This is a genomic window from Pedobacter agri PB92 (assembly GCF_000258495.1).
Taxonomy (GTDB): Bacteria; Bacteroidota; Bacteroidia; order Sphingobacteriales; family Sphingobacteriaceae; genus Pedobacter; species Pedobacter agri.
The window spans coordinates 1-49,607 of the sequence record NZ_AJLG01000010.1 but is presented as its reverse complement, the minus strand read 5'-3'; the positions used below and the strand labels follow the sequence as shown (position 1 = coordinate 49,607).

The window sequence follows — 49,607 nt, the reverse complement described above, 5'->3', positions numbered from 1 at the left end:
ACGTACACACTATCGCGGCCATTCAAAGCTTGCTAAGTGGCGGCAAAGTTGAGCCATCAGTAAAGAGTACAGCCAGCACAGTAAAAGGGATTGTCGTCAACAGCATATCCATCAGCAACACAGCTGATCAGATTGGTTTTGGCAACGTTAATTGTTATGCTCCAGCCGTTTCATCAACTGTCAATGGTAAGACGGTTTTATTGCCCGATCAACAAGCCCTCAGTACTTTAGCTAAAGCAATTATGCCACTTATTGATGGTGTATATAGTGCGAGTTTTAGAGTTTGGGTTGAAGATATGGCGGTGATTCTGCAAGACACCGACGGAAGTTATTTTGCTAACATCAGATTTAGATATCAGTCCATTCAGGACAATTTTAAAAACATTTAAAAACCGCCTACCAAGGCATTAAAAATTATATTATGGCAAGTAGTTATGTAAGTGGTATTGAAATGGTTGAGATTGCTCCAGCCTTCTTTACTGAAGCTGGCCTTTCAGCCGCAACCTGGACAAGACTTGAAAACATTGCTCCAGATACAGCAACCTACACAAGGAACGCTGATACAGAAACAGAATTAGTTCCTGAAGATAAGGATATCGCGGAAATTACATTCTATCAAACTGGAGAAGCGGATCAGTTTGTGATCGGTGTTTTGGAGCAGAAACCTGTTATCATGAACATGCTTGAAAACAACGAGTATACAGCAGGAACAACCAAAACGGTTACCTTGGCTAAACGTAAAGTTGCAAGACTTGCTCTTCGTATCACAACACGAAGCGTTAAAGACAACCGCAAGTTAATTACAGTTGTGCCAAACACCAATGTGGTGATGACTTATACAGGTAATTACAACAAAAATTCAGTTCAGCAACTTTTGTTAACTGCTAAAATTGGTTCATTCAAAACTACAACATCTCAAAAGGATGCTATTAGCATTAAAACATGGGTGACTGATGATGGCACTCCAATTGATTCAACCAACGCTTAATTTTTCTTCATATGAAGTGGGTTAAATTTAAGCAGGGTTTATTGGTAGAAGCTACTAATACCCTACATAAAGAAGGAGATGTTGTTGAGGTGAGCGACGAGTTTGCTAAACGACACGGAGAAAAGGGAACGCAGATAGTTGAAGAAACTGTCGAACCAGCTGAGAAAGTCAAATTGGAAAAGAAGCCAAAGCGCATCAAATCAGAAGAGACTAAACCGGTTGAACCCGAAACGTCAGAATTTGATCAAGCAACAAATTAAATAGAATCCCTCTACTAGCTAGGGGGATTTTTAGTTGAAAACAATTTATGGAAGAAAAAGAGATTTTATCCAGCATCACAGAAACACTTATTGATAAGCCTGCTTACACTGTAACTGTTCAAATTAAAGAGCCAAAAACATTACCAAAGCGCAGCCTATTTGATAAGTTATTACGAAGACCAGTTCCAGTGCAGGAATTGGAAAGATCGTTTGTGATTAATCCGTGTGTAGTTGGGAATATGTACCGTATCGCAGGCCAGGCAGTTAAGTTGCCTGATACCATACTTAACGGATCGATGAGCGAAAGTATGATTCCGGTGATCAATGATCATCTGGATGATGTGGTTTATATTGTTGCTGCCGGTATTCAGAATAGTAAAAGGGAACCTGATGCTGAATTGATTGAGTTTATCAATGATAATTTTGAAGCTGAAGATCTCTACAACACCTTACTTCCAATTCTTGAAAATTTAGGGATGCAGTCTTTTTTGAATTCTATTGCCTTGGCGAAGGGGACAGTAAAAATCCTACAACCAAACGCAAGTCCATTAGACGGGAGAGAGTCGATAGCCTCCCACACTCAGGATTGGGAAGTGCGTTAAGATATTTCAAAGGAGGAATGGCAATGGACACCCTATTATGGGAAACCTCATGGAAAAACTACATGCTTTACCTGGGTGCTATTCAAAGTGATGAAGCAGAACCAGCCACTGAAAAGATGGAAGTGAAAGATGCAAGTGAGTTGTTTTAATTAAACGCTTCACATTTAATTACGCGAGCTAAGAATGTAAATCATTTGTTTGTTGTGTAGAACAAATTTAAATTCAATATAATCTGGACTAGAATTTTTTAAAATTTTTACTACCGAGCCTTGGGATTCGTAGCCATCAACAATTTGGTCACCAAGAGTAATAGAATTTAATTTGTTAACTGAGGTTTCGTGTGTTATTTTAATCATAGGAAATAGACGATAATTACCCATCCTAAACGAAAATCGCTTTTGTTTGTTTTGGAAAACAACGGAAAAGTCCTACAAGTTGTAAGTTAATCGTGCTGATTAATCATACATAGATTTTGAAAAGTGTAGAATCGTTATGGTGAGCGGTGTACGAAATCCAGTGGACTATAGTTGATACATCTAGTTGTGGGTATTATCACATTAACTTAACAAGGGATAAATTATTTTACTGCATCTTTGCCAAATGTCTATCCCGTTTAAAATTTTTGCCACGCTAGTCGTGTTGGCTTGCTGTGCTATTAACTGTTTTGGTCAGACTGGATGTTTTGTCCCGGTCGCGGGAAGCGCCGGAAGGAGTACTGTAGACAGAATATATACAAATCCTCAGTCTGGCGAACCTCCAGGTAAATTCTACACTACTGCCGTTTCTTATACGGCCACTTGCCCTCCCGGAGCTAGCGCTTCAACAACCTACGCCGTAAACATTTCTGATGTTGTGCCGGGGACAGGTTGCTGGGTTGATTATAAAAATGATGGCAGTCCAACACAATACCCTAACAATTATTACCAGAACGGGAAGCTGGTAAACTTTAGAGTAGCGAATTGCCCGATTGATGATTATATATCATTAATGTTGGTAGGACTTGCAGGAATAGGATTTGTGATGGTGAGGAGAGTAACATTGGTGTAAAAACAAAAGCCCACGCTTGTTGGGCGGGGGCTGGAATTGTTGAACTATTACCGTTTTCCGTGGCAACGTTTATATTTTTCGCCACTACCACATGGACACTTATCATTGGGCTTAGCTTGTGGAACACTTGCTGCTGGGGTGACTTTTACAACTCCAAAGTTGGGGCTTGCGACATAATCAATTTCGTGAGCGGAAGGTATACGAAACGACATGCATGTTTTTCCATTGTGATTTGTTATTGAAAAATCACCTAATGAAATAAGATCCATACCTATTAGAACTTCGCTGTCTCCAGCTAAATCATCTAATTCGGTGACGGCGATTCCCTCTGCCTTTGCCCCATTAGTAAAAGAAATATCAACGGTAAAGGTTCTTTGTATTGCAACGCCGTTTGCGGTGTTGACATGGCTCATTCCTGTCGGAATCAAGCCTAAGTCTGCTGAAACTTTTTTGGTAATAACAGAGCCAGTAGCTCCAGTGTCCCAAATAGCACTATACTTTATACTGTTATTTGTTGCGGGATTATGAATGATTATAGGCGTTTCAATTACCCGTAAAATTCCGGCCCCCTTGAGAGTGAGAGATTTAGACAATTATTATGCAAATTTAAGAAAGACTCTGGAGTGAAATGTTTGTGTATGACCATCTAGGCCGCTAGTGCAATGTTGTATTAAGAATGTACCAAGCTCATATTGTTTGGATGAAGCGTTATATGCATCAGATTGACTTGCGTAATCACCAACAACTTGATCTCCCCGTATCACAACAAAACGGTTATTATATTTTTGTACAAGTTCTTTTTGGTGATCTAGATAATATTTGAATTCTTTTTCAAGCATTGGAGTTTTATTATGAGGTTATTTTAGCTTTTTTAAGGGAGCGCAAAATTAGAAATATTTTTTTGATAAAACACTGTTGTACAAAAAAATACCCGCAGGCACTATCTAAATTTTCGCATACTTGCTTATTTAACGTCTAAATTAATACTTTGGTTTACAAAATCACTGTGAACGTGAATTGATTATTGCAAATATATTTATCAAAGTCCGCAAAATATTTGAAAAATGTTTCCATATATGGAAATTTAGCTTTAAACGCAATTTTTTACTAATATCATTAGCAGTTAATAAAAAGTAACAAATCTGTTACAAATAAGTGTATCTTCAATTTCCGAGAAACCCAAAACACTTGATAAGCAAATGTAACCAACAATTATTTTCTTACCGCTTTCTATTTTACCACCCTACCCAAGTAACCCCCAAACCAACACCGCCCCACTGCGTACGGGTATTTTTGTTGTATGGCGGTTAAGATTAAAGCAAATGGTACCAGGGGACTAAATTTCACAGCAACCTTAAACATTAATGAGGCTAGAAAGAATGCGCAGGAATTAAAGAAAACACTTGCTGAATTAGGTATTACTGCGGCCAATGGATTTGATACTAAGCCCTTGACTGGATATCAGCAGGCGCAACTTGCTTTAAAGAAAACCCTGGCTGAATCGCAGGCTGAAACTGAAAAGTTAAGACAGAAAGCGGCTGAATATAGAGCTGAAGTTGAGAAGGGGAGGATTAGTCAGCAAGAAAACAGGAGCGAATTGGAGCGATTGCGTGCTGCTGAGCAGGCGCTTAAAAATGATCTCCAATCCGGCAAAATTTCTTTGCAGAATCACCGAATTGAATTAGAAAGGAATAAAGTCGCCCAACAAGCGCTTAACCAAACATTAGCGCAAGGCCGAATTGATCAGCAGAATCATCGTACTGAATTAGCCAGACTTACACTTGAAAGAAGACGAGAGGTAGAGGCTCAAAGGGCTGCAAGGCGTGAACAACAGGCCGCATCCGGATCATATCGTGAAGCGCAGCAAAGGCTAAAACAGTTAGGTGATCAGATCAGAAATGTAGCGGGTGGTTTCCAAAGTACTTCGCCATTGATGCGGGCACGTATTAAGGAATACAACGAGCTGAACGACGCATTAAAACGATTTGATGCATCCATGGGTAATCATCAGCGTAACGTTGGTAATTATCGCGGAGCAATTCAAAGTACGGCACAGGATCTACTAGGATTTGCAGCAGCATATTTATCTATTGGTAATGCGTTAACCTATGTATTCAATCAAACACTGGCATTTCAACGGCTCAAAACCCCTTTAACATTCATCCTTGGATCTGAAGGTGCTGCAGATGCAAAGCTTGCTGAACTTAAAAAGTTCGCTGATCAAATTGGGGTTGAATATTTCAGCATCGCCAATTCCTACAAATCATTCATCGCAGCAGCAAAAGCATCGAATTTTGATTTGATGCAATCTGAAAAGATATTCCGATCGGTTGCCAAAGCAGGTGCAGTTTTGGGCTTGTCGAATGATACCTTGCAAGGTACATTCCTTGCCCTTCAACAAATGATCAGTAAAGGTACTGTTCAAAGTGAAGAGTTACGTGGTCAGTTATCTGAGCGTTTACAAGGTGCTTTTGCAATGGCCGCCAAAGCAATGGGTGTAACAGAGCAAGAGCTAGGTAAGTTATTGCAGACCGGACAGGTTACCGCAAGTGAAATGCTGCCAAAACTTGCACTGGAATTAGATAAAGCTTACGGTGATAAGGCTGGCGAAAGTATTAGTGGCCTGAATGCTGAATTAAACCGACTATACTCCACGCTCCAATCTTTAGCGGGTGAGGGATCGTTTTTAAGCAAAAATTTATTCGAGCCAATAGTAAGGGGAGCCAAGGAAGCATTAAATGTTTTCTACCAGTTAACCCGTGGAGACAGTTTCCTTGATTTTATGACTGATATTACCACTTTCACCGGTGCAGAAACCAGGTCAAGGAGAAACTTATATGATGCAAGGGATCTGGCCAGAACAAATCAATCTCAATTAAAAGCATCAAAAGAACTGGACTACTCGAAGAAAAACCTAAAAGAGTTACGCAATTCATATCAGGAGAATGAAATGGCTATTGTCAAAACGGCAAAGGCTATTGATGAGTTCACGAAAAAAAGTAAAGAAGGTCCATCGTTTACCAGGAAAGAAACGGAAGCCCATATTCTTACTTTGAAAAAACAGGCCGAAGCTTATCGTACAGAACACTTGAAAATTGGTAAAGCGATTGACCAGTCGAAGAAAACGCAGGTTAGTGCGAACAAAGAAATTGCTGATTCGGAATTGACTTCAATATCTGCCATTCAAAAGCGTATTACTGAACTGAAAAAAAAGGCCGGATCAGCGATTGCCGGTAGTGATGTAAGTAAGCGTATTGCCGAATTACAGGAGCGATTGAAAAAGCCTGGTGCTACTCCTAAGCATGATGTGGAACTTAATCAACAGCGATCGCTTCAGGAAAAGATCGATGAGCTCACTAAAAAAGGTTTGAATACTCAGCTTGATGCCAATCAACAGGAGGTTGAAGCAGTTAAAACCAAGTATGCTAAGCTAAGGGAAGAAGCTAAGCGTTTCAACAATGATCCGGATAACAAAAAGCTTGGACTGAAAGTAAACACAAGCGGTCTTACGCAAGCAGAATCGCGCGAGAATGATACGGTAATTGACAAACAGGCTGCTACTAAGCTAAAGGTAACACTTGACGAGCAAAAGAAGTTATACGAAGAATTTGAGCAGTTCAAGTTAACTTTTGGTGAAGCAAAGGCAAAAGAGCGATATGATAAGTTGATCAATACCGATCGTACCTATTTACAATATTTGTCTGATCAACAGGCTAAAATTTTGGGCTACGATGATAAGGCAAAAGGTGGCGATTTAGGTAATGGCGGAATTACTACTCAGCAGGCTAAAGTTCTGGAAGATGCGAACAAGGAAGCGTTAAGCGCTGCTCAAAAACGCACCGATGCATTATTGAAGGAGTTCATGGGGTATGCGGAGAAAAGGAAAGTACTCATTCAAAACTACGAACGTGATTTTGCTGATCTGGAATCAAATCCATCTGCCCAGGTAGAACGGACTAAACGCTATGAAAAGGATTTAAAGGAATTGGATGATGCGAATGCTAAGAAATTAGATAGTTATCAAGCCTTATTTGAAGGCATTGAATCATTATCGCAAAAGCAAGCGTTAAAAGTTTTACAGGCTGGCCGTGCTCAACTGGGGAAAGATATTAAGTCAGGCGTCATTGTTGATCCTGCTGAAATTGCCAAAGTAAAGAAATACTTTGACGATGTTGAAGTCACCATCCGTGAAGGTAGTGGTCAGGCCTTATTGGATCTGGCCAGACAGGTAGATGAGATAGCAGCAGGAGTTGGCGGGATTGATGCAGCATTTGGAAAGGTACTCGGAACACTTGGCAATGTTTTGGGACAGGTTGGAAATATCAAAAAAGGATTTAAGGATCTTCAGTTAGCCCAAAGCAAAGGAAGTGTTACAGGCCAGCTTACCGCGGGGTTAGGAATTTTTGGCGCCGGGCTTTCTATCTTCCAAAGTGTTGTTTCTCTATTCAGCAAACAGGAGCAACGCGAAGCACAGGCGTCTTATGCCAGGGATTTGCAGAACAAACAAACTGAAGCTTTAAATAAGGCTCTCGAACGTCAGGTTGCATTATTGAATGATGTTTATGGAACCGATCGGATTCGTGATTATTCTGCTGCTATTAAACAGGCGCAGGAGAATCAGGCGAAGTATGCCGTTGATGCAGCAGGAAAGTATATTTTAACCGGGAACAAAATAATTGATGAATTAATTGAAAAATACAATACCGGTACTTTACAGGAAAAAGGCAACGAAAGAGTTTTATTCAACAATCTAGTTGATAAAGGTATAATTTCCAAAGTAGGAGCGGCCGACATCAACACCCTGCAGCGATTACTTGATGAGGGTAAACTTGATGCCAACACAGCAACCATTGTTCAAAACCTGATTAAAGCAAAGGAAACGGCTGAACAACTGGTAAATAATCTACGTGCTGAAACGGTTGGCACCACATTGGAACAAATCGCTGATGATTTTATATCCACTCTTACAGATGGTACACAGGATTTTGGGAAGACGTTTGAGCAAATGATGCAAAACTCTTTGTTAAAGACTTTCAAAGGGGAATTCATCAGGAAACAGCTTCAGGCTTATTACACCCAATTTGCTGAACTTTCAGAAGGTGGACTGACTGCACAGGAAATTGAAACACTTCGCCAATCCTATCTAACGGCCAGCGAGAAAGCAAAGGCTGATCTGGAAGCATTAAGTAAAGCGACAGGTATTGATTTGACTGGTAAAGATGCTAATAACAGCAATTCTTTGAAGGGCGCTCTTACATCTGCTTCGCAGGATAGCATTAATATTCTATCTGGTTACACTGCAGGTGTTCGTTTACAATTGGTTAAAGTTGAAGCCGCAACAGTTGCACTAGGAGGCGGTAAGTCTTTAGGGGATTTATATCTGACAGCTAAGAGTGGTCTGGATCAACTCGTAATGATCGAAGCCAATACCCGCCGTACAGCTGATAATACTCAACCTTTGGCGGAGGTGAGAGATATACTCAAGTCAATGAAAGGACCAGGCAACTACAATCCGTTGTTAAGTGGATCAGGGCAACCGGGGCCGTAGTTCCTTGCTTACGTTCCCCTAATGGTAGAATCGGAAACCATTATATAATAGGCATATGGGATAATTTTGTTTTTAGCGAAGCGGAATTAACTCATGGCATACAAATACACTTTAGGCGGGATTGATCTGAGCACAATTGGGGTGTATGTGGAATCTGGTAGCAATGACTTTTTGAAGCTTCCAGATCTTAAAGAGCCATATAAAGTGGATTGGGCAGAAATGAATGGGATAGAGGTTGATCTAGCAGATCCAAAGTTTAAAGAAAAAGAGATCACGCTCAATCTTGCCATTCATGCAACTAGTGAAACACAGTTTTGGGCCAACTACAACGCATTCCTCAACTTGCTAAGATCCCCCGGCACTAAGCGATTATTTGTGGGTGATTTGGGAAGGTCATTCTTCGTGTATTACTCCAAAATGAATAATTACCAGAGATTGTCACCAGTTGCAGGACAAAGCAAGATTGGCGCTAAATACAGTGTGACATTCATTGAGCCTATACCAAGCCTGCTTAAACCATTTGCCTTCCTGACCAAAAAGGGTGGGGGCTATTTACTAACAACATCAGGATCATTATTAAACACAGCAACATAATTTTAACATGGAAGAGAATAACGAAAACCAACCTATTGACGAGATTCCATTAGCGCAAAGCATCGCTGGGGCAAAGATTTTGGGTATCGCTCAAAACGGTAGTACTAATTTATTTTCAATATCTAACATCAGGGGCGATTACAAAGGAGTCGCAAATGCTGATACTTCCCCTGGATTAGCTGTTGCTGGAACTGAATACGAAGCGACAGTTGGAGTAACATACCCAAATTTTCTAAGCGTATCAAATCAGCCCATTACTATTCCTTCGGAGATTAACGGCAAGAAGGTGTTATCCGCCAAGTTACGTGCTATCGACCCTGCACATTGGGAAGCTGTGTTCACGCCCGTCGATGTTTCGCTGCCCATTTTTTCTGAAGATGGTAATACCTACATCAGTAAAAATATATTTAATAAAACAACTGAAGATGTCGGCCACTTTATTGATACTGATGGCACGTATAAAGTCTATTCTGGAACTGACGTTTCTTGTTCTGCCTTAATTGATGTATCTGAATTGGATGTGATAACTGTTTCAGGGGTGATACCTAAACCGGTAGAGCCGATAGCAAATCCTTATCAATTTTTAGATGCAAACGGCAATGTTGTTTCATTTGGTCCAATGTCTTCATTTCCTAAAACGATAGCTGTCCCAGCAAATGCTGTTAAATTCCGATTTACGCTAAGATGGTTTCAAACAGATATTTCACTTCTAAATGCTGTTCAAGTTGAATCAGGAAACGTAGCTACGGATTTTGAGTCCTTCGGAACCTATACTGCAATCACCGCAATAAATGGTAAAAAAGTTGAAGCTCCAGCAGAATATACAAAAAGCGGAAGCATCAGCAAAAATCTTTACGATAAATCCGCTCGTGTTAGCGGTTGGTATGTAGATATTGATGGGAGCTATAAACAAGCTTTAGTTGATTCGCCTCAAAATTTTAGCGCATCACCAGCAATCACAGTTTTCGGACTGGCTCATGTTACTGTATCAGGACTTTCGGGCAGTTTCAATCCATATCAGTTTTTAGATATGAATGGTTCGATTATTGGATTTGGAAAGCTTTCAAATCCTAACACAACACTTCCAATTCCAAGTAATGCAGTAAAACTAAGATTTACTGATAAGTTTGATACTTCAAGCAATGCCGTTTTCGATACTATACAGGTTGAATCCGGAGAATCTGCGAGCCAGTATGTAGCATTTGCTGCGAACAAAACTATAAGCAAAGTAAATGGTAGGGAGATTGAAGCAAGCTATCTTGCAAAGGGGGTTAAAATAGACGGGGTTGATGTTGCTACTGTAGCAATGATAAATGCCAACATAAATACTAAGGACAAGACTATTTTATATGATGGTGATAGTATTTCTAAAGATGACCGCATCATACAATATGTTAGTTTAAAACTCTCTTCAACCAGAATTAACCAGGCAGTTGCCGGAACAGGGTGGGTGGATTCAAACGGGCAAACAGTCGGTAGTAATCCGAATAATATGTATTACAGATCACAGCTGATAGCCTCTCACAATCCCGACTTAATTGTTTTATGGGGTGGAACAAATGATTTTGCAAGGTCGATCCCATTAGGAAGCCCTGGAACTAAAACCAATGTTTTAACATTTTACGGAGGGGTTTGGCAAACAATTGAAAGAATACGTTTTCAAAATCCGGGTGTGCAAATACTTATAATTACTCCAGTTCAACGAAATAATCCTTTCGAGTTTCCAGGTAGAGATTCCATGAATAACGTAAATGCTACGTTGTATGATTACGTCAAAATCCTAAAAGAGGTGGCCGCACAATTGGCATGTCCTGTTTTAGATATGTATGGTGAATCCGGAATAACCTCAGAAAATATAATCAGAGATTTTGCGAATGATGGCTTGCATATTTACATGACGCCTAAAGGGGTACAGCGAGCGGGTGATATGATATCTAGTAAAATCAATCAATTGGCTTTATAACATGCTAACCATTAAACGAGGCAACACGCCTATCCTCACCAACATCCCGCCGGATCTTGGTGACTATGTTCAAAAACAACGTAATGGGATTGACTTTGCGACATTAAACTGGGTGCAGATTGGTGATACCCCCACTGATCTGCAATTGGATGATAGTGTAGAAATATTGGGAACCACATATTCATTGATTTCCAAACCACCAACAGTTGAGAAGATTGATTCTCGTAAACATCGTTTTCAGTGCGTTTTCGAAGCAGAGCATTACAAGATGAAGCGGGTGAAATACTTTTTCCTTAATCCAACCAATAACCTGAAGGAGAAAGCATTTACCATAATGGGTGATCTTTCTGTTTTCGTTGGATTGATTAAGATGAACCTTGACAGGGATAACCCAGGCAAATGGACAATTGGAACCGTGGAAGTTACGGAGGCAAGGAATATAAGTTTCGATAATTTAAATTGCCTTAGCGCTATCGCTCAATTAGTGAGCGAATTCCAGACCGAATTTTGGATGAATGGCAACCAAATGAACTTTACCAGTAAGGCAAAGAATAATGGATTGATTTTCAAGTATGGCCAGGGTAACGGATTATACAATATAATCAGATCACCCCAGGATGATGAGTCTGCACCAATAACCCGCTTGTCAGTATTCGGTGGCTCCCGTAATCTTCCTGCCGGATATCGTAACTATGCAAACACGCTTCAGTTGGATAATCCAATTGAGTTGCCAACGACCTTACCATTAAATGAGGAAACTATAACTTTCCCTGAAATTTTCCCGCAATACTTGGGGACGGTTACATCTGTCGGAAATGAATTTTCTTTCAGTGCATCAGCGATGCCATTTAATTTGAATGATCAATTGCTGCCAGTGCTCACCGCAAAGGTTATTTTCCAGACGGGCTTGCTTGCCGGTTATGAAATAGAGGTGGCATCATACGATAATACCAATAAAACATTTGTTGTCAATAAAGTCGAAAGCGAAAAGGATTTAGAAATTCCAAGTCAGGATTTGCATGCAGAAGTTGGCGATACATTCATCATTGTTGACATGGATCCGCCGGCTGAATTAGTGCAATTGGCAGAGCAACAATTGTACGATTTTGGTTTAGATTATTACAAAGCCAATAACTTCCACAAGCGTAACTATGCGGTTACCCCTGATAGAATGCACTTCAAAAGGCAAGCTATTAAACTGGAAGTTGCTGATCAGGTCAGACTGATTGATGGACCGTTAGGAGTTGATAGGTTAATCCCTATTGAGTCATTTAAAACTTTCTATGCAAGAAGTGAGTGGGATAATGAACTCACACTATCTGACTATCCAATTATTGATCCATACACCAGGTTAATCAGGCAGCAGATTAAGCAGGCTCAGAGTGGACAACCTAAACCACCAATTCAAAGCCCAGGAATTTACGTGTTTTCAAGAATAGGAACGTTCCAGAAACAGGGATGTGGGATTGGGTTTATAGGTGAAGCTGTAAAATTTGAACGTAAGTATACTTCAATTATTAGTTACGCTGATGCTATGAACCAGGGATATCTCGATCTTTCATTCAATGTTGATGGCCAGGCAAACGCAGATGCATTGGGAAGATGTGTAAATAGTGGTCCAGTTACTTATACTCCGCTTAGATTTTTGACATACGCTAGAACCAATTACCCCCAAACATGCACCTTTATTTCGAGACCGGATTATGTACGAAATCCTGACAACGATATTATTGGTTATCTCAATAATGTAGATAATAAAGTGTATGTGAGAAATTACGAAGCTGGGAATGAATATATTCCTAATGGATTCTATTATACTAGCAGTGGCCCGGGTGCACATATTGATTATTATTCTAGCGGTTCGATTGCTGGAAGTGGAGATTGCGAAACCGGAGTGATTATAGAATAAGGCTTACTGCTTTAGTTAGGTAAATATGAATACCCAATCATGAATGTATGGTTGGGTATTTTTGTTTTATGCTTACATCAAAACAAGCCTTAGCAAAATATGGCAAGCCAAATAAAACTGGCGCAGGTTATTTGACCACGATTAAACTTCCTTATCCCATGTTTTTGAACTGGGAAACCAAAACATACGTTAACTCTATCCAATGTCATAAAGAGGTGGCAAAATCGTTAGTTGCAATATTTACTGATATTCTTGCTCACTATGGATTAGCTGAAGTTAAACGCTTGCAATTGGATGATTATGGCGGTTGCTTCAATTATCGTGAAATGCGTGGCGGTTCTGAATTATCATTACACTCCTGGGGCATCGCCATTGATTTAGATCCTGATAGAAACCTTTTGCGGGAAACTTCCAAAACAGCACGTTTTGCCCGGCCAGAATATAAACCAATGATCGATATTTTTTACAAACATGGATGGGAAAGTTTAGGACGTGAGAAAAACTATGATTGGATGCACTTTCAGGTTAAAGGATAACTAACAAAGTTTAGTAAATCACTCTCATCAACAAATCGATTAATAAACCATTTTATAAATATCATCCCGTAAATAAATGTCAGAGAAAGAAGATGTAATCGATAGAAAGGGAGCATGGATCGAAAGGATGTTTGATAGGTTGTATCTGGCAATTAAAGAAAATCCACTGGCTACTTTGCTTGTGCTTTCAGTAGGCCTAAATATCATGCTGATAAATATGAACAGCGATCTTCAGGAAGCGAGGTTGAGTGATGAGAAATCAGCCAACAAGGAAATGATTGAAGAAGTAAGACGAAGTGTTCAGCGGGAAACAACTAGGCAGATCGCCCCAATTAAGGCTCAACAGGACAGTGTTATTAAAAATGTTGATACGTCCCTTATCAATATCAATGGTACGGTAGAATCAGTTAAACAATATTTTAATAAGAAGAAATGAAAAAGATCTTAATTATACCGGTAATGCTTGTATGCTTAGCTGGATCATCCAGAAGGGTTGAACCAATTAAGCCGATTATCAAACAATCAAATGTTATTCCTATAAATACAAAGGTTGACAGCCTGGCAATTGGCCTGCATGAACTGGATAGTTTAATTCATAAGTTATGAGAAAGTTACTATTCATAATTGCTATTTGCTCATTAAGTAGCTGTGGTATTTTTCGGAAATCATCAAAAGATAAATTGCTGACCAGTTCACAGTCCTCAATTGAAAGTACGGTTAGATCATCTGAATCGGTTACCGATAAAAGCAAGATCACTATTAAGGAAAAAGCTGATACCTCAGTGACGACCAACCAGCAGACAGTTAGCGGGTCGGTTCGGATCGGTTTGAACATGGATAGCTTAGTCAACGGACTGACTGCAATTAGTAATGACCTGGTCGATGTTAAAATGGTTTTAGATAGTAATGGCATATTAACAACCACGGCAATTGTCAAACCTCAACACATACCTTTTCAATTTGATCGAACCACAACAATAGAAAAGGATGTAACCAAGTCAGGTGCTACCGAGCAAGCTGGTAAATCAACACTTAAGCAATCCAGCACAGCGGTAAAGAAAGAAAGTGAGCCAACCTTGATTGGTTTGTGGGCATGGTTAGGAATGGGAGCTATTGCAGGAATCGTATTGTACGTTGTGATTAAGAAGTGATTTTAGCATAGCCCATTTGTGCTATTTGTAAACTTAACTTCACACTTTACCTTTACAAATATTAAATCACGGGACGATTTAAAGACTTTTCAGTAAGTAATTACTGCCCATCTGGATAGAGGGATGACATTAGAGCCTTTCAGAAATGGAAGGCTTTTTTATGCGTAAAACTTTTCTTGCGATTGCTAAAAATATTAGTAAACTTTGCGCTATGAGAATAGTAAATGATCCGCCTCAGGTAAACACGAATGATAAAAAATCTGGTGTATACACTAGTATGTCGATTGTTGCGGAGGCTAAGAGGGCTAACTGCTGGCTGTACAATAAACTAAACAACGAATGGTACACACCTGAAGAGTTTCACGAGAAATATGCCAATCATAGAGATACGGACATTAACATTCGAACTCTATTACAGAATATTTTCATTATAGATCCAAACAAGGGCATTAAAGCATATCACAAAACTCTGGCTGATAAGCTGACAAAGTTTGAAGCCGAAACCAAGGAACTACGTGAACGAGGCGAAGCATTTACACAACGCGTCATCGACTATTATCAACAGAAATCAAAAAATAAATTTAAATGAAAAGTAAAGCAGCAACTGAAACAAAAAACCTTAAAATCGGAGCAGACCTCATCACAATTGAGCAGGTCAAAGGAGATGAAAACTTGTTTAGGATCAACATCAATAATGCTTTCAAAGGTTATGTTATTAGAAAGAATGGTGAATACTCGCTGACAGGACAAACCCCAATACCCCCTGTAATCTATGCACGTATTATCGACTGTGTTAAAAATGGGTTATGTACCTAGTATCGATAACTTTTATTGGTGCGTTTCCGGATGGTGATAAGATAGTTTCCATTTCCTCACCCAATGGTGGGGGAAGTAGAACGTATCATCTAATGGTTAATAATGGCTATTGGGGTGTAATTGGTTATTATACTACAGGATGGCACGTACGATTGCAAAATTCAAACACTGAATATTCAGCAGGTGATCTTGAACCATTATTGGATTATGTTAGAAACCAAACTATTAAGTAAATTTCAATGTCTATAAATAAATATCTAATATGACAACTTACGAATTAGATTGCACCAAACCAGGTATTATCGAAATAATGAAAGTCAATATTGAACAGATTGATGAAGTTTTGAGAGTTACCATTAATGGTGCGGTTTCATAAGAAATATGAAAAGTTAAAGAAGAGAAAATAGTTACAATTTTATATATTTATCCCAGAATTGACATGCAAGTAGGAAAACCCTGTTTGCATGTTTTTTATTAAAAATGGTAGCAAAAAAGTACCCTAAAAATCTTTGCGTTCATGTAATTATTTGATGCACAGATTACTAAATCATATGTGAGTTATCCCTTCGGCTCCACCGAAAAAAGACTCACATATTAAATTATGTGGGTCTTTTTTATTATAATTATTCAAATATTCTACAATCAGGACTTAAATTAATTTTCCACACGCATAGGATCAATTACGGCACACATTAAAAGCATATTGCAATGCTATGGTTTTTACTTTTTTTCCTGAGCATCAGCATAAAAAACGTTTCTTTGCATGAATGTAGATTTCTTTTTAGCTGGCTCGCATTTCCATTTTCTACTTGATAATTTAAAGCAGTTAGCAAGCAAAACTTTGCTTTGAATATTGGCGCTGTCGAATACCGATTTCATCACACTAATTTTATAAATCTTATCATGATCTACCACGCTGTACCAGAAATAGCCATTACTTGTAAACTTATCAATTAATGTACCTTTGATCACTTCAGTGTGAGGTCTGATGGATTGACGGGGATATTTGCCTGATTGGTAAACTTGCTGGCCAAAAGCAAACGCGGAAAAAATCATCAGCGTAATAAATAATTTGATTGTAAGAGCGTACATCTAGTTAGAGTTTTAAAAACTCCTAAAGGTTGTAATATCCGGCTTTACAAAAAATGGCCTTTTTGGACTATAAGGTCTGCCAGCTCTCGGGATCAATTAGAATATTATTGCTATCTAATTTGGCAGATTAAGGAATGGCTTTTTTTTAGAGAATTAAGTGATCGACAATGATAAAAGAAAATGATTAGCACTGTTTTCCTACTTGTTTTTTGATCTGTAGAATGATCTATTTGATCATCTTTCGCATTTAGTTCTTTATAGATGCCTATGGGTTCAGGAATGGACTTTTATACTTTCAGTATCCCATATTTGTATGCAAATGAAATTAGTGAAGCGATATTTTTGTTCGCGTTTTGCTAATCAGGTTTTTTCTTAGGTTTAGAACTTTACTTGTTTTCAAATTAAGTTTTTCACCAATTTCAATATGAGTAAACCCATCTGCAATCAGTTTAATCATTTTGATTTCATAATCATCCATCCCCATAATATATCCTGAAATCGGTCTTTCTTTATTCATACAGTAAAGCTAAATTTTTAGTAGCATTATTAGCTGAATCATGACTGCCTACAGCTACAAATCGTCATTATTTTGATATTTGTCATCATAATTCTGAATTGTGACTGATAACTGTGCAATTTTTTATTGCCAATAAAAATGTAGCTGTACATCATACAAGACGGACTAATTTGATGGTATTGGAGTCATTAAATAATTACATCTCGGAATCCATCTCAGTACTGTATGGTCAAAAAAAAAGCTCGCAACAATTACGTTGTGAGCTTTTCCAGTTTTTTTTACTGAGATTAAATCGTTCTTCCGGGATATTGTTGAAGCGCAATTTCCAAACAATCCATAGCCTTATTTAATTCTTCCGTATTCAATACATAAGCCATTCTTACCTCATTTTTTCCTGATCCTTTAGTTGAATAAAATCCGGTTGCAGGCGCCATCATCACCGTTTGGTTTTCATGGCTAAAATCTTCTAAAATCCATTGGCAGAATTTGTCAGCATCGTCAATAGGGAATTTTGCCACTACATAAAAGGCGCCACCAGGGTTAGGGCAAAACACACCTTCAATATTATTTAATCTGCTCACTAGCGTATCTCTGCGTAAGGTATACTCTGTATTTACTTTTTCGAAGTAGCTATCTGGTGTATCAACAGCGGCTGCCCCGGCGATTTGTTCAACCATTCCCGGGCTTAACCTCGCCTGTGCAAATTTTAAACCTGAAGCAATTACCTCTTTATTTTTAGTAATTAGGCAGCCTAGGCGTGCACCGCAAGCACTATAACGCTTAGAAACGGTATCCATAATTACCACATGCTCATCCAATCCATCCAAATGCATTGGAGAGATAAACTCACGCCCATCATAACAAAATTCGCGGTATGCTTCATCTGAAAACAAAAACAAATCGTACTTTACACAAAGTGTTTTCAAAGCTTCCAGCTCTTCTTTTGAATATAAGTACCCAGTCGGATTGTTCGGATTACAAATTATAATTGCTTTCATTTTATCGGTGATTAACTTTTCAAATTCAGCAATTGGTGGCAGTGCGAAACCATTTTCTATGTACGATAAAATTGGTTTAACAACTACATTACTCATACACGCAAAGCCATTGTAATTGGCATAAAACGGTTCTGGAATAATAATTTCGTCGCCTTCATTTACGCAGGTCTGCATGGCTATAGTTATGGCTTCAGAGCCACCAACAGTTACCAGTATGTTTTCTGGCTTAATATTATACCCAAGTTTATTGTAATATTCGGTTAATTTTAAGCGGTAGGCTAAAGTCCCTTCAGATGGTGTATATGCCCAAACATTGAAATCAATGTTTTTAATTGCATTTAACATTCCTTCTGGTGTTTCAATATCTGGCTGACCTATATTAAGGTGGAAAACTTTTTTACCATCTTGTTTTGCTTGATCAGCAAATGGGGTTAATTTTCTGATTGGTGATGCAGGCATCTGCAAACCTTTTTGTGAAATTTTTTGGCATGGTGCAAAAATAAAAAAGTCCCGATGAAAATCGGGACTTTAAATACTATTATTAAAAATATTATTTGGAGCTCGTTGAGCTCGCAGCAACAGTTTCACCTTTAATGTAAAGAACCTTAATTGGGGTTTTAGCATTCGAAGTAATTGTTACAGCTTTAGAAAATGGAGATGGACCAGCAGCAGCATTAAAAGTCACTGAAATCACACCGCTTTCACCTTTTTTAATCGGTGTAGTGGTATATTTTGGAACTGTACATCCGCAACTAGCTTCAGCTTTTGTAATAATTAAAGGCTCTTCGCCCACGTTAACATACTTAAAATCAAACGTAACCGGTTTGTTTAATGTGATTTTACCGAAATCGTGAGTTTCCGATTCAAATTTAAATTCCGCAGGTTTAGCCTGTGCATTTGCTGCAACGCCAAAACCTAATACAAAAGCGAATAATACTAAGATCTTTTTCATGTTATGTTTGAAATTATTTTTTTAAATTTTACTTAAACAAATTTAATGTTTTCAGTTTAAAACAAAAACTATTCCACTTATATTTTGCTCATCCATATATAATTTTACAATTCAAGATAAAGGCAAACTTTTTATTTTGTATATATTTGCCGCAACCAATATTTGATTATGGCGCAGAATGAAAAATTTATAACCAACTCTATTGACCGTTCCGAATTAAGTTTTAACGATTTTAAAAGCATCGTTATCAACGACTATAAAATCGCCTTTGAAAGCAGACAAGCAAGCATTTTAGGGCGTAGGGAAGTGTTAACAGGGAAGGCTAAATTTGGCATTTTTGGCGATGGTAAAGAAGTTCCTCAGGTGGCTATGGCCAAGGCGTTCAAAAACGGCGACTGGCGTTCTGGCTATTATCGTGATCAAACTTTTGCCTTCGCAACAGGAATTTCAACCATAAAAGAATTTTTTGCCCAGTTGTATGCAAATCCAACAGATGGCGCCGACCCTTTTTCTGGCGGCAGGCAGATGAATTGCCATTTCGCAACAAAATCGGTTAACCAGGATGGAAGCTGGAATGACTTAACGCAAATTAAAAACTGTTCTTCTGATATTTCTCCCACAGGTGGTCAAATGGCCCGACTGGTAGGTTTGGCTTATGCATCTAAGCTGTTCAGGAACAATAAAGAACTGGAATATCTGAAGAATTTTTCAGTAGATGGAAATGAAGTAGCATTCGGTACCATTGGCAATGCATCCACTTCGGAAGGTGTATTTTTTGAAGCCATAAATGCTGCAGGCGTATTGCAAATTCCCATGGCTATTTCTATTTGGGATGATGCTTACGGTATCTCAGTACCAGCCAAATATCAGACTACAAAAGAAGATATTTCAGAAGTTTTAAAGGGTTTTCAAAGAGATAGCGAGCAGCCTGGATACGAAATTTATAAAGTAAAAGGATGGGATTATCCCGCTTTATGCGAAGTTTATGAAAAAGCAATAGCGGTTTGCAGAACTGAACATGTACCTGTGCTCATTCATGTTACTGAATTAACTCAACCTCAGGGGCATTCAACTTCCGGATCTCATGAACGGTATAAATCTAAAGATCGTTTAAGCTGGGAAAATGAGCACGATTGCATTCTCAAGATGAGAGAATGGATGTTAGATTCAGCAGTTGCGACGGAGGAAGAAATTTCAGAGGTTGAAAAAGACGCAAAAATATTTGTTCGGAATGCACAAAAGGAAGCTTGGAATGAGTTTTTGGATAGTATCAAACCAGAGCAAAAGCAGGTAGTGGATTTGATTAGTGGCATGGCTAAACATCAACCAGAGCTAGCCAAAATTTCAGCTCAGCTTGCCTCAACGGCCGATGCGCAAAGAAGAGAAGTTTTTTCAGCTGCCCGTAAGGCGATTCGTCTTTCCGCAAAAAACAGTTCTCCGGAAAGAGATGAAATGTTGAAATGGTATCAAGATCAGGAAGCTTTAAACGAAGATCGATATAATTCTAAATTACATACTGAAGGTAACGAAAGCCCTGATAAGATCGAAGTGATTGACGCAGTTTATGACGATCTTTCGAAAATGGTTGACGGTAGAGAGGTTTTAAACGCCTGTTTCGACGAAAATTTTGAAAGAGATCAAAGGCTTGTTGCTTTCGGAGAAGATTTGGGTAATATTGGCGATGTTAATCAGGGTTTCGCTGGTTTACAGGCGAAGTTTGGTGAACTAAGAATAACAGATACCGGCATCCGCGAAATGACTATCATGGGGCAAGGCATTGGCTTGGCCATGAGGGGTTTAAAGCCCATTGCTGAGATTCAATATTTAGACTATTTAATATTTGCGCTGAATGTGCTCAGCGATGATCTTGCGTCTTTATCCTACCGGACAAAAGGCATTCAGAAAGCACCGGTAATTGTGCGAACCAGAGGACATCGTTTAGAAGGAATCTGGCATTCCGGATCGCCGATAAGCATGTTATTGGGCTCCCTGAGAGGTATGCATTTATGTGTGCCAAGAAATATGACTCAGGCGGCAGGAATGTACAATACACTTTTTAGGGCAGATGAGCCTGCCGTAGTGATTGAATGTTTAAACGGTTACCGTTTGAAAGAAAAGCTTCCGAAGAATGTTGGAACCTTTACCGTGCCACTCGGCAAAGCAGAGGTATTAGAACCGGGAAGTGACATTACGGTAGTATCTTATGGTTCATCATTAAGATTGGTTCAGGAAGCTGCAGAAGAATTGGCAAGCATGGGAATTTCAGTTGAAATTATTGATCCTCAAACCCTGTTGCCATTTGATACCACTCATGTTTGCGCTGCATCTTTAGCAAAAACGAATAAGTTACTAGTTGTGGACGAAGATGTTCCGGGAGGTGCATCCGCATATATCTTACAAAAGATCCTTGAAGAACAGAGAGGGTACTTCAGTTTAGATGGACAACCCAAAACTTTATCGGCAAAAGCACACCGTCCACCATTTGGTTCAGATGGAGATTACTTTAGCAAGCCATCGGTTGATGATATCATTGAAACAGTTTATGCCATGATGCACGATGCCAATCCAGCTAAATACCCATCAATTTTTGAATAAGGGTAATTTAACCATGAATATTCTCGCTGTGTTTTAATTATTGGCAAAAAAAAAGTTGATTATTAATTATTTTTGTAATAAAACAATATATTACATCAAGTTAACGTCTATCAACCTATTTATGCCTTTCTTCTGTTGTACATATTTTACCTGTATATTAAGTTTGTTTCGTAATAATCTTTCTTAATATAGATGTTGAGTAGAGGACTAACATATTATTACGAAAGTTTTTCACGCAAAGAATTTGCTTTTAAGCATTGGTCATACCTGTCATTAGTTTTGTCCTTTCTTTTAGGACCAATAGTTGGTTTCGCCCAGACCGCCGAACAACAGCGGCATTTAGATAGTTTATTGGTTCGAAACCAAAGTTATAACCGTATTGATTCAACTAAAGTTAAAATCTTAACAGACGTTTACCGTCAATACATGAGGATTAAGGATGCAGATCGTATGGAAGATTATGTAAACCGTACGATCCAGCTTGCTCAGCAATTGAAGCTTAATACCTTTTCGGCCATGGCATATTATCGAAGAGGCCTGTTCTATCATGGCAGAAGCGATTACATAAAAGCTGAAGCAAATTATGAACACGCCATCAGTGAATTCGACCTGGTTAAAAATTTAGATATGATTGCAGGCACCTACTTAAATATGGGTGCAATGTACGCTAACATACCCGATTATGCTAAATCTTTAGAGGTTAATCAAAAAGCCATCGCCATTTATGATAAACTGGGTAACGACCTGGATATGGCGAGTTGCTACACAAACATCTCCAGTATCTATCAGGATTTAGGTAAAGCAAGCCAATCGTTAGTTTATCTCCAAATGGCGCTCAAAGTATTTGCAAAAGATGAGCCTAATGGTAGAGGAGTTGCTGTTGTTCAAAACTTAATAGGCGCTGCCTATTTAGATGCCCCAAAAGATGAATTGCTAAAAATGGGTACAACAGTTAAGGATCGTTTACAAATTGCGCTAAGTAATTTCGAGAAATCTTTAACAATTTCAGAATCGCTCGGCGAAAATGGATTAATCGCATCTAATAAACAACAGATTGGAAACGTTTATAATGAATTAGGAAATGATGATTTAGCACTTAAATCTTATCAAAAGGCAATCCAGATTAGTAAGGTTGGCGATGATAAAAATTTGTATGCCGATTGCCTTTATGCATTGGGAAGTTTTTACCTCAAGCGAAAAGATTATGAAAATGCGCTGGTTCTGTATTCTAATAGTTATGAAATTGCCAAGCAGAATAATCTGCTTGAAATTAAGAAACAGGCAGCATTTGGATTAAGTGAGATTTATGAGAATTTAGACCGTTATGATGAATCACTGGCATTTTACAAAGAATACATCATTGTAAAAGACCAAATCTTTAATAAAGACAAGGAGAGAGAAATTACCCGAAGACAAATGCAGATTGATTTCGGATTTAAGGAAAAAGATTATCAATTTAAACAAAAGATAACTGATGTTGAACTGCAAAAGCAGGTTTTGTTGGCAAAGCAGCAACAACAGGTAACTTTTTTTAAAACAACAGGAACTGGCATTAAGTGATAAAGAAAAAACGTTGCAGCGCCTTACTTTTTTAAAAAAACAAGTTGATCTGGAGATAGATCGTGAAGTGCAGAAAAATAAATTTGAAAGAGCAAAGCTTCAGTCTAAATATGAAACCTCATTAAGAGATCGACAAATTATTAAGCAAGACGAGCAAATAAAGTTCGATTGGCGTGTAAAAATTTTTCTTACAGTAGCCATTACGCTTGTTCTGTTAACGGCATTGGTTATCTTTTTAAATCAACGAAAAACAACACGCTTGAATAAAATCATCAGCTCTCAAAAAAGAGAACTTGAGCAGTTAGGCCGTGTAAAAGATAGAATATTTAGTGTAGTGAGTCATGATTTAAGAACCCCTGTAAACTCCATAATTTCTTTTATCCAGCTACTTGAAGGAGGAACCATTGAACAGGAAAAATTGACTAAATATGCGTCATCTTTAAGAAATAATCTTAGTTACACTTCTACGATGATGGAAAATTTGCTGAATTGGGCAGCCAGTCAAATGCAGGGATTTAACCCACATTTAGAATCGCTCGATATTGAGAAAGTGATAGCAGAAGTGACCCGCTCTATGCAGGACTTAGCCAACCAGAAAGGTATTTCTTTGAATAACAATATCGAAAAATTCGTGACTTGCAAGGCAGATCACAACATGCTTTCCCTTGTTATTCGAAACCTTCTTAGTAACGCGATTAAGTTTACGGATAAAGGTGGGAAAATAACTATCGATGCTATTATTGTTGCTGAAAATCTGGAGATTAAAATTATTGATACCGGAATTGGATTAAAGACTGCTCAGATTAACCACTTCAACAAGCCCGGCTATTTGGGGGCAGGAGTAAGTAGTTTAGGTACGAATAACGAGAAAGGTACTGGCTTAGGTTTAATGCTTTGCAGAACTTTTGTTGGATTAATGGAGGGAGAAATTCAGGTACAGCCAAATCCAACTGGCGGAACGATATTTACAATTATTTTGCCCCGGTAAATTTGCTATCTCTACTTTAGAGTGTTAAAAATCTACTAATTGGCATGGCACAATCAACTTTTGCAATAAATTTTAATATATAGTTGATAATTTTAGCACCATAACATTACGTAATCAGTCATCTCTCACGCAAAAATTTTATGCCTCAATTCAAAAAAATGGTTTCTTTCGGTAAATTGATTTACAGTTTTATGATTTATCTTTTAGATCAAGGAATCAATAACAATAAATTACAGCGCAAGATTAAATAATAACTATTTAATAAATCTTGATAGAATTTTCTTTTCGATAGACTTTTCCATCAATTCCTGCCTGTTAGAAGCACTTATTGGAACAATAAAATTAAAGTCTAAATGAACCTCATGGTTTGTTAGTGTTGCAATGTGGTTGATATTAATAATGTACTGTTTGTGTACGCGGGTAAAAATATCTTCAGGTAATTGTTTTTCGAGGTTTTTTAAACTCACTAATATAACATGTTTGTCATTGCTAGTAAACAGTTTTGAAAAATCTCCCATACTCTCAATGTAAATCACATCGCTGTATTTCAATTTTGTTATTCCTTTGGTTTCTCTGAAATAGAAAAAATCTTCATTTTCTTTTCTAATCTCGGCTTGCTCATTTCCCTCAACACTTATCTGTTTTTTAAGTTCCAGATACTCAATTGCTTTGTTAGCTGCTTTTAAAATGCGCTCAAAGGTTGCAGGTTTCACAATAAAGTCTATGGCGTCTAAGTCATAGCTTTCAACCGCATACTCGCTATGAGATGTAATAAAAATGAACAATGGTTTGTTTTTGGTAATCTTCAATAATGCCATGCCAGATAGTTCGGGCATATCTATATCGGAAAAAACAATATCGATTTCGGTAGTAGATAGCACCTCAGCAGCTTCTACACCACTTGTACATACCTTAATGATTTGTAATGATGAAATTTTTTTCAAATGCATTTCTAATGCATCTCTTTCAATTTCATTGTCATCGACAATTATACACTTATACAACATTAGGATAGATTATTAATTTATTATATACAGGTTTTTAAATTGTATTGTTTTAAATATACTCTAAAATTATGCCGATAAAAATAAATTATTATTAATTATATTGATATCAATGAGTTATGTCATTTTCGGTGTTTTTTTTCTCCTGTATACAGTTTCTCGCCGGCTTCGATTTCTAACAGTAAATCATTTTCTTCCGGGGGAACAGGACAGCGATAGCCATCGCTATAGGCGCAATATGGGTTGTAAGCTTTATTAAAATCAATTTCTACCCTATTATTCAGTATATCAGTCGAACTCAAATCAATGTATCTGCCGCCACCGTAAGTTTCTTTGTTATTGGTTTCATCTGTAAATGGTAAGAACAATAAATTTTTAAATGCAGGATTGCCGGCCAAAGCAACATTTTTGTACAAAGTCATTACTGTTTCCTTGCTATTTAAAATGAATTTTATTTTAGCAAAGCGGAAAAATTCCTTACTTGTACCGTCATAAGTGGGCATTTTAAAAATCTTTTCATTTTTTAGAATTTCAACATCAGCGACAACTTTATATGTGCTGTCAGCATCATAAAAATGAAGGTTTTTTAAATCAGCTTCTTTGAGTGGAGAATTAGCCTCCTTAACAAAATCTTGTTTGTAGCTATCGCGATGTTTAGCTAATTGTTCATTATAAGATTGGGCAAAACTATTTATACTGATTAATAGAAATAGGACAGGGAGAAGTTTCATGGTTCGTTTCCTCAATAAATGGTCAGTCTGAGTTTGTTGAAGACCAATAGTAAGTTCTTCGACAAGATCAGGATGACAGGTAGCGTTAAATAATACTTGCTTTATTCCTTAAAAACTGGTCTGCTAAAACCAAAGCTGCCATTGCTTCGACAATGACCACAGCTCTTGGAACCACACATGGGTCGTGGCGGCCTTTGCCTTTAATTTCAGAAGCTTCGCCTGCTGCATTGATGGTCTGTTGATTATGCATGATGGTTGCAACGGGTTTAAATGCTACTTTAAAAGTAATATCCATACCGTTTGAAATACCACCCAGAATACCGCCTGCAAAATTTGTGGTGGTTTTGAAAATTTTTGAATCAGCAGCTTTTGGCTGAGGAATGTCGTTGTGCTGAGAGCCTCGTAATTCGCTTCCGGCAAAACCAGAACCATATTCAAAACCATGAACAGCATTAATACTTAGCATTGCTTTTCCTAAATCAGCATGTAATTTATCGAAAACGGGCTCACCCAATCCAGCGGGACAACCTTTTATTACACATCCGATTTTACCGCCAACGGTATCGCCATCTTTTCTTACTGAATCGATAAACTCAATCATCTCATGTGCAGTTGCAGGGTCGGCGCAGCGAACAATATTTTCTTCTCTTATATCCAGCAAAGCTGATAAATCGTTGCTTTCCAAATTAGGTGCTTCAATGGTTCCGACTGAGGTTACATGAGCGAAAATTTCAATGCCTTGTTGTTTTAAAAATAACTTGGCGATGGCGCCTGCTGCTACACGAGCGGCAGTTTCACGAGCTGATGAACGTCCGCCACCACGATGGTCGCGGATGCCATATTTTGCATCGTAAACATAATCGGCATGGCTCGGGCGGTAAACATCAACATTGTGGCCGTAATCTTTTGAACGCTGGTCTTCATTCGGAATCAATAAAGCAATTGGTGTTCCGGTACTTTTTCCCTCAAAAACGCCTGATAAAATTTGAACGGTGTCGCTTTCTTTTCTTTGTGTAGTAATTTTTGATTGACCTGGTTTGCGTTTATCCAACTCTGATTGAATAAAATCCATGTCGATATCCAATTGTGCCGGACAGCCATCAATAATTACCCCAATGGCTACGCCATGAGATTCGCCAAAGGTGGTGATGCGAAATAATTGTCCAAATGAGTTGCCTGCCATTTTAGGTTAAAAGTTTTAGGTTATAAGTTATATGTTTCTTAGTCTTTAATCTTTGCTCTACTATCCTTATTCTTCTACTGAAAATCCCGCCTTTTTCAAATCTTCCCAAAAATAAGGATAAGATTTTTCTACCACTTGCATTTCTTCAATCTCCACTTCGTTGATTAATAATGCTAGCGGTGCAAAGGCCATTGCCATACGGTGGTCTTCGTAAGTGGCAATAGTAATTTTTTCAGGAAAATGAAGTTCATCTGTATTTAGCGTATAAACCAGATTATCTTCCGTTAAGGTGACGCCAATTTTAGCCAGCTCATTTTGTAAAGCGGCAATACGGTCAGTTTCTTTAATCTTTAAAGTTTCTAAACCAGTAAACGACATGTTTTTACCTAATGCTGCTGCGATAACAATAATGGTTTGCGCTAAATCAGGACAAGTTTTTAAGTCTAAAACCTGATTGGTTTCTAAAGACAAACCTAGGTTGCTGATTAAAATTCCCTTTTCAGTTTTATCCGTTGCGATGCCGAAAATCTTCATGATTTTTTGGATTTGGCTATCTCCCTGCAAACTTTTGTCTTTTAATGCCGGTAAACTGATTTCTGCTTCGTCAGCTAAAGCTGCAATGCTATACCAATAAGATGCTGCACTCCAATCAGGCTCTACTACCAAAGTTCCCGGTTTAAAATCTTGCGGTTTAATCGAAATTGAATTTTCCTTCCAACTATGTTCGATGCCTACTTCAGCCAACATATCCAAAGTCATGTCTACATAAGGCTTTGAAGTTAGCTCGCCCTCAATTTCTAAGGTTAAACCTTGAGGCAGGATAGGAGCTATCATCAGCAATGCTGAAATGTACTGACTGCTCACATCGCCTTTAATTTTAACTTCAGCAGTTTTTTGATTTAAGGGGCCAATAATGTTTAATGGAGGAAAGCCTTCAGATTCTACGTACGAAATATCCGCTCCCAATGTTTTTAAGGCTTCAGCTAAAATTCCAATCGGGCGTTGTTTCATCCGCTCCGTTCCGGTGAGCAAAAAGTTTCCGTTTTTAGCAGAAAGATATGCCGAAAGAAAACGCATAGCCGTTCCTGCAGGACCAACATCAACGGTTTTCGATTCCTGAATCTCTACCTCTAACTCTTCCTCTAAAATATTAAGAATGCCATTTAATGTTACTGTATCGGCAGCGTTCGATAGGTTTTCTACCTTAACTAACTTTTTGCTGAGCGCACTGATAATTAATGCCCGGTTGCACTCGCTTTTCGAACCTGTTAACTGGATTTCCGTATGAATATTCTTGGTTCCTTTAAAAGAAACTAAGGCGTTTTTGACATTTTATTCTGGTTTTATTCTTAATGGATTGCTATTATTCTATTGTCAGCCTGAGCCTGTCGAAGACCATGATAAAGTCTTTCGAAAAGCTCAGGACGACAATTATAATATACAAACCATCATATTTGTAAAATCGTCATTACGAAGATTGAATAATGCTAATACTTATCGCATTAAGATTGCTTCGTGCCTCGCAATGACGCGATGCCTAGACCTTGCTTTTCGCTTTAGTCTTTCAGCTTTATTCTTTATGCTTTAACTTCAGTATGTTGTTCAGCAGCAATTCCTTTTTCGGCTTTACCAGCATTCATAATTTCAGTTTGTTTACGAATAGATTCTCCGTGTACCAATTCTAAGAATTTCTCAGTAAAGTTTAAATCTAGTTTTAAAGCTTTTGCAAAAGCGTGACCTTTTTTGATAATCGAATCCCAACGGTTAACCTGTAAAATGGTTACTTGGTTATCACGTTTAAATTCTCCGATTTTCTCCACGATAGCCATACGCTCCGCTAATTTTTGCAATAGGATATCATCAATTTTATCGATGTTCTTACGTAAATCAGCTAATTTATCAGCAAAAGCCTCATTTGGTGCTTCTGGTTCACGAACAGTTAAACGCTCCACTAACTCAGCTAAAGCAGCAGGAGTAACTTGTTGTTTTGCATCCGTCCAAGCAACTGATGGGTCAACATGAGATTCAATCATTAAACCTTGCATATCTAAATCCAAAGCTTTTTGAGAAATGTATGGAATTAACTCACGGTTACCACAGATATGACTTGGGTCGTTGATGATTGGCAATTCTGGACATAAAGTTTTCAATTGAATAGCCATTTCCCACATTGGTTCGTTGCGGAATGAACTTTTTTCAAATGATGAGAAACCACGGTGGATTGCACCAATTTTTGTAATACCAGCGCCGTTGATGCGCTCAATTGCACCAATCCACAATTGTAAATCAGGGTTTACCGGGTTTTTAATTAATACGGGAACATCATGACCTCTTAAAGCATCAGCAATTTCCTGAACAGTGAAAGGGTTTACGGTAGAGCGTGCACCAATCCAAAGGATATCAACACCTGCAGCTAATGCTTCTTCAACATGTTTTGCGTTCGCAACCTCAACAGCTGTTGGTAAACCAGTTTCCGCTTTGGCACGTTTTAACCATTCTAAACCAATGCTTCCGATACCTTCAAATTCTCCTGGACGGGTACGTGGTTTCCAGATACCAGCTCTTAAAACCGATACTTTACCAGTTGCAGCTAATAAATGTGCTGTAGTTAATAATTGCTCTTCAGTTTCTGCACTACATGGTCCAGAGATGATTAATGGTTCGTTGTTGACGTTTAACCAAGTGTTTAAAGGTTGGATGTTTAAATTAAGTTTCATGATTTATGGCTTGTTTTTTAGTCCGAAGTCTGCAGTCGCGTGTCCGGAGTTATATTTTGACTTTATTATTTATATTTCACTTTGTTTTTGGACTCCTGATTTAGGACTACCGACTTATTTATACTTTATCGTTCTTTTGATATTCTCCAAGGATATTAAAGTTTGAAGTATATTTTAATGCTTTTCTTACAGCTTTATCATACTTCTCAGTACTTGGCCACTCTAAATCGACATAAAAATAGTATTCGTTTCGTTTACCCAACACTGGCATAGATTGTATTTTTGTTAAGCTTACCTCTTGTTCGGCGAAAATGTTTAACACCGTTGCCAATGAGCCAGCTTTATGACCAACCTGAAAACAAATTGATGCCTTGTTGATTTTCTTTCCCTCATCTGTTTTATCTTTTTTAAGGATAAGGAAACGGGTATAATTTTTTTTATTGGATTCAACACGACGTTCTAAAATATTTAGGACGTAAAGTTCTGCAGCTAAACTATTTGCAATGGCCATGGTGTCTGTCAGTTTTTCCTCCTGAATACGTTTTGCACATGCAGCAGTATCATTACTCTCAACAATTTTTATGTGTGGATAATCGTAAAAGAAATCAATACACTGACGGATAGCGATAGGATGGGAGGTTACGATTTTAATATCTTCGAATTTTACACCTGGCAAAGCCATTAAGTGCAATTGAATAGGTAAATAAACCTCACCAACTACCGAGAAACCATAATCGCGGATTAAAGTATAATTTGGTAGTAAGCTACCAGCGATAGAGTTTTCAATGGCCATCACCACGAAATCTGCCTCGTTTTTTTCCAATTTATCGCAAGTTTCTTTAAACGAATTGCATTCTACCGTTTCGATGTTTTTACCAAAGAATTTGTAGGCCGCTTCTTCGTGAAAAGATGCTTTAATACCTTGAATTGCTACTCGTTTTGTCGTTTCCATTTTTGCGTAAAACAAAAAAGTCCCGGCTATTTGCCGGGACTTTTTATACATTTAATATTTTATATATCTTTTTGCATATTAGCCCCGGCTCTTACTAAAAAAGTAAAAGTAACCAAAGTAATATGTGTTGAATAATTTCATTTTCGTTTTTGAATGAGCCAAATGTAATAACAAAATTTAATTTGTCAATAGGAAAATGAAAATATTTTTAATAAAATTTAATTTTGTTTGATTTAGGCTATTTTGGAGATGGGTATGAAATGGCTAAATGGAGTTATTAAGGAGGTCGATAAATAGTAGAAAGAAAATATTCATTCGGATTCGGTGAAGTTTGCTTACTCGTCTATTTAGTTTTAAAATTTAAAGTTAAACTTTATTACAATATAAAATTTTTTAGGAGCTAATTTAAACTATCAATAATCTTCTGAATATCTTTTTTGGAAACTGTTGCTTCTTCTGATTTATCATAAATATAAATCATCGTGATTTCATCTTCAGTTTGTAAATATGTGATAACTCTATAACCGCCACTTTTTCCTTTCGCCTTACTTTTAACAGCAAGCCTAATTTTGAAAATGCCATTACCTAAGTTGGTGCCTGTTTTCGGGTTCGCTATAAGTATCGACTCTAATTGGGTTAAATCGCTAACTAATGATAGGTGTTTCTTTTTGAGTTGTTTTGCTTTTTTTATGAAAATAGGGGAATAAGTAATTTTGATTCCCTTTGTCATATGTCGCTTAAAGATAAAGGAGCAATTTTTCCGCTTTTAATTTCTTTCGCTTCTTTTATGCCTTGTTTAATTCCATTTAACAACTCTTCCTTTTTAGAGCTTTGTATGACTTTTGCATCAATTCTTTTTAATACCTCTAAAAGAAATTGAGTATCGTTATCTTTTACTTGTATGGTTAATGTTGTCATAATAAAATCGACTTTAATCAAAAATACGAATTAAATTATTGAATTGTAGCGCTGATAAGTTTTTTCCGAAGAAACAGTTTTCTTTATTTCCTAAACCTGATAGGAATGAAAATACTTTTAAAATTGCAGGAGACTTAGATATTCTGTCATGCTGAGGCACGAAGCATCTGCAACCGATGAAACAGGGTCTTCGTTTTTCAGCATGACAGAAGTTTTTTAAAAGATTGTAATGGATAGCAGGGCTGAATAAGCCAAAAGCACCAAGCCAATAATTTACAAAATCCTATTAAACAAAAACGGCCTGTAAAATACAGACCGCCTATGTTATCCTGTTGAACTTAATGTTCGTTGTGTTTCGTTAAAATCTTTGATGTTGTTTTTCTTTGCTTGTTCCTCAGCTTCATGCAATTCCTGTTGCATGATTTTGGCAATTTTTGTACTTCCATCGTGGCTCCATCCAGGTGGGTTAAAAAGATATTTTACCTTATCCATAAATGTTGGTGCTTTTTTAACATCGGCTGTTAGTGCAATAAATTCATGGAAAATAATGTTTACCGGACCTGTATCTTTCGGTTGTGTGGTTAAGCCGTATTTAATTTCATCTTCAGGTAATTCTGCCTGAAATGTTCCAAACATTCTATCCCAAAGGATTAACACCATGCCCATATTTTTATCAAGATAGCGAACGTTACTGGCATGATGAACGCGGTGATGCGATGGCGTAACAAAAACATATTCGTACCATTTTGGGAAATTGATTTTGTATTGCGTATGAACCAAATTGCCATAAATCTGTGTTACGAGATACGCAAAAAGTATATCCATTGCCGTGAAACCCATAAATGCCAGAGGCAAATAAAAGAATACGCGATACAACGGTTCAAAAACAGTAGAGCGGAAACCTGTGGTTAAATTGAAATGTTCTGATGAATGGTGGGTAACATGCATCGCCCAGAAAAAGCGAACGTAATGCCCAACGGTATGTAAAAACCAATACAAAAAATCCTGTGCAAGGATTAAAACCGTCCAATAAATCCAGATATTTGAGATTTGAAACAGCCTGAATTGATAACAATATTCTAACAGAAAGAATGTTGCAGTTTTCATGCCGAGGTTAATTACAATTGCCGAAACCATCAAATATATATTGGTCCAGGTATCTCGTTTGGTATATAATTTCCTGTCGTGGGCGTAGCTGAAATACATTTCAACCAAGGTTAAAACGATTACGAAGCCAAATAATGCGCCTACAGAAATATCACTTCCGGTGTACTTCATTTTATAAACTATTATAATAATCTAAACTGCTAAAAATATCAGCTGTGCTTACACGGCAGTTATACGTGCATTTGCCTGTAGTTTCTAACAGAGAGAATAAAATATTTCCATCCTCGTTCTTTTTATCGCTTTGCATTAATTCTAAAAGCGTTTCGAAACTCTCTTTTTTGATATGATATTTAGGATATAACGATAGAATATAATCGCTGATATCTTTCAACTCTTCTTTTGTTAATCCGCTGTTTTTGATGGATAAAGCCGCTTCACAAACAAATCCAATAGCAATTGCTTCGCCATGAGTAAGTGGGTTTTCATCATTTACTAACGAATAACTTTCTACCGCATGGCCAATGGTATGGCCAAAGTTCAAAATCTTACGTAGATTTTTTTCATGCGGGTCGATGGTTACGACTTCGTTTTTTATTGCAACCGAACGGTAAATATCTTCTGCCGATGGTGTAAGATAATCGGTAGTTTTTAGTTTTTCGTAATAGGTTTTATCGTAAATTAAACCATGTTTAATCATTTCGGCGAAGCCCGATAAAAGCTCACGCTGTGGTAAAGTTTTCAAAAATTCTGTTTCGATAAAAACCATTTGTGGGAGTGTAAAAGTACCCACCATGTTTTTTACGTTATCGATATCAATACCAGTTTTGCCGCCAACCGAGGCATCAACCTGCGACAATAGGGTAGTAGGAACGTTAACAAAATCAATACCGCGTTTATAGGTCGAAGCAATAAAACCACCCATATCAGTAATTACACCACCACCTAAGTTTATCATCAAACTTTTGCGGTCGGCCTCAAAATCCAAAAGGGTTTTCCAAATACCGATACAGAAATCAATATTTTTATTTTCTTCGCCGGCTGAAGTCTCAATTAAATCAAAATCAGCAAAATCATCCATCATCGATTGAAAAACCGGCAAACAAATTTCGCTGGTATGCTCATCAGCAAGAATAAAAATCTTGCTGTATTTGTTGCTTTCTAAAAGAGTTTTTAAGGCATCTAAATTGCTTTCGAAATAAAGCGAATGGCCTGCGCTCGTTAAAGTTTCCATTAAATTATTTCGATTTTATCTTGTTCAAAAGTGATGATATCGCCAACCCTAACTTTATAGCGTTTGCGAAACTCAACTTCACCATTACATTTAACTAAGCCATCCATTACGGCAGCCTGAGCATCGCCACCTGTGCCAACTAATCCGGTTGCTTTTAATAGTTGGATTAGTGGAATAAATTCGCCCTCTAATTTGAATTGTATCATTTTGCTGCAAAAATACGATTATTTCGAGGTTTTACGTTCGTAGAATGGATGCTTTTTATAATTTTGCATCCATCTGACTTATTACATAACAAATGATTGAATCATCTCCTAATAAACAACCGAATTTTGATAATACGGAAGTAGCTTTCCGCCAAAAAAGTAATGCAGAACTGAAAAAAGCTTTTTGGCTTTTTAAAATGATTGGCAGTAACTTTTTAACCAAGGTTGGTCCGCCGATAACAAATTTCTTTTTAAATATCGGTTTGCCTATTCAAGGTGCAATAAAAGCAACTATTTTCCAGCAGTTTTGTGGTGGCGAAACCATTGCTGAATGCGATAAAGCGATTACTCAGCTGGCTAAAGGCGGTGTTGGTACCATCTTAGATTATTCTGTGGAGGGCGAGGAAGAAGAAATCGTTTTCGATGAAACTTGTCAGGAAATTATTCGCACCATTCTTCGTGCCGATGGCGATAAAAACATTCCAATTACGGTTTTCAAAATTACAGGCATCGGTCGGTTTGCTTTGCTAGAGAAGTTAGATGCAAAGCAAACTTTAACTGCCGATGAACAATCAGAATTTGAGAAAGTAAAATTGCGTTGTGAAATGATTTGTCGCACCGCTTTTGATAAAGGTGTTCCGATAATGATTGATGCTGAGGAAACCTGGATTCAGGATACGATTGATGAGTTGGCTCTCGATATGATGCGTAAATTTAACCAAGGACGCATTATTGTTTACAACACTTATCAAATGTACCGCCATGATAAGCTGGCCGATATGAAAGCCGACCATTTAATTGCCAAAGCTGCCGGATTTATTTTGGGTGTAAAAATGGTTCGTGGCGCTTATATGGAAAAGGAGCGTAAACGTGCCGCCGAAATGGGTTATCTATCGCCAATTCAACCTGATAAAGAGTCATCAGATAAAGATTATAATGAGTCCTTAAGGTACTGTGTAGACCATATTGACGAAATTGCCATTGTTTGTGGTACGCACAATGAAGATAGCAGCCGTTTATTAACTTACCTTTTGGATGAGAAAAAAGTCGCACATAATCACCCGCATGTATATTTCGCTCAATTGTTAGGTATGAGCGATAATTTGAGTTTCAACCTTGCCGACGCCAACTATAATGTTGCTAAATATGTTCCTTATGGCCCTATTAAAGCGGTAATGCCATATCTTTTTAGAAGAGCGCAGGAAAATACTTCGGTTGCAGGGCAAACAGGTAGGGAACTGGGTTTAATTGAAAGGGAATTGAAAAGACGGAAATTATAACATACTTGCTTAAATGAGAAATGGGGTTACCGAAAGGATGATTCCATTTTTTATTTGGAAAGGAAAGTGTGGTGGTTTTTTGGATTAAGTAGTCCCGCTTTCTGCTTCAATCTTTTTGATATTGTTAGTTCGAACTTGTTAAAAACCTGCTGCAAAAAGTATTTTCGCTCCAATCGGGTTTAAGAACAAAGGTTTTGCTAACACCGCTATTCTTTAATACCAACCAGGCAGCTCAAGCAGCCTGCAATAAATAGCGGATAAAAGACTATGTTTATAATTCATTGCCATTGGTTTTAACCAACGGCTTAAATATTTGCTAATCTTTCTTCATTACAAACCCTTGTTTTCCCGTAAGCAAATCGTAAAAAAGGATAAAATCGCTGGCTAAACTATAACCCGGATATTCAAAAGTTGCGGGTTTATTTTTCTCAAAAAAGAAATGACCTACCCACGCAAAACCATATCCTAAAATCGGCATCGCCAAGAAAAAACGCCAATCATGAAAAAGAAAGCCTGTAAAAAAGGCGAGTACAACTAACCCTGTTCCAATAAAGTGAAGTACTCTGGAAGTTGTATTGGTATGCTCACTTAGATAATAGGGATAAAACTCTTTAAGAGATTTGTATTTCTTTTCCGCCATAACCCTAATTTACAAAACGCCGTTGGCTTTCAAAAACGATTCCAGTTGAGCTGGTTTTTCAGTCATCAATAACGTATTTAACCCCACTTTTTTTGCCCCTTCGATGTGCTGCGGACTATCATCTATAAACAAAGTTTCGGCAGGATTTAAGTTGTTTTCCTTTAATACTTGCTCAAAAATATTAATATTAGGTTTACGCAATTTCATTTGCTGAGAAAAGTAAGCTTTCTCAAAATAGTCATCGTAATTGTTCAGTTCGAAAGTTGTTTTCAGGTAATTGATAATCCATTCGTAATGGATTTCATTGTTATTACTTAATAGAAAAGTTCTGTATTTCTCTTTTACCGCCAGTAACAAATTATGATTTTGTTGATGGGTTCCAATTAATAAGCTATTCCATGCCTCATCAATCTGAGCATCAGTTAAATCAGGTTTCTCAGCAGCTTTTCTGATACCCTCGCGAAACTCTGCCGGAGAGATTGCGCCGGTTTCAAAATCATCAAATATTTGATTATGGCCTTTATGTGCAAAGAAATTTTCTATATCTGTTATGCCAAGTTTTTTAAACGAAGCCTGGGCAATTCTAAAATCGATATCGAAAATTACGTTTCCGTAATCAAAAATGATGTTTTTAATATTTTGCATGGATCAATACTTTTGCGCAAATATCCTTAAATATTTCTAATCGCCAATAAATAAATCCAACTGAACCTATTATTTAATTACGAGAATTGTTCCATCATTTTTGATCTTGTAATAGTATTGCGTTTCCTTCTTTCTATTCAAAATTTCTATGTCTGCAACTTCACCTTTTTTCCCGGTATCATCCTTTATGATATCGCCTTCTTTAACTTCATTAAGTTCTTTGGTAGAACTTTTTTTTATTTACATTTTTCATAGCGATGGTTTTAAACTAATGATTAAACATTTAAAATATTTTTAAGTTTTAATTATCATAATTAGCGATCTGATTTAATAGTCATACCGACCCGATATTTTACGATAATCAACTTAGGTACAAATCATATCTATTTATTGTGATAGAATATCTACTGCATTATTTTTTTTATACACAATCAACTATGTTTATATCAATAAACGCTCAAAACTAAACATGATGAATGGTGTCATTACAGCTTACAATAAGCAAAGAGGTTTCGGATTAATCTCACAGGAATTAGTAGTTCAAAGTATTTATTTCGATATATCAGATTGTAAAGCAAAGGGTCTTTATATAGGTAGCTCAGTAGAATTTGAACTTGCCATCACAAAAAGAGGAAAAGTTGCTAAAAATATTGTCGGCATGGCCAAAAAAAGGTCTAAGTTGAAGGTCGTTTAATCAAATCTTTTTTGGTATTTGATTGGGATTTTATTAACAATCGATGCAATTCTCACAATATTCAATCGCTATCGCCTTGTTCATTTACAAAGCGAGGATTTTATTTTTTAAATACAATCCATAGACTACTTTAACCCCTCAGGTTGTATTTTACGTAAATCATCTGAATGTCATCATATTTTTTGTAGCTTACAAAGATGGATGACAGAATGAATTTAATATTGGGGATTATTTTTATACTTAGTGGTATTACAGTTTTTTGGATAATTTTTGCGAGTAAGAAAATATAGCAGAATAATCTGGCAATACTCACTTCTTAAGCTTTCAGAATTTCTTTTTTGCAGGAATTGTGATACAGTATATCAAACAATTAAAAGAATATTTTAGGTTAAACCGCCAGGTACTACCCTTCATCTATTAAAACGCCGTAAAAATCTATTACATTTTTTAAACTTTTTTCATTTTGCTATGTTTAGAAATCTAAACTTTCTAAATTAAATGCAAGGAACAGTAAAATTTTATAATGAGTCAAAAGGTTTTGGATTCATTAAGTCAGAAAACGGAGAAGAGATCTTCGTACACATTACAGGATTAGTTGATAAAATTAATCAAGATGACCAGGTAGAGTTCGAAGTAACTCAGGGCAAAAAAGGTTTAAATGCAGTTAATGTTAAACTAGTGTAATATACTATGAGACTCGGAACTGTAAAGTATTATGATGATGAAAAAGGACTAGGATTAATTACACCTTCTAATGGAGGAAAGGATTTAATCGTTTCGGCTAAAGGATTAATAGATAAAATTCAAACGCAAAATATTGTACTTTTCGATCTCAATTTCGCTGCCAACAATGTTGAAGTAGTAAAGGTTATAGTATTAAAATCCTGAAAGATTCATCAAATTAAACAAAATGAGCAAACTTAATTATTAGTTTGCTTTTTTTTTGCCTAGGAATTTATTGTTGATAGCTTAGAATTTTAGCTACAAGCCAATCAAAACTATAATATTATTTATGTTTGCGCAAGAATTTATTGAACCATTGATTTCGTTACAGCAACAGGAAATTTGGTTTAGATTAACAATTTATTAATGTAACTTTTAATGTGCGTTGGTAGTCTTAGAAACCACACTAATTTATAATGATAAACGATCTCTCACTAAACACTTTAAAATCTAAGTTGATATGATACAACTTGAGGTGATTAAAGGATTTTATAAAAGGGAAAAAGCTTTGCCAGCAGCTTTTCCAATGCGTATTTTAGTAATTAAAGAAGCGGAAGGATACCTGCACATGAATTCTGGTGATCATAAATTGATTGCCGGACGAATATTTTTTATTCCTGAAGAGGGACTGGTAAGATTAGACGGCGAAATACAATTTGCTTATTGGCTAACGTTTAGCAGCATATTATACGCTGAATTTTTATTGCAGCACTTAGATCCCCTCGCCAAAAATCTTTTTTTGAAACTTTCTTACCGAGACCTGGATGCGAATGAGTTTAAAAAAACAACTAGCCTCATTGAGCAGCTGCGTAAAGAAGTAGATGCAAGGAGAGATGTAGCTTACCTATCTCAATATCTATCGCTATTTTTAGGGTATACTTCGGATTTGGATGGTTATTTAGCTGCACTTTCATTGGATGAGTTACAGCAGGTACTTCGTTTCAGAGCGATATTAGAACAGTTTTACAAAACGGAGCGGTCCATTGAGTTTTATGCCCAGGGAATGGGGATCAGTAGCAGAAAGCTTAACTTGTTTTTAAGTAAAGTTTTAGGCAAAAGTTTATCCAGCCTGATCAAAGATCGGATCATGAGAGAGGCCGAAATGTTGTTGCTTCATTCAGATCATAGCGTTGATGAGATTGCGAAGATTTTAGGCTTTGAACAAACTTCAAACTTTCATTCTACCTTTAGAAGATACAAAGGAGTAACGGTAAATCAATTTAGCCATTTAGGATAAAATTAATGCGACCGTCAAAGAAATGTTAATCATAAGGATAAATTTCTTCCAAGAATCCAGGTTTTCCGTACCTCACAACATATTTTGCCAAAGCGCCACACGCGTAAAATATTGCTAACTGCTTCATGCTTTTATCAGTCGCATTAATTTAGTGCTAAATTAAAAAAACTAACACAAATTGGAAATAATATTCCAAAATCTACTAAATATGAGTAGTAGTACCAGTCATCTGTAATAATTTCTTCAGAAACTATTAAATTAGGTTAGGGGAAAGATGCTTAGGTTTCCGTCGAAACACCGAGACTGCCTTTCCGGTAAGCCAATCATTAATCTTCAAACAAATAACCACTGTAGGCGAGGCCTTTCGCCACACTTTTAAAATTATCGCCTGAGTTTAAAGGGATATGCGGAAACCGGCGTCTAAATAGTTGTTGTATGGCTGAAACCATTGAGGTTCCTCCTGTTAAAAACAGGCAATCAATTTCTTCAGGGTTGATGTGATAAATATTCATAAACTGGTTAAGATAAGCTTCGATCTTTAAAACGTCTTTTTCAATAATGGCATTATACTGATCTAATTTGATTTGTTCATCAATATCTATTCCCAAGCTGGAATACTCAAAATTGGAAACGGGTAAATCAGAAAGCTCGATTTTCGTTTTCTCTATCGCTCTGAATAAAGAATAGCCTAAATTATTTTCAATCAGGGTAATTAGGTTTTTAAATTTTGGATCATTGCCAGAATAATAGTAGTACTCTTCTATTTCTTTTTGGATTTTTAGTCCATTAAAAAAGTTCATCTTATCCCAGGTGCAAATATTTGCGAAAAGCGATTTCGGAACGTTTAAAACCTTGCCGGGTGTGGCTTCGTAAGTTGTGTTTTTTCCAAAATATGGCGTTCCTTTATCCCACATAAAAGCAGAATCTAAACTGTCTCCACCAATATAAATACCACCTGATGCGATCATATCATTTTTTCGATCTTTACTACCCACCTTTGCCGGATCGAGGATAAGATAAGTAAAGTCGGTTGTTCCACCACCTAAATCAGCTACTAATACCCGTTCTTTTTTATTAATCGTTTTTTCATAAGCAAAGGCAGCGCCAATCGGTTCAAACTGGAAGCGCACATCAGTAAAGCCAGCGTTTTCAGCGGCTTTCTTTAATCTCGTTTGCGCCAAAGTATCTCTTTGCGAATTATCATCATCAAAAAACACAGGTCTTCCAATGATGGCTTTGCTACAGTTTCCATTTATAATTTTATTTGCCTTCGATTTCAGATCTTTGAGGATTGGTGTCACTAAATCGGCAGCTGTGTATCGCTTATTATGAATTCTGGTCTCTGTAAAGGTGGTTCGAGAGAGGATTTGTTTGATTGATTTAATGAAACGCCCTTTCATCCCGTCATTTAAATAACTTTCAATTGCTTTTTCTCCAACAATATGACTTTCGCCATCAACAAAACTTTTTGTTTCGGTAAAATAGATCAAAGAGGGAATGGAAATTGTATCTATAATTTCCTTTTTTTCTTCATCGTAAATAGATAGCGCAGAATTGGTTGTGCCAAAATCAATGCCGTACAAAAACTTGCTCATGGTAAACGAAATATTTTAATGTTTGGTGATCCTTATTTTAAGCAGGATTTAGTTCAGTAAGGCTGAACAATATTTAAGCCGAAGTAAACAGGCTTGTATGTTTGCAGAAACAAATTGCCTTGCAAGGCGCAAAGGTTGTAAAAATTATTCTAATACAATAATTCGATTTAATATTATGGCATTAAGCGCCTGAATTTCGAGGGGATCGTCCGCTACAAATTTAAGATAAATTCATTTTATCCTTATTTACCAAATGAGGAAACGAATCGATAAGTGCTTTAAGTTTCGGACTTACAATATTTCGGCAGAAGGGCTTTTCCCTGTTACCATAATAGTAATTTAGGTATTTATTTTGATTGAGCTTAAATTGCCTAAAGGGGATAACTTTTGTAATGATGGGATGTGCAAAATCAGACTGTAGTGTTACAATGGCATCATTCGCAAGTTGTTGCTGCAAATCATTAAATACATAAATGGCCGAGCGATACTTCACACGCATGGAGTGTTGTGCGGTACAACTGTGCGTATGGAGATGTATTTCGATTAATGATTTTAACTCAATTATTTCTTCTGCGTAATGCACAATAACCGCTTCAGATAATTCATGATCACTGCCTGTTGACGAAATCCAACCTTGTTCAACCTTCACCACACCTCTAACAGATAAAAATATTGCTTCAGTACACCAGTGGCAGCTACCCCCAAATCCAATTTTTTCCATTCGTTAAATCTAAAATTAAATCCGCAACATTTACTTTTCTCTATCAATAGCTTGTTTCAAAGCTTCCCAATGGTCGAAACCCAAAAAACTGCCAATGGCGTTCTTAACAAAAGGTGAAGAATCTGATAAGTTCGGTGCGGTGCTGAAAATGCGTTTAATAGTAGACCTGCTTACGTAATAACCAGTTTTTACGAATATTTGGACTGATATTTCAGAACAATCGCCAGGGCCTAAAGTTGTAGAACCAATTTTTTCAAGTAAACGTCTTCTCAAAACCGAAAGTTCGTGATTTGGATACATGAGTATTTGATTTTTAAGATTAACATCTGCCAAAGGCTAATAGTTACAATCAAAAGCATTCCTAAAAAGAGTTATTTTCTTTTAAAGTCGTATTAACATCATAATCAAGATTTATATTTTAGTATTCGTGTTTGGGGTATGAATATTGTCTACCTTAACAAGAAAGATATTTAGTCGTTAATTAAAACGATTTATCAAAAAAGCAGAAAATGGACAGTAAACAAGGACGTAAATTTTTAAAATTTGAAAAGGATGATTTACTGGAACAACATATCAGGCTTTTAAAAACCGTATTTAACTCAGATCTAGTAGAAATCAATATCCATAAACAGGCGCTGCAGGCTCCAGGTTTGAAAGCGGAAAGTCATCTCCTGAAGCCTCTAATTAATGCTTCTAACCAGTTGATAGGAGAAATAATAATAAAAGATATTAGAGCAGACGGCTTAGAAGCACATGGAAAAGAGATATTGGAAATTATTGCGGCCAACATTGTTAAACAATTTCAGTTTCTGGAAGAATATGCTGCGCTGATACAACAGGTTGATATCTCTGCTAAAGAAATAGCAAGTCACCGAAATGAGCTTGATACATTGTACGAAGATTTAAATTTGGCTCATGAAGAACTCAGTCAGGCTTTTACGGCTACATTTCAATTAGGAAAAAGCTTATCAAAGTCTAAAACCAAAATAAGTGGCTTTTTAGAAAAGGCACCTATTGCCTTTGGTGTTTTGCGTCATCGCCAACTTAAGATCGAAATGGCAAATAATTTAATTCTTGAGCTTTGGGGTAAAGATAAAACCGTTCTAGGAAAACCTTTAGCGGCAGGTTTACCCGAACTGCAAGATCAACCTTATCTTGAAATACTCGATCGTGTTTACACCACCGGTGAGAGATATATTGGCAAGGAAGCGAAAGCTATTTTAGAGAAAGATGGCCAGAAAGTAGATTGTTATTTCAATTTTATATATGAACCATTGAAAAATGATCGGGGTACAACGAATTCGATCATGATTATTGCTACTGATGTTTCTGATTTGGTAAAAAGTAGAAACGAATTGTTACCCGGTTAGGGGCTGTAATTTTATGTACACTTATTACTTTATTTAAAAACTAAACAATCTCAGTTTACGTTCATATATTTACACGTCATCTAATTTAAGATGCGCATCTTGATGAACTCGGAGTATCGCCCCTGTGCAGCGGGTACGGTAAACGAGAAATATGAAGATCATCACAAAATTCCCTGCATCAGGAAAAGTAAATTTTTATTCAGAAGTCAGACAAAAGGTAAATGAACAGTTTCACAATCGTGGATTGGGAATTAATGCCAACAGTTTGATGTGGATGAAGACTTCCATTTTTTTAAGCCTATTTATCATATTATATCTCAGCATTCTACTTTCTGGGTTAAACTGGATATATCTCGCTCCACTTACTTTAGCCTTGGGAGTAACCTGTGCATTTATTGGTTTTAATGTGTGCCACGATGCCATTCATGGCGCTTTCTCGGCTAATAAAAAAGTTAATAAGTTGCTTGGAATGATTTTTCATCTACTCGGCGCTAGTCCTTATGTATGGAATATTACCCACAATGTAGTTCATCACACCTACACCAATATACCAGGACATGATGAAGATATTGAGATTGCACCGGGATTAATCCGCATCTGTAATGAAGATGAATTGAAGTCACATCAGCGTTTTCAGCAATGGTACGCATTTCCATTATATGGCTTAGCTTCAATCTCATGGGTGCTACGCAAGGATTACAAGAAATTCTTTCAGAAAAATATAGGTGCCAGAGAAAACATTCATCCCAAAATTGAGTATTTTAATCTTTTCTTTTACAAGTTTCTCTATTACTTTCTCTTCATCGTTCTTCCAATTTTAATTACCGATTTAGCCTGGTGGCAGGTTTTGGTTGGCTTTGTTTTGCTTCATATCGCTCAGGGAATTACAATGGGCTTGGTTTTTCAGCTTGCTCATGTTGTAGAAGGTACAGCTTTTCCGGTGCCTAATCATTCAGGAAACATGGAGGAAGCTTGGGCTGAACATCAAATGCATACTACGGCAAATTTTGCTGCGGATAGTCCGTTTGCTGCATTTTTCCTTGGTGGCTTAAACAGGCAGATTGAACACCATCTATTCCCAAAAGTATGTCATATTCATTATGGGTGGATATCCGTTATCGTAAAGAAAACAGCCTTAGAATATGGCATTCCTTATCATGAAAACGCAACTTTCTCATCGGCTTTGGCTTCTCATTACCGGATGCTCAAAAAAATGGGTAGTCCAGCTGTTTAATGCTATTTAATGGTGATTTTTTCTGCTAGCGATTTTCCTGTGACCAAATCAATTCCTTCAATTAAAGCGTACCGCACATTAGGTAGCCAAAACGAACCACCAACTATCCGAATAAAAACGGTTGATCTTAATTGTTTTCCCGTTAACGGCCACCGTAACAGTATATTTTTCACCGACCTTGCTTAAATAAAGCGGCAATGTTTTATGTGAAACAAATCTTAGTTCGAATTTATCTTTTGCAATTTCCTTAGTCACTAAGCCGTAGGCAAATTTCTTCTGGATATATCCCAATTCTTTTTTCTCTCCATGTTCGCCGTAACGAAGCCAATAAATTGAAACAGGTTGTGAGCGATTAATGCTTCCATTTTCCTGTAAGTTTAAAGCATAAATAAGTGTGTTGGTATTTGGATCTCGCTGTAAATAAAACAGCATATTTTCTATGTTTTTTGGGATAGGAAAATTGATAGGAGAGGGGTCTGATATTTGCGCTGTTAACTGGCCAGCTAATAAAAGCAATAGCAGCGCAAGCGTGGCTGAACGCAAATAAGTCCTATTGAGCTGCATGGACATTAATATTATTATCAAAATTTTGCTGATGTTTTTTCTTTTTGGTTTTAAATACCCAAAACTTCATCATCGGATAATTAAATCCGTAAGAGACTATACTATCAATTAATAATCTCCCAATACGGTAATCCAGGTTGAAAGCCCGGTGTAGCAAATAGGTTCCTGTTGATTTTAATGTAATGCTTCCAAGCACTACGCTGAAAAACCGGAAGAATTGCATTTTTGCAGATGAAGCATAAGCCGATTGATCCTTAAAAGCCCAATAGCGGTTGATGCAGAAATTAACCATTCCTCCTAAAGAACCAGATATGAGAATTGATACCGTAAAATGAATTCCTAGCTTCTCGGTGAGCAAGATCATCATTCCATAATCTGTAACGCCGCCTGAAAAGGCTGAAAGTTGTGCTTTGAGAAAAACGTTGACAGATTTTTTTTTAATCATTCATTTTATCCTTCCTATCACGTTCATTTCCAAAACGCAGCAATTCCATGGTATCCAAAATATTAACCACAAGCAAGGTAATCGTAATTAAAATCGCAGAATACAGAAGCGATCCGGCCAATAAAAGTTCAAGCAAAAGAATAAAAGCGATGATGATTCGAAGTTCAGTAGGGCCGAATATACCGGAATCGATGCGGTAAACATCAGTAATTTTATAACGTAGCAAAGAAATAATCATCGACCAGCCATAAAACACCACGAAAAAGAAAGCTAAAACTTTTGCTGGGGCTTCCGCATAATAAAAGTAACCTAATCCGATTAGAACAATACTTGCCCAATCCATGATGATGTCAAGCGCAAAACCGTACCATTTTCGCGGAGTTTGCCGGTAATAGGCCAGCCTTCCATCAAGCGAATCGCCAAACCAGTTAATAAAAAGACCCAAAATTCCTAACAGCAGAAAATACTTATTACTGCTTATGGCCAATATAAATGATACGGAAACAGTTATTGAACCCAGTAATCCAATGCCCGTTAATATGTTTGGCGATACAAATTCCGGCATCTGTTTTAATAAAAAATGAATGAAACGCTGCTCACCATTTCTCAGGATGTTGGTTCTCTTCCGATCGGCAAAAATCTTTTCTCGCTGTGCGTGTGTGTCGCTCATCAAATTTTAATAAATTAAAACGCTGCATCCTAATATAACTGCGGCTTCAGGACGAAAGATTTTTGAACCAATTCTTCTTTTGAAAGCTTTGAAGCCAGAAACTTGTTTTTGTAGTTTTCCAGTTTTAGCCAGATAGCTGAATATCAATATAAATACCATGTTATTACTTCACAATTCCAGCGAAACGCTGATAAAAAACGGTTGGACTATTCTCATTTTTCGGCGCATATTTGCCTGCAATAATAGGGATGTAAATTACTCGCCTGCGACTTTCCTCTCCACGTATGGATGATTGTGCAACACGATGCCACAACCTTCCATCATGGATAGTCAAATCACCCGCTTCGGGTAAAATCGAAACCTCATCCTTATCTGCTTTATTATCTAAAAAGTATTTTTTACGAAAAAGCATTTGATAAACACTTTGTTTATGGGTGTCGGGAATAATCTTTAATCCACCGTTTGATTCTGTTTGTGTGCTTAAATGGATGCCTACATTAAGCATCGGGTTAAGTTTGCCTCCATAAAAAATATCTCTTAATCCATCCGTATGCCAGCCCATTTTAGTAAAAGTACTTTCAGGCCCGTTGATGTAATGATTGAAAACCATCCCATCTTTTTCTTCGGTACCTAAACGGGAACCTTCTCCTGCGAGTGGCAGTAAAGCGGTAATACGGGGATCTAGGAGTAAGCCTGCTAATGTCATATGGTGTTGGTTGATAAATGCAAACCTTTGTACAATTTTTTCTCCGTTTAAATCTTTTCCGTATTTAATTGGCACACCATTTACTTTCTTGATATCATTTTCAACCCAGTTTCGCTCCACTTCTTTTGAAGCATGTATAATAGAGGAAACGGTAGATTTTGTTATAAAATTCTTAAAATGGATAAAGCCGTGAGCATTGAAGAAATCAATTTGTTCGCTGGTTAATTGATCAGATAGGGTAAAGGTTGGATAAGATGAAGCCATGGTTCAAAAGTTTAGGTAAAGAAAAATAAATTGGTTGGAAGAAGAATTATGCGCAACAACAGCACATTCGCATTCGCGAGTGGTTCTGTGCTGAAGTGAAATAAAACAAGATTGTTTTATTATACATAATCTATAGATTTAGTAGTATTTAATACAAACGTAACATTTTTTTAATATTCCAAAGAATATCAGGTACAATTTTTTCAAAAAATCTTTAAGTTTTATAAATTCCTGCTGCCATTTTTTCGATGAATGCCTTTGGCAAAATCCGGTTTGCGAAAACGCTTATCCAGTTTGTAAAACCCGGAACAATTTCCGGCTGATGAGCAAATAAACCTTTCAGCGCAATTTTAGCAACTTCTTCAGACTGCATATTAAACTTCTCAGCCATCTTGCTAAAGGCATCAAGTCCGGCCCTGTGCGCAAATCCTGTATCAATTGGTCCGGGGCTTAAACAGCTTACTGCTATCGTTGTGTTTTTTAGTTCAAATCTTAATGCTCTGCTAAATGACAGCACAAATGATTTTGTGGCAGCATAAACTGCCAGTGTTGGAACAGCCTGGTATGCAGCAGTGCTCGATACATTTAAAATATAAGCCTTATCAGATCGGGATAGGCGGGGAATTAAGAGATAGGAAAGTTCTACTACAACATCGATATTTAAGTGGCACATGTTAATTTGATCTTCGAGCGGTAGCTCATCAAATCTTCCCCATAAACCATAGCCGGCATTATTGATCAGTATGGAAACCGGAAAGTCATTTTTTTCCACCCATTCGCTTACGGTTTTTGCAGAAGTTTGTTGTGAAAGATCAATTGGAAAATAAAGTGCTTTTATACCATAACCGGTTTGTAATTCCTCGCTCAGTTTAGCCAATTCGTTTTCCGAGCGAGCAACCAGTAAAAGATGGTAACCTTTTTTTGCCAGTTCAGTTGCAATCGCTTTGCCCAATCCTTTGCTTGCTCCGGTAACCAAGGCAAATGTTCCTTGCAATGTAGTCATATTTTATTTCTAGTAGACGTCATGGGCGGATTCGAACCGCCGTAAAAGGTTTTGCAGACCTGTACCTCAACCACTCGGCCACATGACTATACAATCAAAAGTAAAGCGTGTATGCAAACTGCCAGGCTCTATCAAATGATGAAGCAAAGATATAATAAAAAATATAATGTCTATAGATTTTGTAGTCTTTTTATTTTTTAATACATTTGCTGCATCGATTCACTATTTAAAAAGACGATATGGCTACAATTGGACAATTTCAAGACAACTTAAAGAATAAGGCGAAAAAATACCTTATTGAACATGAACTAGGGAAGGATCTCATTCAGCGGATTGAACTGGCTGGGGGTGAACTTAAACTTTCTAACGGCAAAAAAGCATTTGAATTTTTAAATATTTCTAAAGATCTTCAAACAGAGCTGGAAGAAAAAATTCCAGGTGTACAACAGGGTTTGCAGAAATGGAGACTTGATTAAAATTAGATCATGTCTGTAAAATTAACGCTTGATATGCCATAGGCTCGCACTCAATTTCATAGATTAGCCAGTAGAAAAAACCATTATGGCGAAATTAGAAGTCTGGCAGAGAGGACCTTTACCTGATCTTGAACCTTTATTGCAACCAGTTGGGCATGCAATTTTGCAAGCGCAGGAAGAGTTGCATGATTATTTAGTTGATTTTCCGGCTGAACTGCTGTGGACTAAACCAGCTGGAATGGCTTCAGTAGGGTTTCATTTACAGCACTTATCCGGAGTTTTAGACCGTGTTTTCACTTACGCCCGGGCAGAGGCTTTAATACCTTTTCAATTTGAACAATTAGAAGAAGAGGGGAAAGATAGTTTTGCTGGCTATTCAGTGCAGCACCTCATTCATCGTTTTGATCAACAGGTGCTTAAAGCGATGCAACAACTTTATGAAACTGATGTGCAAACACTTACAGCATTCAGGGACATTGGTCGTGCCGGGTTACCTTCTACTGTTTTAGGATTACTTTTTCATGGAGCAGAGCACACCATGCGCCATCTGGGTCAGTTGATGGTTACCGCCGCAGTAGTTAAACAAAATAATCAAGCAATAAATCTCTAATACCCCTTCTCATGTCTATTTCTTTAGATGAACAGCCTATTCAAGATAATTATCATACCGAAAAGAAGCCTTTTCTAAGCTACCTCACTGAAGATTGGTGGGCTGTGATTTTAGGTGGATTTTTGATTTCGTTAGTTATATATTTCTACGGGCTAGGTTACACAATTGATCTGCCGGTTTATAAATGGGCTACATTAGATGATCTTTCAGCAAAAATATTTTCAGCAGATAACATCTTGAAAATATTTGGTGTTTGGGTTGTGTTCCTCTCATTAACAACTATCGCTATTGCGTTATCAGGAGGAAAGGTTAAGCGATTCATACTTGGTTTCACTTTTATTTATGTTGTTTCAATCTTCGCGTTCCTGATTGGAGGAAATAAAAACGTTTCTTATTACGGTTTGGAATATGTAGTCTTCGCCTTGCTGATTGGAATTTTACTGGGCAATTTGGTCCAACTTCCGCAGTGGTTAAAAGAAGCCGTTCGGTCAGAATTTTATATCAAAACTGGTCTGGTTATTTTAGGGACCACCATACTTTCAGCTGATTTAGTAAGTGTGTACGT

56 protein-coding genes, 1 tRNA gene and 1 pseudogene are annotated in these 49,607 nt (G+C 37.2%); 30 read left to right on the top strand and 28 right to left on the bottom strand.

All coding sequences use genetic code 11. The annotated features are described in order from the left end of the window. The 6 genes from ON09_RS02845 to ON09_RS02820 form a co-directional block, all read left to right on the top strand. Positions 1-389 (top strand): hypothetical protein (locus ON09_RS02845; protein WP_010599550.1); only part of this gene is annotated, 389 nt, incomplete at its 5' end. Positions 390-421: 32 nt separating this feature from the next. Beyond that, the gene (locus tag ON09_RS02840; protein ID WP_010599549.1) at positions 422-988 is read left to right on the top strand and encodes a hypothetical protein; all 567 of its coding nucleotides are present in this window, start codon (positions 422-424) and stop codon (positions 986-988) included. A gap of 11 nt (positions 989-999) precedes the next feature. Beyond that, positions 1,000-1,248 carry a hypothetical protein gene (locus tag ON09_RS02835; protein ID WP_010599548.1) on the top strand — a complete coding sequence of 83 codons (249 nt, stop codon included), beginning with the start codon at positions 1,000-1,002 and terminating at the stop codon, positions 1,246-1,248. A gap of 47 nt (positions 1,249-1,295) precedes the next feature. Beyond that, on the top strand, positions 1,296-1,850 hold the full coding sequence (locus ON09_RS02830) for a hypothetical protein (RefSeq protein WP_010599547.1): 555 nt from the start codon (positions 1,296-1,298) through the stop codon (positions 1,848-1,850). Between the two features lie 23 nt (positions 1,851-1,873). Then, positions 1,874-1,999, top strand: coding sequence for a hypothetical protein (locus tag ON09_RS26450; RefSeq protein WP_262495807.1), 126 nt, complete (start codon positions 1,874-1,876; stop codon positions 1,997-1,999). Positions 2,000-2,450: 451 nt separating this feature from the next. Then, positions 2,451-2,897, top strand: coding sequence for a hypothetical protein (locus ON09_RS02820; RefSeq protein ID WP_010599545.1), 447 nt, complete (start codon positions 2,451-2,453; stop codon positions 2,895-2,897). 47 nt (positions 2,898-2,944) lie between these two features. Here the strand turns inward: ON09_RS02820 and ON09_RS02815 are convergent, their stop codons facing one another. Further along, complete coding sequence (locus ON09_RS02815) at positions 2,945-3,490, bottom strand: aspartyl protease family protein (protein WP_010599544.1); 546 nt, start codon at positions 3,488-3,490, stop codon at positions 2,945-2,947. A gap of 3 nt (positions 3,491-3,493) precedes the next feature. Beyond that, positions 3,494-3,736 (bottom strand): hypothetical protein, encoded by a 243-nt coding sequence (locus ON09_RS02810; RefSeq protein ID WP_010599543.1) that lies wholly within the window; start codon positions 3,734-3,736, stop codon positions 3,494-3,496. 461 nt (positions 3,737-4,197) lie between these two features. On the opposite strand from ON09_RS02810, the gene ON09_RS02805 reads away from it, so the two are divergent. The 11 genes from ON09_RS02805 to ON09_RS02760 all read left to right on the top strand — a co-directional run bounded on the left by ON09_RS02805 (position 4,198) and on the right by ON09_RS02760 (position 15,647). Beyond that, a complete protein-coding gene (locus ON09_RS02805; protein ID WP_010599542.1) occupies positions 4,198-8,445 on the top strand; it encodes a tape measure protein in 4,248 nt (1,415 codons plus the stop codon). Positions 8,446-8,538: 93 nt separating this feature from the next. Next, positions 8,539-9,039 carry a hypothetical protein gene (locus ON09_RS02800; protein ID WP_010599541.1) on the top strand — a complete coding sequence of 167 codons (501 nt, stop codon included), beginning with the start codon at positions 8,539-8,541 and terminating at the stop codon, positions 9,037-9,039. Positions 9,040-9,046: 7 nt separating this feature from the next. Then, complete coding sequence (locus ON09_RS02795) at positions 9,047-11,002, top strand: SGNH/GDSL hydrolase family protein (protein ID WP_010599540.1); 1,956 nt, start codon at positions 9,047-9,049, stop codon at positions 11,000-11,002. Between the two features lies 1 nt (position 11,003). After that, positions 11,004-12,911 (top strand): DUF5977 domain-containing protein, encoded by a 1,908-nt coding sequence (locus tag ON09_RS02790; protein WP_010599539.1) that lies wholly within the window; start codon positions 11,004-11,006, stop codon positions 12,909-12,911. Positions 12,912-12,979: 68 nt separating this feature from the next. After that, entirely contained in the window at positions 12,980-13,447 is a 468-nt protein-coding gene (locus tag ON09_RS02785) for a M15 family metallopeptidase (protein WP_157258816.1), read from the top strand. Positions 13,448-13,523: 76 nt separating this feature from the next. After that, positions 13,524-13,883, top strand: coding sequence for a hypothetical protein (locus ON09_RS02780; protein WP_010599537.1), 360 nt, complete (start codon positions 13,524-13,526; stop codon positions 13,881-13,883). After that, entirely contained in the window at positions 13,880-14,053 is a 174-nt protein-coding gene (locus ON09_RS25070; RefSeq protein ID WP_157258815.1) for a hypothetical protein, read from the top strand. The genes ON09_RS02780 and ON09_RS25070 overlap by 4 nt, the downstream gene beginning before the upstream one ends. Next, positions 14,050-14,598, top strand: coding sequence for a hypothetical protein (locus ON09_RS02775; protein WP_010599536.1), 549 nt, complete (start codon positions 14,050-14,052; stop codon positions 14,596-14,598). Before ON09_RS25070 ends, ON09_RS02775 begins: the two co-directional genes overlap by 4 nt. A 145-nt stretch (positions 14,599-14,743) precedes the next feature. Further along, positions 14,744-15,187: a hypothetical protein gene (locus ON09_RS02770; RefSeq protein ID WP_010599535.1), complete on the top strand. Its 444-nt coding sequence runs from the start codon at positions 14,744-14,746 to the stop codon at positions 15,185-15,187. Beyond that, positions 15,184-15,414, top strand: coding sequence for a hypothetical protein (locus ON09_RS02765; protein WP_010599534.1), 231 nt, complete (start codon positions 15,184-15,186; stop codon positions 15,412-15,414). The genes ON09_RS02770 and ON09_RS02765 overlap by 4 nt, the downstream gene beginning before the upstream one ends. After that, positions 15,405-15,647 (top strand): hypothetical protein, encoded by a 243-nt coding sequence (locus ON09_RS02760; RefSeq protein ID WP_010599533.1) that lies wholly within the window; start codon positions 15,405-15,407, stop codon positions 15,645-15,647. The genes ON09_RS02765 and ON09_RS02760 overlap by 10 nt, the downstream gene beginning before the upstream one ends. A gap of 487 nt (positions 15,648-16,134) precedes the next feature. Here ON09_RS02760 and ON09_RS02755 read toward each other — a convergent pair whose 3' ends face one another. The 4 genes from ON09_RS02755 to ON09_RS02740 all read right to left on the bottom strand — a co-directional run bounded on the left by ON09_RS02755 (position 16,135) and on the right by ON09_RS02740 (position 18,973). Beyond that, positions 16,135-16,506 carry a hypothetical protein gene (locus tag ON09_RS02755; protein ID WP_010599532.1) on the bottom strand — a complete coding sequence of 124 codons (372 nt, stop codon included), beginning with the start codon at positions 16,504-16,506 and terminating at the stop codon, positions 16,135-16,137. 325 nt (positions 16,507-16,831) lie between these two features. Further along, positions 16,832-17,023, bottom strand: coding sequence for a helix-turn-helix domain-containing protein (locus ON09_RS02750; protein ID WP_010599531.1), 192 nt, complete (start codon positions 17,021-17,023; stop codon positions 16,832-16,834). Positions 17,024-17,310: 287 nt separating this feature from the next. Next, a complete protein-coding gene (locus tag ON09_RS02745) occupies positions 17,311-18,522 on the bottom strand; it encodes a pyridoxal phosphate-dependent aminotransferase (RefSeq protein ID WP_262495808.1) in 1,212 nt (403 codons plus the stop codon). A 49-nt stretch (positions 18,523-18,571) separates the two neighbouring features. Beyond that, positions 18,572-18,973, bottom strand: a complete 402-nt coding sequence (locus tag ON09_RS02740; protein WP_010599529.1) for a DUF1573 domain-containing protein — start codon at positions 18,971-18,973, stop codon at positions 18,572-18,574. A gap of 168 nt (positions 18,974-19,141) precedes the next feature. On the opposite strand from ON09_RS02740, the gene ON09_RS02735 reads away from it, so the two are divergent. From ON09_RS02735 to ON09_RS02725, 3 genes are all read left to right on the top strand, one after another. Then, the gene (locus ON09_RS02735; RefSeq protein ID WP_010599528.1) at positions 19,142-21,568 is read left to right on the top strand and encodes an alpha-ketoacid dehydrogenase subunit alpha/beta; all 2,427 of its coding nucleotides are present in this window, start codon (positions 19,142-19,144) and stop codon (positions 21,566-21,568) included. 279 nt (positions 21,569-21,847) lie between these two features. Further along, positions 21,848-23,128: a tetratricopeptide repeat protein gene (locus ON09_RS02730; RefSeq protein ID WP_162097930.1), complete on the top strand. Its 1,281-nt coding sequence runs from the start codon at positions 21,848-21,850 to the stop codon at positions 23,126-23,128. 13 nt (positions 23,129-23,141) lie between these two features. Continuing rightward, the gene (locus ON09_RS02725) at positions 23,142-24,116 is read left to right on the top strand and encodes a sensor histidine kinase (protein ID WP_010599526.1); all 975 of its coding nucleotides are present in this window, start codon (positions 23,142-23,144) and stop codon (positions 24,114-24,116) included. Positions 24,117-24,370: 254 nt separating this feature from the next. Here ON09_RS02725 and ON09_RS02720 read toward each other — a convergent pair whose 3' ends face one another. The 11 genes from ON09_RS02720 to ON09_RS02670 form a co-directional block, all read right to left on the bottom strand. After that, positions 24,371-25,123, bottom strand: a complete 753-nt coding sequence (locus tag ON09_RS02720) for a LytR/AlgR family response regulator transcription factor (protein ID WP_010599525.1) — start codon at positions 25,121-25,123, stop codon at positions 24,371-24,373. A gap of 119 nt (positions 25,124-25,242) precedes the next feature. Beyond that, the gene (locus ON09_RS02715; protein WP_010599524.1) at positions 25,243-25,851 is read right to left on the bottom strand and encodes a DUF1684 domain-containing protein; all 609 of its coding nucleotides are present in this window, start codon (positions 25,849-25,851) and stop codon (positions 25,243-25,245) included. Between the two features lie 85 nt (positions 25,852-25,936). Then, on the bottom strand, positions 25,937-27,034 hold the full coding sequence (gene aroC, locus ON09_RS02710; RefSeq protein ID WP_010599523.1) for a chorismate synthase: 1,098 nt from the start codon (positions 27,032-27,034) through the stop codon (positions 25,937-25,939). 66 nt (positions 27,035-27,100) lie between these two features. After that, entirely contained in the window at positions 27,101-28,324 is a 1,224-nt protein-coding gene (gene aroA / locus ON09_RS02705) for a 3-phosphoshikimate 1-carboxyvinyltransferase (RefSeq protein ID WP_051010158.1), read from the bottom strand. Between the two features lie 287 nt (positions 28,325-28,611). After that, complete coding sequence (locus ON09_RS02700; protein ID WP_010599521.1) at positions 28,612-29,751, bottom strand: chorismate mutase; 1,140 nt, start codon at positions 29,749-29,751, stop codon at positions 28,612-28,614. Positions 29,752-29,869: 118 nt separating this feature from the next. After that, positions 29,870-30,703: a prephenate dehydratase gene (locus ON09_RS02695; protein WP_029204065.1), complete on the bottom strand. Its 834-nt coding sequence runs from the start codon at positions 30,701-30,703 to the stop codon at positions 29,870-29,872. 400 nt (positions 30,704-31,103) lie between these two features. Continuing rightward, complete coding sequence (locus tag ON09_RS02690; protein WP_010599519.1) at positions 31,104-31,433, bottom strand: type II toxin-antitoxin system RelE/ParE family toxin; 330 nt, start codon at positions 31,431-31,433, stop codon at positions 31,104-31,106. Beyond that, entirely contained in the window at positions 31,430-31,621 is a 192-nt protein-coding gene (locus ON09_RS02685; RefSeq protein ID WP_010599518.1) for a hypothetical protein, read from the bottom strand. Before ON09_RS02685 ends, ON09_RS02690 begins: the two co-directional genes overlap by 4 nt. Positions 31,622-31,945: 324 nt before the next feature. Beyond that, positions 31,946-32,899, bottom strand: coding sequence for a sterol desaturase family protein (locus ON09_RS02680; RefSeq protein WP_010599517.1), 954 nt, complete (start codon positions 32,897-32,899; stop codon positions 31,946-31,948). 1 nt (position 32,900) lies between these two features. After that, positions 32,901-33,959: a 3-dehydroquinate synthase gene (gene aroB / locus ON09_RS02675; RefSeq protein ID WP_010599516.1), complete on the bottom strand. Its 1,059-nt coding sequence runs from the start codon at positions 33,957-33,959 to the stop codon at positions 32,901-32,903. Beyond that, on the bottom strand, positions 33,959-34,165 hold the full coding sequence (locus ON09_RS02670; protein WP_010599515.1) for an RNA-binding S4 domain-containing protein: 207 nt from the start codon (positions 34,163-34,165) through the stop codon (positions 33,959-33,961). Before ON09_RS02670 ends, aroB begins: the two co-directional genes overlap by 1 nt. 92 nt (positions 34,166-34,257) lie before the next feature. Between ON09_RS02670 and ON09_RS02665 the strand changes: the two genes are divergently transcribed. Continuing rightward, positions 34,258-35,445 carry a proline dehydrogenase family protein gene (locus tag ON09_RS02665; RefSeq protein ID WP_010599514.1) on the top strand — a complete coding sequence of 396 codons (1,188 nt, stop codon included), beginning with the start codon at positions 34,258-34,260 and terminating at the stop codon, positions 35,443-35,445. A 316-nt stretch (positions 35,446-35,761) separates the two neighbouring features. Here ON09_RS02665 and ON09_RS02660 read toward each other — a convergent pair whose 3' ends face one another. Together ON09_RS02660 and ON09_RS02655 are read right to left on the bottom strand one after the other, a co-directional pair. Further along, complete coding sequence (locus ON09_RS02660; protein WP_010599513.1) at positions 35,762-36,085, bottom strand: DUF962 domain-containing protein; 324 nt, start codon at positions 36,083-36,085, stop codon at positions 35,762-35,764. 9 nt (positions 36,086-36,094) lie between these two features. Next, complete coding sequence (locus ON09_RS02655; RefSeq protein WP_010599512.1) at positions 36,095-36,730, bottom strand: HAD family hydrolase; 636 nt, start codon at positions 36,728-36,730, stop codon at positions 36,095-36,097. A gap of 469 nt (positions 36,731-37,199) precedes the next feature. Between ON09_RS02655 and ON09_RS02650 the strand changes: the two genes are divergently transcribed. The 4 genes from ON09_RS02650 to ON09_RS24015 all read left to right on the top strand — a co-directional run bounded on the left by ON09_RS02650 (position 37,200) and on the right by ON09_RS24015 (position 39,384). Next, positions 37,200-37,424, top strand: coding sequence for a cold shock domain-containing protein (locus ON09_RS02650; protein ID WP_010599511.1), 225 nt, complete (start codon positions 37,200-37,202; stop codon positions 37,422-37,424). Positions 37,425-37,922: 498 nt separating this feature from the next. Then, complete coding sequence (locus tag ON09_RS02645) at positions 37,923-38,108, top strand: cold-shock protein (protein WP_010599510.1); 186 nt, start codon at positions 37,923-37,925, stop codon at positions 38,106-38,108. 6 nt (positions 38,109-38,114) lie between these two features. After that, positions 38,115-38,312 carry a cold-shock protein gene (locus tag ON09_RS02640; RefSeq protein ID WP_010599509.1) on the top strand — a complete coding sequence of 66 codons (198 nt, stop codon included), beginning with the start codon at positions 38,115-38,117 and terminating at the stop codon, positions 38,310-38,312. A gap of 295 nt (positions 38,313-38,607) precedes the next feature. After that, positions 38,608-39,384, top strand: a complete 777-nt coding sequence (locus ON09_RS24015; protein WP_010599508.1) for a helix-turn-helix transcriptional regulator — start codon at positions 38,608-38,610, stop codon at positions 39,382-39,384. A gap of 326 nt (positions 39,385-39,710) precedes the next feature. Here ON09_RS24015 and ON09_RS02630 read toward each other — a convergent pair whose 3' ends face one another. The 3 genes from ON09_RS02630 to ON09_RS02620 form a co-directional block, all read right to left on the bottom strand. After that, positions 39,711-40,979 (bottom strand): Hsp70 family protein, encoded by a 1,269-nt coding sequence (locus ON09_RS02630; protein WP_010599507.1) that lies wholly within the window; start codon positions 40,977-40,979, stop codon positions 39,711-39,713. A 220-nt stretch (positions 40,980-41,199) separates the two neighbouring features. Continuing rightward, on the bottom strand, positions 41,200-41,700 hold the full coding sequence (locus ON09_RS02625) for a peptide-methionine (S)-S-oxide reductase (RefSeq protein WP_010599506.1): 501 nt from the start codon (positions 41,698-41,700) through the stop codon (positions 41,200-41,202). A 30-nt stretch (positions 41,701-41,730) separates the two neighbouring features. Further along, on the bottom strand, positions 41,731-42,000 hold the full coding sequence (locus tag ON09_RS02620; RefSeq protein ID WP_010599505.1) for a hypothetical protein: 270 nt from the start codon (positions 41,998-42,000) through the stop codon (positions 41,731-41,733). A gap of 209 nt (positions 42,001-42,209) precedes the next feature. Here ON09_RS02620 and ON09_RS02615 point away from each other — a divergent pair, with 209 nt between their 5' ends. Together ON09_RS02615 and ON09_RS02610 are read left to right on the top strand one after the other, a co-directional pair. After that, positions 42,210-43,070, top strand: a complete 861-nt coding sequence (locus ON09_RS02615; RefSeq protein ID WP_010599504.1) for a PAS domain-containing protein — start codon at positions 42,210-42,212, stop codon at positions 43,068-43,070. Between the two features lie 151 nt (positions 43,071-43,221). Further along, entirely contained in the window at positions 43,222-44,304 is a 1,083-nt protein-coding gene (locus ON09_RS02610) for a fatty acid desaturase family protein (protein WP_010599503.1), read from the top strand. A 2-nt stretch (positions 44,305-44,306) separates the two neighbouring features. On the opposite strand, the pseudogene ON09_RS02605 reads toward ON09_RS02610, so the two are convergent. The 6 genes and pseudogenes from ON09_RS02605 to ON09_RS02580 all read right to left on the bottom strand — a co-directional run bounded on the left by ON09_RS02605 (position 44,307) and on the right by ON09_RS02580 (position 48,044). Next, positions 44,307-44,736, bottom strand: a pseudogene (locus ON09_RS02605) (DUF4833 domain-containing protein). A gap of 118 nt (positions 44,737-44,854) precedes the next feature. After that, entirely contained in the window at positions 44,855-45,313 is a 459-nt protein-coding gene (locus ON09_RS02600; RefSeq protein ID WP_010599501.1) for a GtrA family protein, read from the bottom strand. After that, entirely contained in the window at positions 45,306-45,983 is a 678-nt protein-coding gene (locus tag ON09_RS02595) for a CDP-alcohol phosphatidyltransferase family protein (protein WP_010599500.1), read from the bottom strand. Before ON09_RS02595 ends, ON09_RS02600 begins: the two co-directional genes overlap by 8 nt. Before the next feature lie 163 nt (positions 45,984-46,146). After that, positions 46,147-46,953: a phytanoyl-CoA dioxygenase family protein gene (locus ON09_RS02590; protein WP_010599499.1), complete on the bottom strand. Its 807-nt coding sequence runs from the start codon at positions 46,951-46,953 to the stop codon at positions 46,147-46,149. Between the two features lie 214 nt (positions 46,954-47,167). Further along, positions 47,168-47,956: an SDR family NAD(P)-dependent oxidoreductase gene (locus tag ON09_RS02585; protein WP_010599498.1), complete on the bottom strand. Its 789-nt coding sequence runs from the start codon at positions 47,954-47,956 to the stop codon at positions 47,168-47,170. Between the two features lie 16 nt (positions 47,957-47,972). Then, positions 47,973-48,044 (bottom strand) — tRNA-Cys (locus tag ON09_RS02580). 151 nt (positions 48,045-48,195) lie between these two features. Here ON09_RS02580 and ON09_RS02575 point away from each other — a divergent pair. The 3 genes from ON09_RS02575 to ON09_RS02565 all read left to right on the top strand — a co-directional run. After that, a complete protein-coding gene (locus ON09_RS02575; protein WP_010599497.1) occupies positions 48,196-48,432 on the top strand; it encodes a hypothetical protein in 237 nt (78 codons plus the stop codon). A gap of 85 nt (positions 48,433-48,517) precedes the next feature. Then, positions 48,518-49,042 carry a DinB family protein gene (locus tag ON09_RS02570; RefSeq protein WP_010599496.1) on the top strand — a complete coding sequence of 175 codons (525 nt, stop codon included), beginning with the start codon at positions 48,518-48,520 and terminating at the stop codon, positions 49,040-49,042. A gap of 11 nt (positions 49,043-49,053) precedes the next feature. Next, positions 49,054-49,607 (top strand): putative sulfate exporter family transporter (locus ON09_RS02565; RefSeq protein ID WP_010599495.1); only part of this gene is annotated, 554 nt, incomplete at its 3' end.

What these genes read in the sequence shown, in the direction of transcription:
- ON09_RS02840 (WP_010599549.1), top strand. Translation starts at nt 422, where the DNA reads ATGGCAAGTAGTTATGTAAGTGGTATTGAAATGGTTGAGATTGCTCCA.
- ON09_RS02835 (WP_010599548.1), top strand. Translation starts at nt 1,000, where the DNA reads ATGAAGTGGGTTAAATTTAAGCAGGGTTTATTGGTAGAAGCTACTAAT.
- ON09_RS02830 (WP_010599547.1), top strand. Translation starts at nt 1,296, where the DNA reads ATGGAAGAAAAAGAGATTTTATCCAGCATCACAGAAACACTTATTGAT.
- ON09_RS26450 (WP_262495807.1), top strand. Translation starts at nt 1,874, where the DNA reads ATGGACACCCTATTATGGGAAACCTCATGGAAAAACTACATGCTTTAC.
- ON09_RS02820 (WP_010599545.1), top strand. Translation starts at nt 2,451, where the DNA reads ATGTCTATCCCGTTTAAAATTTTTGCCACGCTAGTCGTGTTGGCTTGC.
- ON09_RS02810 (WP_010599543.1), bottom strand. Translation starts at nt 3,736, where the DNA reads ATGCTTGAAAAAGAATTCAAATATTATCTAGATCACCAAAAAGAACTT.
- ON09_RS02805 (WP_010599542.1), top strand. Translation starts at nt 4,198, where the DNA reads ATGGCGGTTAAGATTAAAGCAAATGGTACCAGGGGACTAAATTTCACA.
- ON09_RS02800 (WP_010599541.1), top strand. Translation starts at nt 8,539, where the DNA reads ATGGCATACAAATACACTTTAGGCGGGATTGATCTGAGCACAATTGGG.
- ON09_RS02795 (WP_010599540.1), top strand. Translation starts at nt 9,047, where the DNA reads ATGGAAGAGAATAACGAAAACCAACCTATTGACGAGATTCCATTAGCG.
- ON09_RS02790 (WP_010599539.1), top strand. Translation starts at nt 11,004, where the DNA reads ATGCTAACCATTAAACGAGGCAACACGCCTATCCTCACCAACATCCCG.
- ON09_RS02785 (WP_157258816.1), top strand. Translation starts at nt 12,980, where the DNA reads ATGCTTACATCAAAACAAGCCTTAGCAAAATATGGCAAGCCAAATAAA.
- ON09_RS02780 (WP_010599537.1), top strand. Translation starts at nt 13,524, where the DNA reads ATGTCAGAGAAAGAAGATGTAATCGATAGAAAGGGAGCATGGATCGAA.
- ON09_RS25070 (WP_157258815.1), top strand. Translation starts at nt 13,880, where the DNA reads ATGAAAAAGATCTTAATTATACCGGTAATGCTTGTATGCTTAGCTGGA.
- ON09_RS02775 (WP_010599536.1), top strand. Translation starts at nt 14,050, where the DNA reads ATGAGAAAGTTACTATTCATAATTGCTATTTGCTCATTAAGTAGCTGT.
- ON09_RS02770 (WP_010599535.1), top strand. Translation starts at nt 14,744, where the DNA reads ATGGAAGGCTTTTTTATGCGTAAAACTTTTCTTGCGATTGCTAAAAAT.
- ON09_RS02765 (WP_010599534.1), top strand. Translation starts at nt 15,184, where the DNA reads ATGAAAAGTAAAGCAGCAACTGAAACAAAAAACCTTAAAATCGGAGCA.
- ON09_RS02760 (WP_010599533.1), top strand. Translation starts at nt 15,405, where the DNA reads ATGTACCTAGTATCGATAACTTTTATTGGTGCGTTTCCGGATGGTGAT.
- ON09_RS02755 (WP_010599532.1), bottom strand. Translation starts at nt 16,506, where the DNA reads ATGTACGCTCTTACAATCAAATTATTTATTACGCTGATGATTTTTTCC.
- ON09_RS02750 (WP_010599531.1), bottom strand. Translation starts at nt 17,023, where the DNA reads ATGAATAAAGAAAGACCGATTTCAGGATATATTATGGGGATGGATGAT.
- ON09_RS02740 (WP_010599529.1), bottom strand. Translation starts at nt 18,973, where the DNA reads ATGAAAAAGATCTTAGTATTATTCGCTTTTGTATTAGGTTTTGGCGTT.
- ON09_RS02735 (WP_010599528.1), top strand. Translation starts at nt 19,142, where the DNA reads ATGGCGCAGAATGAAAAATTTATAACCAACTCTATTGACCGTTCCGAA.
- ON09_RS02720 (WP_010599525.1), bottom strand. Translation starts at nt 25,123, where the DNA reads ATGTTGTATAAGTGTATAATTGTCGATGACAATGAAATTGAAAGAGAT.
- ON09_RS02715 (WP_010599524.1), bottom strand. Translation starts at nt 25,851, where the DNA reads ATGAAACTTCTCCCTGTCCTATTTCTATTAATCAGTATAAATAGTTTT.
- aroC (WP_010599523.1), bottom strand. Translation starts at nt 27,034, where the DNA reads ATGGCAGGCAACTCATTTGGACAATTATTTCGCATCACCACCTTTGGC.
- ON09_RS02700 (WP_010599521.1), bottom strand. Translation starts at nt 29,751, where the DNA reads ATGAAACTTAATTTAAACATCCAACCTTTAAACACTTGGTTAAACGTC.
- ON09_RS02695 (WP_029204065.1), bottom strand. Translation starts at nt 30,703, where the DNA reads ATGGAAACGACAAAACGAGTAGCAATTCAAGGTATTAAAGCATCTTTT.
- ON09_RS02690 (WP_010599519.1), bottom strand. Translation starts at nt 31,433, where the DNA reads ATGACAAAGGGAATCAAAATTACTTATTCCCCTATTTTCATAAAAAAA.
- ON09_RS02685 (WP_010599518.1), bottom strand. Translation starts at nt 31,621, where the DNA reads ATGACAACATTAACCATACAAGTAAAAGATAACGATACTCAATTTCTT.
- ON09_RS02680 (WP_010599517.1), bottom strand. Translation starts at nt 32,899, where the DNA reads ATGAAGTACACCGGAAGTGATATTTCTGTAGGCGCATTATTTGGCTTC.
- aroB (WP_010599516.1), bottom strand. Translation starts at nt 33,959, where the DNA reads ATGGAAACTTTAACGAGCGCAGGCCATTCGCTTTATTTCGAAAGCAAT.
- ON09_RS02670 (WP_010599515.1), bottom strand. Translation starts at nt 34,165, where the DNA reads ATGATACAATTCAAATTAGAGGGCGAATTTATTCCACTAATCCAACTA.
- ON09_RS02665 (WP_010599514.1), top strand. Translation starts at nt 34,258, where the DNA reads ATGATTGAATCATCTCCTAATAAACAACCGAATTTTGATAATACGGAA.
- ON09_RS02660 (WP_010599513.1), bottom strand. Translation starts at nt 36,085, where the DNA reads ATGGCGGAAAAGAAATACAAATCTCTTAAAGAGTTTTATCCCTATTAT.
- ON09_RS02655 (WP_010599512.1), bottom strand. Translation starts at nt 36,730, where the DNA reads ATGCAAAATATTAAAAACATCATTTTTGATTACGGAAACGTAATTTTC.
- ON09_RS02650 (WP_010599511.1), top strand. Translation starts at nt 37,200, where the DNA reads ATGATGAATGGTGTCATTACAGCTTACAATAAGCAAAGAGGTTTCGGA.
- ON09_RS02645 (WP_010599510.1), top strand. Translation starts at nt 37,923, where the DNA reads ATGCAAGGAACAGTAAAATTTTATAATGAGTCAAAAGGTTTTGGATTC.
- ON09_RS02640 (WP_010599509.1), top strand. Translation starts at nt 38,115, where the DNA reads ATGAGACTCGGAACTGTAAAGTATTATGATGATGAAAAAGGACTAGGA.
- ON09_RS24015 (WP_010599508.1), top strand. Translation starts at nt 38,608, where the DNA reads ATGATACAACTTGAGGTGATTAAAGGATTTTATAAAAGGGAAAAAGCT.
- ON09_RS02630 (WP_010599507.1), bottom strand. Translation starts at nt 40,979, where the DNA reads ATGAGCAAGTTTTTGTACGGCATTGATTTTGGCACAACCAATTCTGCG.
- ON09_RS02625 (WP_010599506.1), bottom strand. Translation starts at nt 41,700, where the DNA reads ATGGAAAAAATTGGATTTGGGGGTAGCTGCCACTGGTGTACTGAAGCA.
- ON09_RS02620 (WP_010599505.1), bottom strand. Translation starts at nt 42,000, where the DNA reads ATGTATCCAAATCACGAACTTTCGGTTTTGAGAAGACGTTTACTTGAA.
- ON09_RS02615 (WP_010599504.1), top strand. Translation starts at nt 42,210, where the DNA reads ATGGACAGTAAACAAGGACGTAAATTTTTAAAATTTGAAAAGGATGAT.
- ON09_RS02610 (WP_010599503.1), top strand. Translation starts at nt 43,222, where the DNA reads ATGAAGATCATCACAAAATTCCCTGCATCAGGAAAAGTAAATTTTTAT.
- ON09_RS02600 (WP_010599501.1), bottom strand. Translation starts at nt 45,313, where the DNA reads ATGATTAAAAAAAAATCTGTCAACGTTTTTCTCAAAGCACAACTTTCA.
- ON09_RS02595 (WP_010599500.1), bottom strand. Translation starts at nt 45,983, where the DNA reads ATGAGCGACACACACGCACAGCGAGAAAAGATTTTTGCCGATCGGAAG.
- ON09_RS02590 (WP_010599499.1), bottom strand. Translation starts at nt 46,953, where the DNA reads ATGGCTTCATCTTATCCAACCTTTACCCTATCTGATCAATTAACCAGC.
- ON09_RS02585 (WP_010599498.1), bottom strand. Translation starts at nt 47,956, where the DNA reads ATGACTACATTGCAAGGAACATTTGCCTTGGTTACCGGAGCAAGCAAA.
- ON09_RS02575 (WP_010599497.1), top strand. Translation starts at nt 48,196, where the DNA reads ATGGCTACAATTGGACAATTTCAAGACAACTTAAAGAATAAGGCGAAA.
- ON09_RS02570 (WP_010599496.1), top strand. Translation starts at nt 48,518, where the DNA reads ATGGCGAAATTAGAAGTCTGGCAGAGAGGACCTTTACCTGATCTTGAA.